The sequence below is a fragment of the Methylomonas sp. LWB genome, from assembly GCF_001856095.1.
GTDB classification, from domain to species: Bacteria; Pseudomonadota; Gammaproteobacteria; order Methylococcales; family Methylomonadaceae; genus Methylomonas; species Methylomonas koyamae_A.
On the sequence record NZ_MKMC01000003.1, the window covers coordinates 1 to 57,671 of the forward strand.

Below are 57,671 nucleotides of genomic sequence, written 5' to 3' on the forward strand. Positions count from 1 at the left end.
GAACGGCTGGCTGCGCTGCGGCACCGATTTGAACGCCTGGCGGCGTTGGCTGACCGAGTCGCTGACCGCCGATCCGGGCAGTGTCTGGCCGGCGGTCGAGCATCCGTCCGGGTTCGACGATCATGGCGCCGGCACCTCGCTACCGGTACGGCAAACCCTGGACTGCCTGGCGAAATACGGCGTTGGGCCGCGCCTGCCTTGGCTGATCGAAAATCTGGCGGCGCTGCAAGCACTGGCCGGCCGGCCTTTGGCACTGTCCGGTGTCGCGGCGGCGGCGCTAGCGGATTTGGGTTTCGACCCGGAACAAAGCGAAATGCTGTATCTGCTGTTGCGTCTGCCGGGCGCGGCGGCGCATGCCTTGGAACAACGGCCGCTGGGTTACAAGAAATTTCCGTTCGGCGTCGTCGAATTGGAAACGCCACCGGTGGAGCAAGCGGCATGAGGGGCGCAAAATTACTCGACCGCCATGTAGGCGTCTTGAAAAGCCGGATGGGCAAGTTTTACCCCGGCAGCCACGTGGTGTTTCGCGGCCGCGATTTGCTGAGTGAATTAAAAGACATGGACTGGCTGGAGTTGTACGTGTTCGGCATCACCGGCCGCCACTTCGACCCAGCCCAACTGAAATTGCTGCACGCGATCTGGATTTACACCAGTTATCCCGATGTCCGGCTATGGAACAATCGGGTCGCGGCCTTGGCCGGCAGTACCCGCAGCACCGGGACGCTGGGTCTGGCGGCGGCCCTGGCGGTATCGGAAGCGGAAATATACGGCGGCGGCATTTTCGTACGATCGATCGACTTTTTCAGCCGCGCGTTACGCCAACTCGAACAGGGCGGCGATCTGGAAACCTGTATTCGCGAGGAACTGGCCACCCACCGCGGCATCGGCGGTTACGGCAGGCCGCTAGTCAACGGCGACGAACGCATCGGTCCGTTGTTGGATTTGGCGAAGGCATTGGCCCTGGACCAAGGCCCTTATCTAAAGTTGGCCTTGGCGGTCGAGCAAATGTTGTTGAACGGCCGCTGGCGGATGAAAATGAATTACGCCGCGCTGGTCGCCGCCTTGGGCAGCGACCTGGGCATGAGCGCGCGCGAGCTGTATTTGTTCATCTTTCCGGTATTTCTGGCCGGAATGCCGCCGGGTTATATCGAAGCCAGCGAACGCCCGGCCGGCACGCTCTACCCTACGCCGTGCGACGGCATTGTTTACGACGGATCGCCTCGCCGCACTTGGCATCCCGCAAAGCCCGACTAAACTGCGCTTCAATTATCTCTGGCAATCGATGGTCCGAGCTTGGTATGCTCCGCAACCGGCCCGGCCCATCGGTGACCCGAGCTTCGCCATCAAGACAAGACATCCATTCAGGAGCCCACCATGCATCGCCGCCTGTTCTTCCTCGCCGCGGTTTGCGTCAGCGCAAGCCCCTCGGCGCAACCGGTTTCGACCGAGGAAGAAGAAAAAGCCCTATCGCAAATCTACGGCGGCGAAGAAATGGTCAGCATCGCCAGCGGCTACAAACAGCCGATTTCCAAAGCGCCGTCAATCGCGACGGTCATCACCGCGGAAGACATCAAGTCGATTGGCGCGACCGATATCGACGAGGCGTTGGAAACGGTTCCCGGCTTGCATGTGGAGCGCAACACCATAGGCTATAACCCGATTTACACCTTTCGCGGCATTTTTTCGCAGTTCAATCAGCAAGTGCTGATGATGGTCAACGGCATCCCGATCACCAATTCCTATACCGGCAGCCGAGGCGAGGCCTGGGGCGGCATGCCGCTGCGCGACGTCGCCCGGATCGAAGTGGTGCGCGGTCCCGGCTCGGCGGTGTACGGCGCCGACGCCTTCGCCGGCGTCATCAACGTGATCACCAAAACTCGGCAAGACATCGAGGGCACAGAGGTGGGCGGCCGGGTCGGCAGCTTCGACACGTACGACGGCTGGGCGCTGCACGGCGGCGAATGGGCCGGCTTCGACGTGGCGTTGGCGCTGGAATACCACAAGACCGCCGGCCAGGATTCGGTCGTCGATGCCGACCTGCAAAGCTATTTCGATAGTCTGGGCCTGGGGCCGAAAGCCTCGTTGGCACCGGGACCGCTCAATATGTCGCGCGACAATCTCGACGCCCGCATCGATTTATCGCGCGGTCATTGGCGGTTTCGCGGCGGCCTGCAACATCGCGGCGATTTCGGTAACGGCTCGGGCGTCGCTCAGGCGCTGGACCCGATCAACCGCTACGCCAGCGACCGCTGGAATGCCGACGTCACCTACCATAACGACGATATCGATAACTGGGATCTGACCACCCAAGCCAGTTATTTCGAAACCACCCAGGAAATCGAACGCAATTTGACACTGTTTCCGCCCGGCACCACGTTGCCGATCGGCGGCAACGGCCAGATCGGCCTCGGCGCGCCGGTCACCTTCCCGAACGGCTATATCGGCAACCCGGAAGTCTGGGAACGCCATGTTCGCATCAACCAATCGATTGCTTACACCGGTTTTCAGCAACATTTATTGCGCAGCGGTATCGGCTTCAATTACGACAGTCTGTTCCGGGCCAAAGTCAGTCAGAATTTCGGTATCGACCCGACCACCGGCCGGCCGATTCCGTCGCTACCGGGCATTCCGCTCACCGATGTTTCGGGCACCGCGTCGACCTTTATCCCGGAAGTCGACCGCAAGGTCGCCTATTTGTTTTTGCAGGATCAGTGGAATTTCGCCAACGACTGGACGCTGACCGCCGGCGCCCGCTACGACCGCTATTCGGATTTCGGCAACACCTTCAATCCGCGCGCCGCGTTGATCTGGGAGGCCGACTACAACCTGACCGCCAAGTTGATGTACGGCTCGGCGTTCCGCGCGCCGTCGTTTCAGGAGATGTACATCATCAACAACCCGGCGCAGCTCGGCAATCCGCGCTTGAAGCCGGAAACGATGGAAAACCTCGAGCTGGGTTTCGACTACCGACCGACCGACAGCCTGCGCCTGGGCTTGAACTTCTTCAACTATTGGTGGAAGGATATTATCCGCTTCGTGCCGGACAGCGGCTCGACGACGTCCACCGCGCGGAACACCGGCACCCAACAAGGTTACGGCACCGAGTTCGAAGCGGAATGGCAGGCCGCCGACAATCTGAAACTGATCGGCAATTACGCCTACCAACGCAGCCGCGACGAAGCGCTGAATCACGATGCCGGCTATGCGCCGCATCACCAGATTTATTTGCGCGCCAATTGGGAATTCCTGCCTGACTGGTCGCTCAGCCCGCAAGCCAAGTGGATTGTCGGCCGCGAACGCAGCTACGGCGACACACGCGAGCCGGTAGCCGACTATACTTGGGTCGACTTGACCCTACGCCGGCAAAATCTGGCCAAACATGTCGAAGTGGCGTTCTCGGTTCGCAACCTATTTGACGTCAGCGCCCGCGAACCCAGCTTGGTTGGCAGCCCGACCGCCATCCCCAACGATTTACCGCTGGCGACCCGCAGTTTTTACGGGGAAATCAGCGTTAACTTTTAGCCGACGAATTGTCGCCGCGACTGGCTCATTCACGCATTATTCAGGAGTTATTTTGTTCGGTCGTTTGATTTTCACGCTGCTGTTGGCAGTCTTTTTGTCGGCGATGGCCGGTATCGCGCGAGCCGATACGCCGACGGTAGCAATCGTTTATCCGGATGTCCGCGAACCTTACCGCTCGGTGTTTTTGGAAATCGCCCGCGGTATGGAGGAGGAACTGGGCAAACCGGTCGGCCACTATCTGCTCAACGACCGCGACTCGACCGCCGCCGATCGCTTGATCGGCGCCCTGAAAAACGACCGGATCGACGTGGTCGTCACGCTGGGCCGCGCCGGACTGGCGGTGGCCAAGCCGCTCTCGGCGGCTTTTCCGGTCGTGATCGGCGCGACCATGATCCGCCCGGACGAGGTACCGCAAGGCTTGGCCGGCATCAGTCTGACGCCGGCCCCGGAAGCGATGTTCGACCATTTGAAAAAATTGGTGCCGGACATCAAAAAAGTCACCGTGATTTACGATCCCCGCCAAACCGCCTGGGAAATCGAACACGCCGAACGTGCCGCCAAGGAGAGGGACTTGATCCTGACGGCCCAACCGACCGGCAACCTACGCGATTCCTCGGACCTGTTCCGGCAGATCCTGCTGGAAATCAAAGACAACTCGATCGCGTTGTGGCTACCGCGCGAAAACGCGGCGATGGACGAACAATCGCTGTTGCCCGAAGTGCTCCGGGAAGCCTGGGAGAAAAACTTCGTGGTGTTCTCCAGCAATCTCGACCATGTCCGCAAAGGCGCGTTGTTTTCGTTGTATCCGGACAATTTCGGCATGGGCCGCAGCTTGGCCAGCTTGGCCTTGCAACAAGCCAGGCCCGGCGGCAAATTCGAGTCGGTCAAATTGCTGCGGGATTTGCTGGTCGCCGTCAACTTACGGACCGCCGAACATTTAGGCCTGCGTTTTTCCAGTCAAACCCGCCGCGAATTCGCCATGGTTTTCCCAACCCCCTAAGCCCGAATGAAGCAGCGATCGAGGCCACGCCTGCGGGGAGCGAGTTTTTTACAACAACTGACGGTCACCTTTACCGTCGGGCTGCTGGCAATCTCGCTACTGTCCTCGTTCGGCATTTCGACCCTGTCCTACCGCATCGTTCGCGATCAATGGATCGCCCAGGGCCGCCAATCCACCGAAGCCTTCGCCGCCCAAAGCGCGCTGGCCTTGCTCTACGCCAGCAAGGAAAACGCCGAGGAACCGGCCCGGCGATTTCTGTCCTTCCCGGACGTGCGCGGGGTTGCGATTTTCAACGCCGCCCGGCAAGCCTTGTTCGAGCGCGGCGACACCACGCTGCCCGACGGCGGCGACGCATCCGGCTGGCCGGACGACCTGCGTCTGGTCCAGGAAACCGATCAAGCCTGGTATTTCGTGGCACCGGTGTTCGCGCGCGGCGGCGACCAGGACGCGTCGCCGTTCGAGGCCCAGGCCGAACCGGAGTTGATCGGTTACGTGCGTTTGGCCCAGGGCAAACACTCGCTGAACGTGATGAAAAAACAGATACTCTGGGCGACGCTGCTGGTCTCGGGCGGCGCGGCCATGCTGTTTTTCGTGTTCCTGCTGGCGATGACCCGCCGCCTGACCCTGCCGATCCAACTGCTGGCCAAGCAAATGGGCAAGGCATCGGCCGGCGCGAAAAACGTCCGAGCCAAATTACAGGGCCCGCGCGACATCACCGATATGGGTAGCGCCTTCAATACGATGATGGAAGTATTGGAAACCCGCGAAAAGCAGTTGGAACGCGCCCGCGACACCGCACTGGAATCGGCGAGATTGAAAGGCGAATTCGCCGCCAACGTCAGCCACGAATTGCGCACGCCGCTGAACGCCGTGCTGGGCATGTTGGAACTATTGCAGGACATGGGCCTGACGCCCAAGCAACTCGAATATTCGATGATCGCCCGCAACGCCGGCGAAGCATTGTTGAAATTGATCGAGGACATCCTCGACTTTTCCCGGATCGAAGCCGGTATGTTGAAACGTCAGCCGGTGGATTTCGTACTTTACGAAACGTTGGACGAAGTCGTCGAATTGATGGCCGGCCAAGCTCACCGCAAAAACCTGCAACTCCATTACGCCGTCGCCGACGAAATCCCGTTGGTGATGAACGGCGAGGCCTCCAGGGTCCGGCAAGTGCTGATCAATCTGGTCGGGAACGCGCTGAAATTTACCGAGCAAGGCGCAATCTCGATTCGGGTGAGCGTGGAAAGCGCCAGCGCCGACCTGCATCTGCTGCGCTTCGAGGTCAGCGACACCGGCATCGGCATTTCCGCCGCCGCCCAGTTAACCATCTTCGACGCCTTTGTACAGGCCGACGGCTCCAGCACTCGCCACCACGAAGGCGCCGGCCTGGGCCTGGCGATCTGTCGGCAACTGGTCAATCTGATGGGCGGCAAGATCGGCGTCGTCAGTCAGCCCGGCGGCGGCAGCACCTTCTGGTTTACCGTGCCCTTCGAGGCGCCGCGCGGCACTCAAGCATTGTCGGAAGCCCGCCAGGCTTATTTCGCCAATTTGCGCGTCCTGGTAATTTCCGAAAACGCCAAGATGCGCCAATTCCTGACCCAGACCCTGGAACATTGGCAAATCCATTACCGCCACAGCGAATACGGCATTCGCGCGGTCGACATGCTGCGCTCGGCGCGCGAACAGGACCAGGCGTACCAATTCGCGATCGTCGATCTGAAAGACGCCGGCGACCTGAGTTGGCTGGATTTGATCGCTCACGATCCGGCGCTGGCCGACCTGAAAATCATCCTGCTGTCCAATCCGGGCAACACCGCCGGCCAGTCCCGCCTGCCCAACGTGGCCGCCAATCTGACCAAACCGGTACAGGTCTCCAAGTTATACGACTTCATTCTGACCGTCGGCCAGGATTACCGGGAGTCCGCACCGGTCGAAGCCATCTCCGAAACGCCGTACTCGGCCGAGTTGGGCCGCGTAATCCTGATCGTCGAGGATAACCGCGCCAGTCAGATGGTGGCGGCCGGCATGCTGGAGCGGCTGGGCTGCGCGTACGAAATCGCCGCGTCCGGCAACGAAGCCTTGGAATGGCTGGCGCGCAAACCCTTCGACCTGGTCTTGATGGATTGCCACATGCCGAACATGGACGGTTTCGAAGCCACTCGCCGCATCCGGCTGTTGCCGGAGCCACTGGCGCGCATTCCGATCGTGGCGATGACCGCCAACGCCCGACAAGGCGACAGCGACTTGTGCCAGGCCGCCGGTATGGACGATTACCTGGCCAAGCCGATCAAATTGGCGCCGTTGCGCGAAAAGCTGCTGCACTGGCTGGAGAACGCCCCTGTCGCGGCGACGCCCAATATCCGCGCCAACGCGACGCCCAACACCTTGGACGACCAGGTCTTGCGCCAATTGCGCGACGAAATCGGTCAAGGTTTCGAGCGGATGGTGCGGTTTTATCTGGAAGATTCGCCGGTCCAAATCCAACAATTGGCTTTGGCCTTGACGACCAACGACGCACGACAGGTTCGCGAACTCGCCCATAGCCTGAAAGGCGCCAGCCGCAACCTCGGCGCCGATAAGCTGGCGGCCGTCGCCAAGCAGCTGGAAGATGCCGGAGAGCAGCATAGTCTTGAAAACAGCGAAGCGCTGCTGCGCCAATTGCGTGAGGAATATCAATTCATCGAACAATTGCTGCTACGCGAAATCGGCACCGAAACGATCGCCGACGCCGCGCCCGCGCCGCAAGGTCCGCGCATTCTGGTGGCCGACGACGACCGCGCGATGCGCTTTGCGTTGCAGGATATTCTGGAAAAGGACGGCTACATCGTCGACCTGACCGGCACTGGTCAGCAAGCCGTCGCTATTTGTCAACAGCAAATGGCCGATCTGATCCTGATGGATGCGCTAATGCCGGAGATGGACGGCTTCGAAGCCTGCCAAAAAATCCGGGCGCTGCCGAACGGCGCCGAAGTGCCGATTTTGATGATCACCGCGCTGGAAAACGAACATTCGGTGGAGTTGGCCTTCTCGATAGGCGCCAACGACTACATTCCCAAGCCGATCCATTTCACGGTGTTGCGTAAACGCATCGCCCACTTGCTGGATGCCAGCCGCAGCCAACGCACGCTGAACCGTCTGGCTTATCACGACCCATTGACCAATCTGGCCAACCGTGCCCAGTTCATGGACAAACTGAACGCGGTCATCCAGGCCGACGGCATCCACCCGCAATTGCACGCGGTGTTATTTCTGGATTTGGACCGCTTCAAGCTCACCAACGACACGATGGGCCACGATGTCGGCGACCAATTGTTGAAAGCCGCCGCCGAGCGCATCCAGAGCTGCGTGCGCAAGGAAGACATGGTCTCCCGCTTCGGCGGCGACGAATTCATTCTACTGTTGGAAAAAATCGGCAACGCCCAGGTCGCGGCGGCGGTCGCCGACAAAATCTGCAACACCATCGCCAAGCCCTTCCTGCTGATGGAGCAAGAGTTCTATATCAGTTGCAGCATCGGCATCTCCTTGTTTCCGGCCGACGGCATCGACAGCGGTTTGTTGATCAAACACGCCGACACCGCGATGTACCGCGCCAAGGAACAGGGCAACACTTTTTGTTTTTACGAAGACAGCATGGAATTCGCGGTATCGTCGAAACTGCGGTTGGAAAGCGATTTGCGCCGGGCTTTGCAACGCGACGAATTCTTTCTGCACTACCAACCGCAAATCGATCTGAATTCCGGCCGTATCATCGGTGCCGAAGCGTTGATCCGTTGGCAGCATCCGACACTAGGCTTGGTGCCGCCGGATGCCTTCATCCCGGTGGCCGAGGAAATCGGTCTGATCGAAACGATAGGCGCCTGGGTGTTACGCGAAGCCTGCCGGCAAAACCGTTTGTGGCAGCAAACCGGCTATCCGCCGTTCAGCGTTGCAGTCAACGTCTCGGCACGCCAGTTGGATCACGAGGATTTCGCCGATCAGGTGACCGCGATCGTCGCCGATACCGGCCTGCCGCCACAATACGTCGAGTTGGAATTGACCGAGAGTCTGTTCATCCGCCACCCGGAAAAAAAGCGCGAGATTCTGGCTCGACTGCGCGAAGCCGGCATGCAAATCTCGATAGACGACTTCGGCACCGGCTATTCCAGCTTGAACCAACTGAAGCACTTTGCCTTCGACAAGTTGAAAATCGACCGCTCCTTCGTAGCCAACATCATGCACGACGCCGACGCGGCCGCCATCGTGCTGGTGATTATTTCGATCGCCCGCATCCTCAAGTTCAAGGTCATCGCCGAAGGCGTGGAGACCGAGCAACAAGCCCAATACCTGATGCAAAACGATTGCGACGAAGCCCAAGGCTACTTGTTCGGCAAACCGATGGCGGCCGAAGACCTCACCGCCATCCTGGAGCGCGCCGGACAGCTTTACCGCATTACCCATTAAGCGCCGCCCGGCGCTGTTGCGATCAACGCCAGTTGCCCGGATAGCTATAAATAGCTTGGCCGTATGCTTTATCGACGTAGATCGCCCGCGCTTTGCCCATCGGATGCTCCGCGATCGGGTTCGGGTAGCTGTGTATGCCCCGGCTATAGGCCGGATTGTCGTAGACCACTTCGGCGATAGCGGTTTTAGCTTCCCCGCTATTGTCTTCAATTCGGTCGCCGTGCGCGCGTACGTTGGCGGCCATCAATACGGTGGCGATAACGGCGGCGATCTTAATGGTTTTGCTGGTGTTCATGGCTGTTCTCCTGATAGGTGTTTGATAAGGCCGGCGGCGATATCTCGCCCGGTTCGTCCGGCTTGGTCGCTATTCTGGAGAAGATTTTTATATAAATAAAATCGATTGTTTTTATAGAGTCGATAGCTTTTTTATATAAATACACTGTAACTAGTCATAGGCGTTTTGGGGGGAAGTGATGACCAACGGCGCCAAGTTAAACGGTTGCAGTCAATGTAAGCCGCTGGCTGAACGGAGCTGAAATGAGGCTTTGGCCCAGCCGAAATAAGGCGCTGGCCGAACCGAAATAAGCCGTTGGCTGAGCCGAAATGAGGCGTTGGCTGAGCGGAGCCGAAGCCAGCGATTTCGCTTCGACGCCGCTCAGTGAACGGCATAGCTGACATTGAGGAATTCATCCCCCGTTCCGCCGGGAGAGGGCGTTTTTACTTCGCGCTGAATAGTTACAATACGCTCAGCCTTCAACAGGCCGCGCCGCCACACAAAACCGAGCCTGATGAGGGGGCAGCCGACAAGAAATCGAACATCGACACGCCAGTCCAAGTCGCCACTGTCACCTCCAAAGCGTCTCCCCCAATCGAACAGGATTACCGATGATGTTTGCCGTCCAGTTTGTTCTAGCGCTCTGTTACGCCAATCTCGGCGAATGGTTGATGCATAAATTTATCCTGCACGGCCTGGGCAAGCGCCAAAACAGCTTTTGGGCCTATCACTGGCACGGGCACCACGCGACCTGCGCCGAACACGCGATGTACGATCCGGGTTACGCGAAAATCCGCTTGAACGCGTGGAACGCGCAGACCAAGGAACTAGCGGTATTGGCCGGCATCGCCGCGCTGCACGCGCCGTTGCTGGCGATCTGGCCCGGCTTTCCGTGCGGCCTGTATTTTTCGCTACTGATTTATTACACCCGCCACCGCAAGGCCCATTTAGACCCGGCTTGGGGCCAACGCCATTTGCGCTGGCATTACGACCACCATACCTTAAACAAACCCGGCAACTGGTGCGTGACCTGGCCGGGGTGCGACTACCTGTTCGGTACCCGGCTATCCGCGCCAAAGGCTAACGACGCCGACCGCATTTAAACGCTCGCCGCTCGGGCGCCCGGCTCGCCTTGCAATTCCCCCGGCAAAGCGGGCAAACTGGTCGCCGATTAGCCTGGAACCGTCGCTTGTTCGGTCTTAAGACCACCGCGTGCCCTGCCCCACTGACCACCCACCATCCGATGAAATACAAAGACTTAAGAGACTTTATCGCCCAACTGGAAAAACAAGGCGAACTGAAACGCGTCAAAATCGAGGTCGATCCTTACTTGGAGATGACGGTAATCTGCGACCGGGTGCTGAAGCAAGGCGGCCCGGCCTTGCTGTTCGAAAACGTCAAGGGCTCCAATATCGCCGTGCTCGGCAATTTGTTCGGCACCACCAAGCGGGTGGCGATGGGCATGGGCGCCACCGATATATCCGAACTGCGCGGCATCGGCGAACTCCTGGCGTATTTAAAGGAACCCGAGCCGCCCAAGGGCATGAAGGATGCCTTCGAAAAACTGCCGGTGTTCAAACAAGTGCTGAATATGGCGCCTAAAATCGTCAGCAACCCGCCGTGCCAGGAAGTGATCCGGATCGGCGCCGAGGTCGATCTGGCCGATTATCCGATCCAGACCTGCTGGCCGGAAGACGCCGCGCCATTGATTACCTGGCCGCTGGTGATTACCAAGGGGCCGAACAAGGAACGCCAGAATCTGGGCATTTACCGCCAGCAGGTGATAGGCAAAAACAAAGTCATCATGCGTTGGCTGGCGCATCGCGGCGGCGCGTTGGATTTCAAAGAATGGCAGCAACAGCGGCCCGGCGAGCCGTTTCCGGTGGCGGTGGCCTTGGGCGCCGATCCGGCGACGATCCTGGCGGCGGTGACGCCGGTACCGGACCCCCTGTCCGAATACGCGTTCGCCGGCCTATTGCGCGGCGCCAAAACCGAAGTCGCCAAATGCCTGAGCAACGATTTGCAAGTGCCGGCCAGCGCCGAAATCGTGCTGGAAGGTTTTATCTATCCCGGCGAAACCGCGCCGGAAGGCCCCTACGGCGACCACACCGGTTATTACAACGAAGTCGACGAATTCCCGGTGTTCACTATCGAACGCATCACCCAGCGCCAAGTGCCGATCTACCACAGCACCTACACCGGCCGACCGCCTGACGAGCCGGCGATTCTCGGCGTGGCCTTGAACGAGGTGTTCGTGCCGATTCTGCAAAAGCAGTTTCCGGAAATCGTCGATTTCTACTTGCCGCCGGAAGGCTGCTCGTACCGGATGGCGGTAATCAGCATGAAAAAGCAATACGCCGGCCACGCCAAGCGAGTCATGCTCGGCACCTGGTCCTATCTGCGGCAATTCATGTACACCAAGTTCGTCATCGTGGTTGACGACGACGTGGATGTGCGCAACTGGCAAGACGTGATTTGGGCCATCACCACCCGCATGGACCCGGCCCGCGATTTGACGATCCTGGAAAACACGCCGATCGATTACCTGGATTTTGCCTCGCCGGTGTCCGGTCTAGGCTCGAAAGTCGGCTTCGACGCCACCAACAAATGGCCCGGCGAAACTCAACGCGAGTGGGGCAGGCCTATCGTGATGCGCGAGGACGTCATTAAAAAGGTCGATGGAATGTGGGACAGGCTGTTCAACTGACCGCCCGCGTCAGAATAGTTGTCGCCTCAAATTTTCAACCGCATTTAAATTTGAGATCAAAAAATGAATCCTTCCAAGAACCGGAAGGACAAAGCCTTGGCCGAAGCCACCGCCTTGTTGATCTCGCAAAAAAGGTCCAGGCACTGTTGAGGGCGACGGCCGAAAATCCCGTGCGGTGCAGCGAAACCGATACACAATTTGAGGTCCGCCACCGCCTACCGGCATAGCCTAACGATCATGACGGGATTTTCGCCGCGCGGAATAAAACGCATCGGCGTAGGCGCGGTTTCAGCCGCGATCGGCAGCGCGCCGAAACCGTGCGCCGGCGGCTGGACCGGCGACTTTGTTGTAAACACAGCCGTCGCGAGGGCAAAGCCATTAATTATTAAATCGGCCCTCAAATACCGTTCGCGGTAGCTCGTAAACGTTCGTGGTAACTCGTAAACCGTTCGAGGTGAGTCTGTCGAACCATGGACGGTTTACCAGTTCGCCCTTAGTCCGTGCTCGGGACCAACGGTTAATCCTCGACTTTACGGCATGGGAGTGCCTGCCATCCGCCGATCCGCGCCGGACGTACCGCATTTCCGATGCGAGTTAACGCCCCTCGCTGGCCAACATCGACTTCGCAACCAACGGAATCGGCGGCGAGCCGTAGCTTAAAAACGTATCGTGAAATTGCCGCCAGGCGGCGCGGCCGCCGCGCCGGGCGCTCCAGTCGTCGCGCAGTTGTCGGATCAGCAATTTCCCCAGCGTGTAGTTCAGATAGGCCGGATCGAAGGTGCCGCGCGCGGCCTGTTGGCGGGCGTTGCCCGGATCGCGAAAGGCCTGTTCCCGGAACATTTGTTCGGCCTGCTCGACGCTCCAGCCTTGGGTATGCAAGCCGATCGCGGCCAGAAAGCGCACGTCGCGCAGCAAGGCGTTGACCAACTGGCCGATGTGGGTTTCCGGATCGCCGTCGTTCAGGCCGGCTTCCCACATCAATTCCTCGGCGTAATGCGCCCAACCTTCCGAAAACGCGTAACTGCCGAATAGTTGACCGAATTTGGAGCCGGCCCGATGGGCGTGCAGGAATTGCAGAAAATGGCCGGGCCAGACCTCGTGCGCCGACACGAACAGCAAATTGGCTTGGCCGGGCAGATAGGCGGCCTGCTCGGCGGCGCTCCAGGCCGAATCGGGCGGCGCGACGTAATACACCGACGGCAAGCTGTGCTCGTAGGGCCCAGGAATGTCGATGTAAGCCAGATTCCAGCGTGCATAAGGCGGCGACGGCGCGACATGGGCTTCGTCGTCGCTGGGGATGGTCAGCAATTGCCGCTCGGCGACGAAGGCTTTCAAGTGCTTGAGTTGCTCGCCGGCGGCGGCGACCGGACCGGCCGCCGGCTTATGCGCCTCCGCCCGCGCCACGCACTCGGCCGTCGTCGCTTGCGGCGCGAACCGCCGACAGGCTTGCGCCAATGCTTTCAGATTGCGCTGCAAATCGGCGCGGCCCATTTGCTCCAGCTTCGGCAACGGCAGCTCGACGGTTTCGGTATCGGCCAGCATCCGGCTGAAGGTTTCCGCCCCCAGCGCGAATGCGTCGGTCGCCGTCGGCCTTTGTTGCTCCAGCCAATCCACCAACTCGCGCAGCGCCTGTGCCGCCGGACCGACTTTTTCTACAAACGCCCGTTGCAATTCCGGATCGGCGACATCGGCAAACGCGGCCTTGGCCTCGGCTTCGTAAAATTTGGCCAGGCCGCCGAATACGGTTTTGCCGATGTCGAGGTAGGTGCGCGGCAGCGGCAATTCCAGATTGGCGCGGATTTGGGCAGCGGCGCGCGGCACGTTGCCGGCGTAAGCAATGAACGCCCGCATCCGCTCGGCCAACGGTGCATAAGGCCGGCTGATGTAAAGATTCGGGTCCAAGGCGCCGGCATAAAACTGCGGGCTTTTGAACGGCCGCCGCGCGACTTGCCGCCAGAACAATTCCTTGGCCACGGTCGCTAGCAAATAGTCGCGCTCGAAACGTTGCGCCGGCGTCAAGGCTTGGTCCGGATAGGCCAGCGCCAACATCCGCTGCGCTTCCAGCCAGCGTTCGGTATCGCGCAAACCTTGCGGACTCCAATCCGGCAAGCGACCGTCGAATTCGTGGCGGCCGGCCTCGGCGGCGAAGGTGGGTTGCTGCTCAAAGTAACCGGCAATAAAGCCTTCGACAAATTCCGGCCAGGCCGGCGGCCGGGTTTCGGCGGCATGCGCGGGTATCATCCGCAACATCAGCAAGCAAGCGCACCAAAACCCAGCGCGGCGAAGTTTGTTTGACGCAGCCATCATGGATTTCCCTCGAAATCGGCCAAAACCCGATAATAACCGGATTCAGCCGCCAAGCGAAACCGAAAAGCCGGGCATAGCGACGCTGCAACCTGAAACTCGCCGGCTCCGGCGAAGGAAAGTCCGAAGGCGGCGACCTCGGATAGCCCGCTTCGGGTTTAGGAATAGAACAATTTAAAAATGCCTTCGAATTCCATGCTGATGTCGTCCAACACGACACTGAGCTGATCGGGCGTCAAGCCCAGGGCGTCGATAGTAAAAGCATCGTAGGGATTCTCGATTCGGCACAGCAGATTCGCCAGTCTGACGATGGCGGCAATGTCGGCGCAGGGTACCAGTGTGTCCGGATAGCAATGCAGCCTGACGCTTTCGACGATGACTTCGGGCAGCTTCCAAAGCCGGCAAAGCTCGGCGCCAACTTGGAAATGATCGAAGCCAATGACGTTTTGCTCGATGCGCACTTCGTCGTCGCTTTCCGGTTGGGCTTGCGACTGCAGCAACAAATCGACTTCCCGCGCCAGCACCGGAATTCGTCGATAGAACACCAGTTGGCCGATGTTGTGGACCAATCCGCACACGAAGGCGGTATCGGCGTAACGCTTTCCCAGCAGTTTGTCGAGCGCTCTCGCCAGCAGCGCGCAACGTAAATTGCGCGCCCAATAGTCGTGCATCGACAACAATTGCCCCGGCAGTTCCGAGAACCTCTCGACCACCACCATCGCCAACACCAAGTTCTGCAATTCGCGCATGCCGATCAGCGAAATCGCCTTGGCGATCGAACTGACTTGCGACGGAAACCCGTAAAACGCGCTATTGACGATCTTCAAAACCTTCAACGCCAGAGCCGCGTCGTCTTCGATAACGAAGGCCGCATCGCTAGCCGATTTTTGCGGATCGTCTATGATTTTTTTAAGCAGAAAATAAACATTGGGGGGCGAAACCAACTGAATGTCGCCTCGAAGTAAATCCGAAACGCTTAAACCCAACGACGAAGAAAGTTGCATCTGGATTATTGGAATGAAAATTTAACCTATACTAAACCGCAGCTTTATAGAAATGACTTTAAGCACTCAGTTTAAACCTAGACCATTTATATAATTTTTCAATCCTCACCCTGCTGGATTCCTGCGCACGCTATGGTTTATGATGGTTCAAGATTTTTTCAATACCTGGACGGTATGGACAGATGATTGCCAGTGACGCGCTCAAGGAAAAACTTATCATCATTGCCGAGCATGACGAGGTTTCCGCCCAAAAAATCGCCGCCACCCTCAAGGCCAAAGGCTTCGGAAACCTCCGTTCGGCCAGCAACGGCGAACAAATTTACCAGATTCTCAAACCCTTCCACGACCAGCCGCAAGCCGTCGGCCTGATCGTGCTGAACGCCAAATTGCCGGCCTGTAAAACCGCGGATCTCTGTCACAGCTTGGCCAATGCCAACGAAGCGTCGGTGATACCGGTCGTGATCCTGGACGACGAAAACCCCGACTGTAGTGCGTCGCCATGCCCTCAGGAGTACGAAAACTGCCTGGTGTACAAAATCAACAATCCATTCAACACCCAGGAATTGTTGCTGGCGGTCCGCTTTCTGCTTAGCCTCCATCAGGAGCGTTTACTGCGCTTCAAGCAGGAAGAACAATTGATCAACGAACTGGCCGCCAAAAGCATCATCGACGCCAAATTGAAGTTTTTGGTCGCCCACGACGAATTGACCGGTTTGTTTAACCGGAGCAGTTTCGAACGGCAACTGCGTTTAATCCTGAACCGCAGCAATAAACTGCAGAAAGACGGCGCCCTGCTGTTTATCGACGTCGATCGCTTTAGCTTGATCAACGAGCTGGAGGGTTTCGAAGTCGGCGACCGTCTGTTGGTCGAATTGACCATACTGGTCCGGAAAATGGCGCCGCCGGGCAGTTTGTTCGCCCGCATCGGCGCCGACGAATTCTGTCTGTTCCTGGAAAACAAAACCCAAAAACAAGCCAGAGTGTTCGCCGAGACGATCAAGAACGCGGTCGACAATTTCCGATTTTTTACCGGCGAAGTGTGTTACAGCGCATCGGTTTCGATCGGCATTGCCGCACTCGATAATTCGGTCGCCGCCGTGCATCCCGGCGAGATGATTCTGCACGCCCGCCAGGCCTGCAACTATGCCAAAAACAGTGGCCGGGACAAGGTCTGCCTTTACAACAGCGAAGATATTTCGGTCAAGGAACGCCGCCGCGACATCTATTGGGTACCGCTGATCCGCAAGGCCTTGCGCGAAAACAACCTGTTTCTGGTTTTTCAACCGGTCGTTCAGTTATGCGACGGCAATATCTCCCACTACGAGGTGTTGCTGCGCATGCGCGGCGAAAACAACGAAGTGATCACGCCGGATCAGTTTATCCCGGTCGCCGAGCGCACCGGCTTGATCCACGCGATCGACCTGTGGGTCGTCGAACACGCCATCGATTTTTTGGCGGCGATGCCGTCTTACATGTCTTACGTGTCGCTGGCGATCAATCTGTCCAGTACCGCCTTCCAGTATCCCGATCTGCTGCCGACGATACGGGACAAGCTGGAATTGACCTGGGTGGAAGCCGGCCGCCTGACCTTCGAGATTACCGAAACCGCCGCCGTCGACAATTTCGAAAAAACCCGCCACATGATCAACAAAATTCGAGCGCTGGGTTGCAAGTTCGCGCTCGACGATTTCGGCGCCGGCTTTTGCTCGTTCAATTACCTGAAAACCTTTCCGGTCGATTACGTCAAAATCGACGGCCAGTTCATCCGAAACCTTCTGGAAAACGAAACCGATCAGATTTTGGTGAAATCCATGGTCGAAATCGCCGCCAAATTGGGCAAAAAAACCATCGCGGAATTCGTCGAATCGGCCAGCACCGCGCTCAAGCTCAAGGAAATCGGCGTCAATTTCGGCCAGGGCTACGCCTTCGGCAAGCCCGACATCAATCTTCTGGATAGCCATAAAGTGTCGATCGCGATCTTGCTGAACGGCCACACCGGTCAAACGCCGGTGAAATAAGCCGAGTTACCCGCCGGGAAAATCGCCCGTATTTACCGCTTCGTCCGCCTCTGGTATATTCGCGGCCGGCGTCTACAATTGTCATCACATTGTTCTTAAACCAAAAAATAATATTTACAAAGGGGAAGGGTTATGGCCGAACTGTTATTCATCGCGACCACGATATTCGTCGCTTACGTCGTTTTTGTGGTCATGGGCGATAAAAAGCCTAAGCCGGGCGCCGCCAAACCGGAAGCGGCAATAACGCCGGCGCCGGAACCCACGGCCAGTCAAGCCGAACCGACACCCCCGCCGCCAGCCCCCGCCGCAAAACCCGCGACACCCCGCCCTTCCACCCGCAAAACCGCCGCCAAGCCGGCCGCGCCAACCCCTGCCGCCGCACCGACCGCCACTGCCGACAGCGTCAAAAATCCGAAAACCGGCGAAGTCGCGAAAATTTCCGGCAACTATGCCTTTGCCAAACGCTGGATCAAGGATGCGCTGGTTGAGGAAGGCTTGCTCGACAAAGTCTATAAAAACAACGAACTGGACGAAGCCGCGACAACCAAAATCCAGGCCGCGCTACAGCAACTGGCCGCCATGGACAAGTACCGCTAACGCAACCCGCTTCTCGGCAGCCGGTCCGGCTGCCGCACTCACTCCAGTCCCAGCTTTTTCAGCCGATACCGCAACGAGCGGAAGGTCAAGCCCAGTTGCTTGGCGGTCGCGGTTTTATTCCAGCGGTTTTCTTCCAACGCACTGCTCAGCGCTTTCTTTTCGATGCCCTCCAAATAGCTTTCGAGCGACATCTTTTGCGCGTCGAAATCCTCGGCAGCCTCCAGCCCCACCGGCAAATTCAAATCGTCAACATCGATCAGATTGCCCTCGTGCAAGGCCAACGCTCGCTCGAGAATGTTTTCCAATTCCCGCACATTGCCGGGAAAGCAGTACCCCTTTAGCGCTCGCCAAGCCGCATCGCTCAGATCGGGCATTGCCGTGCCGTTGGCGGCGGCTAACTTGGTTAGTAAGTGGCGGGTCAATTGCGGAATATCGGCCTCCCTGGCCCGCAGCGGCGGCAAATTCAGTTCGATGACATTGATCCGGTAATACAAATCCTGCCGAAACGCCCCTTCCTGGACCATTTTCGCCAAGTCCTTATGCGTGGCACTCAGCAAGCGCACGTCAACCGGGACTTCGCGTTGCTCGCCAACCGGCCGGACCTTCTTTTCCTGGATGGCTCGCAACAATTTGACTTGCAACGGCAACGGCAAATCGGCGACTTCGTCGAGAAACAGCGTGCCGCCTTCGGCAGCCTGAAACAAGCCTTGCTTGTCGCTGACCGCGCCGGTAAAGCTGCCTTTTTTATGACCGAAGAACTCGCTTTCCATTAACTCCAGCGGAATCGCGCCGCAATTGATCGCGACAAAGGGCTGCGCGCCGCGCGGGCTTTGCTGATGAATCAAGCGCGCCACCAATTCCTTGCCGGAACCGGACTCACCGCTGATGTAGACCGGCGCCTGATTGCGCGCCACCTTCTCGATTTTCGAGCGTATCGCCCGCATCGGTACCGAATCGCCCAACAACACATCGCGAGTGCGGCGCTCTTTTTCGGCCGCCCGCCCTTGCGAGGCTTGCAACGCATGGTTGACCAGCTGCCGCAACACCGCCAAATCGACCGGCTTGGATAGGAAGTCGAAAGCCCCTTTTTTCATGGCCTTGATGGCGATATCCATATTGCCGTGCGCGGTAATCACCGCCACCGGCAACGGCAGACCGCAGGCCTGGATGTGGTCGACCAGCTCCAAACCGTCGCCGTCCGGTAATTTCATATCGGTCAAACACAGATCGAAACGTTGATTGGCCAGCAATTGCTTGGCCCCGGCCAAATCAGCCGCGCAGCGGGTTTGAATGTCCATTCGGTTCAGCGTGATTTCCAGCAATTCCCGAATGTCGGGCTCGTCGTCGACAACCAGCGTGACGGGTGGGCTCATATTTCTATCACCGTGTTTTCCGCGTTAGCCAGCGCCAGCACGAAGCAGGATTTTCCGCCATCCTGAACGTAGCCGAGATCGGCCTGATTCAGTTCCGCGAGCGCTTTGGAAATGTACAAACCTAACCCGGTGCCTTTGTGCGAGGTCGTGAAAAACGGCTCGAACAAATGCGTCAGATGTTCACCGCCGATGCCGGGACCGTTGTCGATCACTTTGATCGTCGGCTGTTCGTCGACCAGATCGACCACAACCCGGATTTTCCCCGCTTCCGGCCTGCCGTACTGCAGTGCGTTGGCGCACAAATTATCCAGAATTTGTTTCAAATGGCCGTCGTCGATGCAAGCCGTCAAGCCCGTCCTGACAAACGCCAGCGCGAACGCATCTGCGCGTCCGCCCAAATCGAATTTCTGCTCGCTGAAATAAGCCGTCAACCAAGCGTCCAGATTGATTTTTTGCTTATGGCTGAAGTGGCGGCGGGACAACTTCAAAATATCCTCGATAATACAGTTCACCCGTTGACAGTGGTTCTGAATGATCTCGGTTAACCGCACTTCCTGGGCAGGCAAGCCTGGCGCCTCGGACAACAACTGTCCTGCGTGGCTGATTGCGCTAAGCGGGTTGCGAATCTCGTGGGCGATGCTGGCGGTCAAGCGACCCAGCGAAGCTAACTTGCTTTGCTGCAAGCGTTGGTTATACAAAGCGATGTCCTCGATGATCAACAGATACAAAGCCTCGCCGTCCATCGATAACACGGAAAACCGTACCTGAATTTCCCTGTCGCCGGACAAATGCAAGATGGCAAAATCCTGCTCGGGGTTGTCGCGCCATAAGCCGAAGGCTTCTTGCAAGGGAGCCGCCAAGTCCGCCAATGTCGGCGGAATATCCGCCAGATCCAATAACCGCAGCGCCGACTGATTGGCTAATTGCAGGATTCGCTCGCCATCCACGATCAAAATTCCGGATTGCAAATGCTGAATAATGTAGCGATTCAAGCCTTCCAAGCGAGCGATAGTCTGTGCTTGCTGTTGCGCCAGAATCGCCGACTGCTCGGCGCGCTGAGCCAAAATCACCGATAGGAACGCAATCGAGAAAAACGAAATGCCCAGCATGCCGGAATAGGTTAGTGTCACCGGCTCGAAACTGCGCGTCTGAATCGCGTAAACCTGCTCGGCCAACACCGCCAGACTAGCCAGCGCCGCGAACAAGATCGCGCAACGGCCGCCGATCAATAGGCCGCCGGCGGCGATCGAAATCGCCAACAACATGCCGATGCCGCTGGCGATGCCGCCGCTGGCATGCATCATCAACGTGATAAAGACAATATCGGTGAAGATAAACATCTGCGCCAGCATCGCGTAACCGAAGCGATGCCTGAGCGTGATCGGCGCGGCAACCACGGAAATCGCAAGGTATCCGAGACTAGCGAACTGGTACAATGTGTTGTCGTAGGTGCCCAGCGTCGATGCGCCGAACCGTAAATAAAACAGCATCACGAACAAACTGCCGGCCATGAAGCGATAGATGGCGAATATTTTCAGCATCAGCCATGCTTGCCGCTCGGGTATGCCGTAACCTCGGGAAAACGGACAAGGGTAATAGGTATGGGTTTGACCGGGAGGCATGCCGTCTCTGTCAGCGGGTTTCAGTTAGAATGAAGATGGCTTTCATCATAGCATTAAGTCGGCGGAGGACCTGCCCGGCGGCTAGTCTTATAGTGACGGCGGCAATCAACGTGAATCGGAGCGGGACATGAATATCCACGAATACCAGGCGAAACAACTGTTTACCGTGTACGGTGTACCGGTGCCGAAAGGCGATATTGCGGAGTGCGCCGCGAACGCCGCCAAGGTCGCCGAACAATTGGGCGGCGATGCCTGGGTCGTCAAGGCGCAAATCCATGCCGGCGCGCGCGGCAAGGCCGGCGGCGTCAAGCTGGCCCGCGATGCCCGCGAAGTCGCCGAGCACGCCGCCGAAATGCTAGGTAAACGCTTGGTCACTCGTCAAACCGACGCCTTCGGACTGCCGGTCGGCAGCGTCTGGGTCGAAGAGGCGTCCGCGATCAAAAATGAATTTTATTTGAGCCTGTTGCTGGATCGGGAAAGCGAGCGCCTGTTGTTTGTCGCCTCGGCGGCCGGGGGCATGGACATCGAAGCCGTCGCCGCCGAAACGCCCGAGAAGATCGTCCGGATTCCGGTGCACCCCGCCGCCGGCCTGCAAGCCTATCAGGGCCGGCAAATCGGCGCGGCGCTCGGCTTGGGCAAAGAGCAACAGGTGCAATTGCCGGCCATCCTGAACGGCATGTACGAACTGTTCCTAAGCAAGGATTGCAGCCAGATCGAAATCAATCCGCTGATAGAAACCGAAGACGGCAAACTGCTGGCGCTGGACGGCAAAATCAATTTCGACGACAACGCCCTGGCCTTGCATCCCGACATCGCCGCGCTGCGCGACGCCAGCCAGGAAGACCCCAAGGAAGCAGAGGCCAAGCAATTCGATCTGAACTACATCACCTTGGGCGGCAATATCGGTTGCATGGTCAACGGCGCCGGCCTGGCGATGGCAACCATGGACATGGTCAAACTCAAAGGCGGCGCGCCGGCCAATTTCCTAGACGTCGGCGGCGGCACCAACAAAGACAAAGTCAAGGAAGCCTTCAAGCTGATCCTGTCCGACGGCACCGTCAAAGCCGTGCTGGTCAATATCTTCGGCGGCATCGTCAAATGCGACGTGATTGCGGCCGGCATTCTGGCGGCGGTCGAGGACATGCATCTGACGATTCCAGTCGTGGTCCGCCTGGAGGGCACCAACGTCGAGCAGGGCTTGGCCATGCTGAAAAACTCCGGCCTGGGACTGACGCCCGCCGAGGATTTGAATCAAGCCGCCGAATTGGCGGTGAAACTGGCTCAAGAGGTGGCCTAATGTCTATTCTGATAGCCAAACACACCAAAGTCATCTGCCAGGGCTTCACCGGTAAACAAGGTACTTTCCACTCCGAACAGGCGCTAGCCTACGGCACCCAACTGGTCGGCGGCGTCACGCCGGGCCGGGGCGGCTCCAGCCATCTGAATTTGCCGGTATTCGACACGGTCCAGCAAGCCGTCAAGGCCACCGGCGCCAGCGCGACGATGATTTACGTGCCGCCGTTTTTCGCCGCCGACGCGATCCTGGAAGCGGTCGACGCCGGCATAGCATTGATCGTCTGTATTACCGAGGGTATCCCGGTGTTGCAAATGTTGAAAGTCAAGGCGGCGATGCAAGGCGCGCAATCCTTGCTGGTCGGCCCGAACTGCCCCGGCGTTATCACACCCGGCCAATGCAAGATCGGCATCATGCCCGGCCATATTCATCAGCCCGGCAAGATCGGCATCGTCTCCCGCTCCGGCACGTTGACTTACGAGGCCGTCCACCAAACCACCCGTGAAGGTCTAGGCCAAAGCACCTGCGTCGGCATCGGCGGCGACCCGATCCACGGCATGAACTTCATCGACGTATTAAGCCGCTTTCAAGACGACCCGCAAACCGAGGGCATCGTCATGGTCGGCGAGATCGGCGGTAGCGACGAAGAACAAGCGGCGGAATTCATCAAGGCCCATGTCACCAAACCGGTGGTCGGTTATATCGCCGGCCAAACCGCGCCGCCCGGCAAACGCATGGGCCACGCCGGCGCCATCGTCACCGGCGGCGCGGGCACCGCGAAAGGCAAGATCGCGGCGATGCAGGCGGCCGGCGTGACCATGGTCAGCTCGCCGTCGGACATCGGCGCGGCAATGCGCGGCTGTTTTGCCCGGTAATCGATGACTCTAACCATCGCCCTGGCTCAACTGAATTTCACGGTCGCCGACATTTCCGGCAACGTCGAAAAAATCCTGTCCGCCGTCGAGCAAGCCAAACACCAACACGCCGATGTGATCGTTTTCCCGGAATTGTGCGTGACCGGCTACCCGCCGGAGGACTTGCTGTTGCGCGGCGATTTTTTGGCCCAGACCGAACGCGGTCTGGCCCGGCTGCTGCGCGACATCCAAGGCATTACCGCCGTGATCGGCTACCCGAGCCGGCAAGGCGAGACGCTCTACAACGCCGCCGCCGCGTTGCGGGACGGCGTCATCGTCGCCGAATACCACAAACTCGCTCTGCCTAACTACGGCGTCTTCGACGAGCAACGCTATTTCAAGGCTGGCCGGCACACCTGTCTTTTCGAAGTCAAGACCACGAAACTGGCGCTGACCATTTGCGAGGACATCTGGCGCGACGGCATCATCGCCGCCAATCGCGACGCCGGCGCCGACATCATCCTGACCCTGAATGCTTCGCCGTTCCACGCCGGCAAGATGCAGCAACGCGAAACCATCATTTGCAGCCAAGTTCGCGCGGCGGGCATTCCATTGGTCTACGTCAATCAAATCGGCGGCCAGGACGAATTGGTCTTCGACGGCGCCTCCTTCGTCGCCGATCGCGATGGCGAGATTGTCTATCGCGCCGCCGAATTCGAGGAGCAACTCGATCTCGTCGAGTTCAACGGCTCGCGGCCGGCCAAAACCGGCATCGTCGCTCTCTACCAGCCGGTGGTCAGCGAATACAAGGCACTGGTGCTCGGCATTCGGGATTACGTGCGCAAGAACGGCTTCCAAGGCGCGATCCTAGGGCTATCGGGCGGCATAGACTCGGCACTGGTTCTGGCATTGGCGGTGGACGCGTTGGGCGCGGATAGGGTCGAATGCGTCCTGATGCCGTCGCGTTATACCCAAGACATCAGCAACGAAGATGCCGAGCTGGAAGCCAAGGCGCTCGGCGTCAGGCATCACGTGATCCCGATCGAACCGGCCGTCTCCGCGTTCAACGCCATGCTGGCGCCGCTGTTTGCCGGTTCCAAGACCGACACCACCGAGGAAAACATCCAAGCCCGCTGCCGAGGCGTTTTGCTGATGGCGCTGTCCAACAAACAAGGCAAACTGTTGTTGACCACCGGCAATAAAAGCGAAATGAGCGTAGGCTATGCCACGCTCTACGGCGACATGGCCGGCGGCTTCGCGCCGCTCAAGGATGTCTCTAAATTATTGGTTTACCAACTGGCCGAATACCGCAACACGCTGACGCCGGTGATTCCGGAACGGGTGATTAGCCGGCCGCCGTCGGCGGAATTGGCGCCGGACCAGAAAGACGAAGATTCGCTGCCGCCCTATTCCGTACTCGACCCTATCTTGGCGCTGTACATCGAGCGGGATCAATCGGCCGCCGACATCGTCGAGCTAGGCTATCCGCGCGAGGCGGTCGAACGCGCGATTTCGCTGGTCGATCGCAACGAATACAAACGCCGGCAATCGCCGCCCGGCATCCGCATTACCCCTCGCGCCTTCGGCCGGGATCGGCGTTATCCGATTTCGTCGGCCTACCGGGGCATTTCCGAACTCAACCCAACCGCGCAAGACAACGTTACGGAGTAAATCATGTCAACCCTGCGTACCCTGTTATTCACCGGCGGCCTGCTACTGACGGCGCAAGCCGCCCAGGCTCGCGAGATCAACGTACCGGTGCCGATGGAATACGGCCTGATCAGAAGCGTACTGGTCAACCAGCTTTACACCGGCGCCGGCGAAACCGCACGCGTCTGGAAGGACGGCAAGCAATGCAGTTTTTTGGATTTGTCCCAGCCGCAAATCGGCGGCGAGGACGGCTTGGTCAAAATCGAAAACCACGTGCAGGCCAAGATCGGCACCGCGCTCGGCAACAAATGCATGACCATCGTCGAATGGTCCGGCATTCTGCAAACCTTTCAACAGCCCACGCTGGATTCGACCGGTAACGTGCTGTCGTTTCCGGTCACTCGCACCCAGGCCTACGACCGCAACGGTCAAGCGCTGAACATCGACCAATTGCTGTCGCTGATTAAAAAAGCCGCCGAACCGAAACTGGCCTCGCTAAAAATCGACCTGAACCGGGCTCGCCCGGACATCGCCAAATCGCTGCTGCCGTTTATCTCGGCGGAGCACAGCGAAGACTGGCACGACGCGGTCAACAGTCTACGTTTCAACCAAGCCAAGGCCGACGCCAAGGGCTTGTTGCTAGGTGTCGGCTACACGGCCAACGACCGGAAAAGCGACGGGATCAAGTCGTCGCCGGTATTGACCGAAACCGAACTCGCGCAATGGCGGCAACTCTGGCAAAACTGGCAAGGCTCGGTCGAGCAAGCCATCGAACGCACCAAACTGACCGCCGCCGACGAATCGGCCAAGGCCACGATGCGCGAGGTTTTGGAAAAGGCCGGCAGCGCGTTCGAACAAGGTCTGACCGGCGAATACGTGGCGGAAAACGATCCGGTACGGAAATTTTTCAACAGCTCGTGGGACAAACTGGCACCGCTGCTGCGCTTGGCGTCCACGCAACTGCCGGGCGGCGAGAACTTGCGCTACGTGACGCTGGTGGCCGCGACCGACCTGATGTACGAACTGGAATCGATAGGCTCGCCGCTCGGCCTGGAAGTCTCGTCCAACGGACTGCGTAAACTGGCGCGTTCGTTGATCGCCCAGGAATTTCCAAAAACCAAAACCAAGGGCAAACGCAAACATCAACAGTAGGAACCGTCCCGCCGCGCGCTGGCTTTGTCGGCAACGCGCGGCACGGAGTCAAAGCCCAGACACGACATAACGGGCCGGCTGCCGCCGGCCTGAAACCCGCACTGCTACAAAACTGTTTTATTGCAAGGGATTTTGCGCTAAATTCGCGCGTCATCCCGGCTTCGGGAGTAACGCCTTTTCGGTCCGGCGGCCGATTGCCGGAGCGTTGTTTTCGGGAGCGCCATGCACGAATCACAGCCCCATTTGTTCGATATGCAGGCTTACATGCCGCACGGCCAATGTTACTTATGGCAAAGCGACTTGCTGTTGTTGCATACCGTGTCCGACGCGCTGATCGTGCTGTCTTACTACTCCATTCCGTTCGCGATGGTGTATGTGTTAAAGCGCCGCCAGGACATACAATTCGGCTGGGTATACTGGCTATTCGGTCTGTTTATCTTCCTATGCGGCACCACCCATTTGCTGAGTATCTGGAACGTTTGGGTACCTGATTATTGGGCGTCGGGACTGGTCAAACTGGCTACCGCCGCGGCTTCGTTGACCACGGCGGTCTTAATCTGGCCGCTGATCCCGAAAATTCTGGCGATACCCAGCCAAAGCCAACTGATGGCCGCCAACGCTGCGCTGGCCAAGGAAATCGACAATCACCGCAAGACCGAACGCGAACTGCGCAAGCTGTCTTTGGCGATGCAATACAGTTCCAGCATGGTCATCATCACCGACCACCAGGCCAAGGTCGAATACTGCAATCCGGCATTTTATCGGATCACCGGATTTACCGAACAAGAAGTGATCGGCCACAAAGCCAATTTATTGAAATCCGATCTGACCGCCAACGAAATCTACGACGAATTGTGGCAAACCCTGAATGCCGGCCAGGACTGGCACGGCGAATTCCTGAACCGCAAGAAAAACGGCGACTTATTCTGGTGTCTGGAGTCGATCACGCCGATTCTGGACGACGATAACGCCATCAGCCACTTTGTCTCCATCATCCACGACATTAGCGACCGCAAGGATTCGGAAGAAATCATCAAGCATCTAGCGTATTTCGACCCGCTGACGGACTTGCCCAACCGCGCCCTGTTCAACGAACGGCTGGCGCAATCTATTAGTCAGGCGCGCCGGCATCGCACCGAGTTCGCGTTGCTCTACATGGATTTGGACCGATTTAAGAATATCAACGACACGCTGGGGCATCTGGTCGGCGACAAACTGTTGATCGAAGTCGGCAAGCGCGTCACCGCTTGCTTGCGCGAGCACGAAACCGTGGCCCGCCTGGGCGGTGACGAATTCGCGATCATCGGACTAAATCTGCGCACCGCCACCGATGCCGGCGAAATCGCTCGGCGGGTGATCGAGCAAGTCAACCAAGCATTTTTTATCGACGACCACCAATTGTTTATCGGTACCAGTCTGGGCATCGGGGTGTATCCGGCCGACGGGGAAAACAGCGAAACCTTGATCAAACACGCCGACGACGCGCTCTACCAGGCCAAACAGCGCGGCCGCAATAAATTCGAATTCTACGACGCGTCGGCCAACGCCCTGTCCTTGCGGCGCGTGACGCTGGAGCAGCATTTGCATCAGGCGCTGGCCCGGGGCGAATTCCAATTGCGCTATCTGCCGCTAGTAGCCTTGCCCGGCGGCGCGCCGGTCGGGGTCGAAGTGTTGTTGCGCTGGCACCCGGACATCGGCGAGGTTCAACCGGACGAATTCATTCCCATCGCCGAAGACAGCGGCCTGATCGTCGAGATCGGCGCTTGGGTATTGCGTACCGCCTGCCGCGACATTCTAACCTTGCCGGCCGCGGCCGGCTTGATGCTGGCGATCAATCTGTCACCCCGCCAGTTCAAGCAACCCGACCTGATGAATCGCATCGACGCGATACTGGCGGAAACCGGTTTCCCGGCCAGCCGCCTGGCATTCGAAATGACCGAAAACATGTTGATGGACAATTTGGACGCGGCGATCGCGCAAATGCGGGCGATGAAAAGCCGCGACATGCGCCTGAGCATCGACGACTTCGGCACCGGTTTCTCGTCGCTGAATAATTTGCGTCAGCTGCCGATCGACACGCTGAAAATCGATAAGTCCTTCATCGACGACCTCCACGCGGAAACCGGCGACGCCTGTATCGTCCGTTCCATCGTCGGTTTAGCGCACGGCATCCATTTGCAGGTGGTCGCCGAGGGCGTCGAAAACGAGCGGCAAACCGCTATGCTAGGCGCGCTAGATTGCGATCTGGCGCAAGGCTTTCACTTCAGCGCGCCGTTGAACCTGGCGGAACTCCGCGGCTACTTGGAAACCGGCCGGCCTTAAGCCTAGCCCGCGGCATAAGGTCCAAGCGGATCGGCGCCCAGCGTGCCGACCAGCGTTTGCGGATAATCCGCCGCCGACACCGCCAGCAAGCGGGTCTTCGCCCGTTGCAAGCGCTCGACCAAATTCAATTCCGCCGCCGGCGCCTGGTGTCCGCTGGCGTTCAAAAAGGTTTGCAAATAATCGACATGACCCTGCCAAAGTGCAATGTCTCGCTGTTGTTTAATACTCAGCCGCTCGCGGTACCAATCGGAAGCCAACAAAGCCTCGCGGCCAAACATGGCTCGGATTTGAGGATGACTGGCGTCCATTCCCTGGTAGTATCCGTCGGCCATGATATGCAGCAAGGCGAACAGAGGCGGGCAAGCGTCTTGAATGCTGCCATCCTCGAAATACTGCCGGGCCACCCGCTGCTGGGTATCGACGATATTGTTAACCCCTTCCACAAACACCGCCAGACTCTGCCGTTCGGGTTGCAAAATCTCGTCGGTGAACACCGCGTAAGGATTATCGAAAATCTTGCCCATCAAGCCATGCACGAAGTGGCTGGTAATCCGGTAACCCAAACGGCTGGCCAACACCTTGCGCCCTTGGTATTCGAAATCCCGCACCGCTTCCAGATAGCCGTGCTGGATCAGATAGTCCGGCCGGCGCTCGCGCGGCGGCAAGCGCGCCCAGATTTCCGGGATCAACAGGCTGATGTCGTGATCGACTCGGGTATCCGGCCCGATGAAACCGGCCGAACTGGAAAAGCCCGGATAGTCGGTCAGGATGAACGATACCAAGGCATTGTTCAGATCGGCGGTCGGACGCAACGCGTTAAACGGTCCCTTGGTCAAAGCGCCTTCGCTACCGGCGCCGGTCGTGGAGGGCGACTTGCCGGTCAACGAACAGATAAAGTCCATGAACAGTTCCGGCAATTCCTGATAATGAATCGGGTTGTAAACCGCCAGAGGGCGAATGCCGGGTTCCGGCGGATTGTTCCGCCGCCCGGTCAGCACCGCGTCGACTGGATGGCATAACGGCTCCGACAACGGAATCTTGCGGTGCAGGCGGGCGCCGATTTCGGCAATGTATTTGCGAATCGGATTGACGATGTCGGCGCGGGTCTCCAGATAGCGCGGGTTCTTGGACGGCTTGCCGTCGACCAGGCGCGGATGCGCCGACGACACGACGAAACCGCTGGCGTCGCGGTAAGCTTGGTTCAACAGAGTCCGCATCGCCGGCGTGAAACGCGAGAACGTCGTCACATCCTCGACGACCGCCGCCAACTTGGCGCGATCGAGCGGTTCGAAGTTGGCGATGAAATTGCCCGGCGCGGCCATATTGGCCTCGGTTTGCTTGTCGTAGCCGGGAATGATCGCGTCATCGGGCCGTTGAAACAGCCGATATTCGCAGTTGCTGACCAATTTAACGCTATGCGGGTAGTCGGTCAGCGGCAACCAAGCCTTGATCCGGTCGGCGGGCACCACCACCGAGGCGGTGATGTCGTCTTCCATCTGCACTTTCTCGGCGGCGATGTAATCCTGACGGACCTTGAAGGTGCGCCAGCCGCCCTCCTGATCGAAGCCGACCCGCAAATAGGTGGCTACGATTTTGCGCTGATCCAGTTTCAACTCGTGGCCCGGCGCGCCGTCGATCACGTCCACCGACAAATGGTCGCGCCAGCGGCCTTCCCATTCACTGCGATAAAAGCGTTTAATCAAGAATACCAACGCGAAAATACTGGGCGGAATCGACTTCAACCAAGCGTTGAACTCCGGCGTGTAATAAGGCGACGGGGTCAGCAATTTGATGACAGACCCGAGACTGCGTTCGTCGCTGAGTATTGGTCTGGCAGGATCGCGATCTTCATGCTCGTGACCGGGCAGAAAGCGTCCGCTCCGATAATCCTTGTCGAAGATCGCTTGGACCCGATCCAGGTCGTTCTGCAAGTCGTCGACGAACAGCGGACCGTAGATCACCGCATCTTCGATGGACTTGGAGATTTCCGATTTGCCGCCGCCCGACACGGTACACGGCTTGTGGCAGAACGTGCCTTCGGCGACGGTGCCGACCAAGCGCCAGGACGGCGCGCCGGGATGTTTGCACATCTCGATTTTATAGCCGTTAGGCTGAATGTAAATTTTGCCGGGCTGTAGGCGGATACTGTGTGCTTGCCCGTTACGCACCCAGCTGATGCGTTGCGTAGTTAAGCTCATCCGCAAATCTTGCGGCACGTAGACGATGTCCGGGTACTGCCGGTCGATCGCGTAGCCTTCCGGCCGAATGTCCATGATGGCGCCGTAGCGGTAAGCCATGTCGTCGAAGTCGTAACCCGGCTCGCGCGTCAGGCTGCCGATGCCGAATTCGTCGCCGTGATTGAAGCGGCGAAACGCTAGTGCGCCGCCGGCGTGCTCTTCCTCGGCCAACCCGTAGAGGTTGGCGGCGTAGCTGATCTGGGTTTTGACTTCCTTCTTGCAATAACCGTAATAGTTGTCGGCCAACAAGGTAACGATAACGCCGGAGCGGTCGCGGGCGGTTAGCTTGAAGGCCTGACCGTCGTTGTAGAGTTCGTCGGGGGTTTGCCAGCACATGCCGTCGGCGCGCTGCCGATCGGTCGCCGCTTCCCAATGCGGCAAACCGACTTGCTGCTTGGTCAGTTTGGCCAGATGCGGCGCCAATATCACGCAACCGCTGTGCCCGCTCCAATGGTCCACATCCAGCCCCGCGTCGCACTCAGGCAAGGCCGGATTGCCGCCGTTGCCGAAAATGCTTTCGACGAAATCCAAATTGCTGACCAAATTGCCGGGCGCGAAGAAGCGAATCTCCATCGTTTTTTCGGCCGACACGCCGGGAATCTCCGGACATACGACCGGCCGCAACAGCAGCGATGCGAACATCCGCGCCGGTCTGGCCTGCTTGGCGGTAAACGGCAACGTCAACATGTCGGCCGGTGGTTTCAGCGCTTCCGCCAACATCAGCGCAAACGTCAATTTTGGGACTTGCTTCTTGTCGCCCGGCACCGGCAGGCCGCCTTCCGCGATGTGAAACGAGCCTTTGGTCGTGCGCCGGTCGCTCGCCGGATTGTGCAAAACCCCTTGCTTGACCCGAAAACTGGACACGATTTCCGAGCGGAATTCGTCCTCGCCGATCGGCAGCGACAACTCGCGAGCGACGCCGTGGCGATCCAGTTCGAAGGTCATCGTGGGCAAGCTCGGCACCGCCGGCAAATTCAAGTCTGCGCAATAGCGATCGAGGAAGTCCTGAATCCGCCGGTCGGCCGGGTACAACGACGAACTGGCCAACAGCCGACTCTTCTCCAAGTAGCTATTCAGCAAGTCCTGAGCGGTGTCCATGAAACGCGCCGAGGCGGCGTCGACACAGATCGGCTGCCCGCAAGAAGCCAATTTCAGGTTGATATAGAGATGTAGTTGCTGCCTGGCCGCCGTTTCGTCCGGCTCGCCCGCTCCCAACCCCAGTGCTCTCGCTAAGTCCATGGTTGCCCCCGCTGCTTGTCAATGGTGGCGGCATCATAGCGGAAAGCGAAGGATTAGGGCAGCGGAAGCGATCGCCCCTATAGATGCCGACCGAATCGCGGTCGCCGGCAAAATACGGCATTTCCCACACCCCGCTAGGTCATTTGCCGCAGTTTTTCCGCGCCGACGCCACTCCGGCTCTTCCCCAAAAAGACTTCGATCCAGAAACGACAAGCCTTAACAGGAAACTGGCATATTGATTGCGGATTTCTAGGGTTTTATCCGCCAAGTTTGCCGCGGAGGCAGCCCATGACCGCCATCACGTTACACCAGCAGCAAATCGTCGAATTGTTTCGCGACCACCGAGACACCGTGGTCGCCTATTTGCTACAGCGGGTTAATTGCCCGGATACTGCTCAGGATCTCAGTCAAGAAACCTATTTACGCTTGCTGCGCAAACACGAGCTCAGCCATGACGAAAACTTGACCGGCTATCTATTTCGCACAGCCGAGCGCCTCGCGATAGACTTTGTCCGTCAGAATCGCCGCAGGGAAATGCGCGAGACCATCATTGACGAAACCGTCCCCTGCCCTGCCAAGCAACCGGACGAATCTGCTATGCTTGGTCAACAGTGCCAACGCTTGCTGCAAGCCATCGCCGGACTACCCGGCCAATGCCGACACATTTTTCTGCTGCGCAAATTCGATGAACTCAGCTACCACGACATCGCCAAGCAACTGGGCATTTCGGAAAAGACGGTCCAGCGTCAATTGGTCAAAGCCATGTTGCACTGCCACCGGGCCTTGCTAGAAACCGGTTGAGACCCGCCATGAAGACCGCCGCCGAACAACAAAATCTGCTGAAGCAAGCCGCGACTTGGTTCGTGGAATTGCAATCGGAACAGTGCACCGATCTGTTGCGCCAACAGTTCGAAGACTGGTTGACTGAAAACCCCGCCCACAGCCAAGCGTATTTCGAAATCGAACAACTCTGGGGCGACATCGACACGCTGAAAGGGCGGGATGTCCCCGGCCTGAACGACGCTCGCGCCGCCGGCCGCCGCTCCTGGCGCAAAACCTCCGCACTGTTCAGCGCGCTGTTCGCCTGCGGATTGCTGGGCGGCGCCTGGTGGCAACACGCCAGCGCTCCCCAGGAGACCTACCAAACCGGCATCGGCGAACGCCGCACCGTCGTCCTCGGCGACGGATCGAGCATACAGCTGAATACCGCGACTCGACTCAGTGTCAGAATGTCCTGGCTACGCCGGGAAGTCGAATTGCAGCAAGGCGAAGCGCTGTTCGACGTCGCGCATCGCACTTGGCAACCGTTCGGCGTCGCCGTCGGCGGGATTCGAATCAGCGACATAGGTACCGTATTCAACGTCCGGCGCAGCGCGGCGGGAACGGCGGTAGCAGTTCTGGAAGGCGAAGTGGAACTGCGCAAGGAATCCAGCTGGATCGGCCAGAGCTTGCGCGCCGGTTTCAGCCGGCAAATCGACGCCAACGGCCGCTGGTTGCCAATCCAGCCCGCCACCCGCGAACGATCTCTCGCCTGGACGGACGGCCAGCTTTGGTTCGACCATACCCCGCTCGCCGATGTGACGGCGGAGTTGGAACGCTACCATCCGGTGCATTTCGTGCTGGCCGCCCCCGAACTGGCGCGCCAGACCGTCAGCGGCCGCTTCGATGCCGGCGATTTAAAACCGTTTTTGCTGGCGCTCGAAAAAATCCTGCCGGTTCGGGTACAACAGCAAAAACAGACCATCGTACTGCATCCGCGCTAAACCCTTTGCCAGACTGGATTTTTCCGGCCCAAGCGCTTCGCTAGAGCTGTTCAAACATGGCTCCGCAAAAATAATTGTCCAGTTCGTCGGTTCCGGATCGTTATTAGGTATTAAGGCAAACACGATCTTGCCGCAATCCACGAAACCAGGAGATCAACATGAAGATAGGACTATGGGCGCCGGCCCAAGCGCGCCGGACCTTACCGTTGCTGGCATTGGCGTTGGCGGCCAGTTTCGAGACGCTAGCCGACAATGGCGCCAGCCGTTTCGACCTGCCGCCGCAAGCCTTGGCCGCGACGCTGGAACAATTGGCCAAATCCACCGGCACCAAGCTGATTTATGCCGACGCGGTCGTACAAGGCCTGAGCGCCGAGGCTCTGCGCGGCCAATTCACGATCGGCCAAGCCTTGGAGAAAGTATTGTCGAAAAACGGCTTACAATACGAAACGGTCGGCGACGGCATGATCGCCATCAAAAAAGCCCCACCACCCAAACCGAAAGCGGTCAGCGACGATTCGATTTTCGAACTCGGCGCGGTCACGGTGAGCGACAACGAACAAAACGGCAAATTGACCAGCAAGGACATTGCCACCTCGGTCGACATCATGTACGCCGACAAAATTGCCGATCAAAACGTACTGACCGCCTACGACTTGTTCCACCGCATGCCAGGCGTGCAGGTCACTCAATTCGGCCAAGGCATCACGACCGGAAAAATGTCGTTTCGCGGTTTTAACGGCGAAGGCCGGGTCAACGCAGTCAAGCTTTTGATCGACGGTATTCCGAGCAACACCAATAGCGGCGACACCTATTTCGTCGATTCATTGTTTCCGCTGGACATCGAGTCGATTGAAGTGGTCCGGGGCACCAACGACGCCCGCTACGGCCTGCACTCCTTCGCCGGCAACATCAGCATGAACACCACCACCGGCGGTAACTACGTCAAGGGCCGGGTCGGTTACGGCAGCTTCAATACCCACGACATCCAATCCGGTCTGGGCTACGAAAAGGACGGCTTCTCGCAAAATTATCAGATTTCCTACCGCGCCAGCGAGGGCTACCGCGACCACAGCGACACCGACAAAAACAGTTTTTCCGGCAAATGGTTTTACACGCCGGACGACCAAAAATACAAAATAGGTCTGATCGCCCGCTGGAGCGAAGCCGGCGCTCAAGAACCGGGCTACATGACTTATCAGGAACAGCTACTCAATCAAACCCAAACCTTCGCCCGAAATGCCACTGACGGCGGCAAACGCACGGTTGGTCAAGTCAGCACCCATTTGGACGTCAACCTCAGCCAAACCTTATTCTGGTCGTCCAAGGTTTACGGCACCTTGTTCGACGACCAGCGCTACGTGACTTACGGCCCAGGCGCAACGCAGCAAGAACGCGACCGCGACGAAATCCAATACGGCGCGATGACCTCGCTGACCTACCATCCGGTGGTCAGTTGGCTGGACGACTTTTCGCTGGAAACCGGCTTCGATTTCCAGCAACAGGAAAACAAATATCTGCGCTATTTGACCGATAGCCGAGTTCGCCGTAGCACAGGTTTGCGTAACGACGAGAAGTGGGACTTCTTGAACTACGGCGGCTACATTCAGGCCGTGATCAAGCCGTTCAAATGGTTAAAGCTGACGCCGGGCTACCGTGCCGACATCATCGACGGCAGCTTTTTCAATCACCGCGCTGGCTCGACCTACGGCGCCTATCCATTGAACGACTACGGCACTATTTCCCAGCCGAAAATCGGCGCGGTGATTACACCCATCGAAGGCTATAGCCTTTACGGAAACTGGGGACGCACATTTCAGGTAGGTTTGGGTCAAGCCACATTCATTCTGAATAGCAGCCAAAAGAATATTGGCCCTTCTTTGAACGACGGCTGGGAAGTGGGCATAAAACTAAAACCAGTGGATTGGGCCGAAGGCCGGGTCGCTTATTGGGCGCAAGACGCCAGCAACGAAATCAGCCGCAATCTGGCCAGCGTGGATTCGACGATGATCGGCGCCACCAAACGGCAGGGCGTGGACATTGAGATCAAGGTTTATCCGACCGACAAAGTTGGTGTTTGGGCCGCCTACTCGTTGCAGGAAGCCAAAGTCACCAATCCGCCAGCTGTTTCCAGTGCGATGCAATACGTCGCAGGCAATCAGGTGGTCAATACCCCGAATTACTTGTTTTCGGCCGGCATCGATTACCAAATCCTGCCGCAACTGCGTTCGTCGCTATGGACCAGCGGCCAGGGAGACTATTTCGTAGACCAGGCCAATGTCCGCGGCAAATACGGCGAATACGCCTTGCTGAACCTGGATTTGGGCTATCAGGTGACCAAGGAAGTGGAAGTGCAATTTCAGGCCAAGAACCTGGCAGACGTTCGCCGGGAATACGTTTGGTACGACGAAAGCTTCGGCGCCACCGCCCAACCGTTCTTCTCGCCAGGCGACGGCATTGCGTTCTACGGCGCCGTCAACGTCAAGTTTGATTATTGATGGCTTCGCGCACAGGCGGCACCCGCCGATTCTGGCGGGCGCTGCATCTTTACTTGGGACTCAATCTAGGTTTGTTGCTAACGCTGACCGGCATTACCGGCAGCGTGTTGGTGTTTTACCAGGAACTGGACCCCATCCTGGCGCCGGAGCTGCTCGCCAAACCCAGCGCCAACCCGCCGCTAAGCTGGGAAGCCACTTACCAGACTCTGCGCCGCGCCGAACCGGAACGGCCGCATGGCTGGCGACTGGAAAACCCCGAAAATCCGCTACGCGCCGTCACCGCTCGCTATTACAAACCCATCGAAACAGAACGGAAGTCGTTCGCGCCGCTGCTGGTCTCGGTGGATCGCTATACCGGTCAGGTCGTGCGACGCCATCTTTGGGGCGACAGCCTGACCACCTGGCTGTACGACTTACATTACGCCTTATTGCTGGACCGGCCGGGCAAGCTGGTGATGGCGGTCATCGGCGGCTTACTGCTGATCGCGCTAATCAGCGGCCTGGTGCTCTGGTGGCCGCATTCGGGCAAATGGCGAACAGCATTGACCTTGAAAAAACGCGCGAGCTCCGAACGCTTGATCTACGATCTGCATAAGCTGGCCGGCGTATACGGATGGCTGGTGTTTGCGGTTTTGGCGATCACCGGCATCGCGTTGGAGATCCCCGAATACGTGAAGCCGTTGGTGATGCAGGCTGCGCCGATGCACGATCCACCCAGTCCGCAATCCCGCCAACCCAGCGGTAAGCGCATCGACGTGGATACCGCCGTGTCGGCGGGAATGGCGCGCTATCCTAACGCGACACTGGTTTGGATCGAAACGCCAAACGACGCGGCCGGCTGCTACCGCATCAATCTGCGCCAGCCCGGCGAGCCGGGCCGGCGCTTTCCGAAAACCAACGTATGGGTCGATCAATATAACGGCGAGGTGCTAGCGGTGAACGCCCCCGAGAATTTTAGCGGCGGCGAATTATTCTGGAGTTGGCTGCATCCTCTGCACAGCGGCGAAGCCTTCGGCTTGCCCGGCCGCTTGTTAATTTTCGCGGCGGGGCCGCTTTGCGCGCTGCTCTACGCCACCGGCTTGATTCGTTGGTTACAAAAACGCCGAAGCCGCCACCAGTTTAAACCGCGGGGCCGCTAACCGAAGTACCTTGAGCGTTCTTCAAGGCAAAACCGGCGGCGTGTGTAAGGCCGTTTAAGCCCGGCAAGCTATGAAACGCTAAAATCCGAGCCGCGACGGAACCGTACACCGAACTCGACGGAACCTTCTAGCAGACACTGCCGAGTAAACCTAGACATTGCGCTGGCGCACTAAAAACCGGAATCCGCGAAACAGCAAACCGAGCGAAAACACCACTAGCGACAATAGCACGAAGTTCTTGATCGTAAAGAGTTTTATCAATCGCGCTACAAATCCGTCCTCGTTGATACCACCCTCCGCAACGCCGTTCGGATTTTGGCGAATATCCAAAACCGCTTTCCCCCCGGCGTGGGTTGGCGACAAAATCGGCACCGGTCCCAAATCCGTGGACACCTCCATCCTGTTTTCCAACTCGGAAACCCCGAGAAAAGCAAAGCGCTGGTCCAGCCCCCAGCGTTGCTGAGTATCCTGCATCCACTGCCTGAGGGCCTGATCGTATTCCGCCAAACGAGCATTGATACTTACGTCCAACGCTTTGATATCGAAATAAGTCCATAGCAAACGGCTATACGTTTCTTCGCCGATTTGACTTCGAATGTCGTTCAGCAACTGATCGTAAGCCGGCGCTTCAATCGCTAAGCCGTATACCTGTTGGAAGCGGTCATGGATGTCGCTTTGTCCTGGTAGCGAATTTTGCGCAACATGGCCGGTCATCAGCGCTTCCATTCTACGCTGCTCGACCAATAGCGCCTGAGTCATCGCCACTTGCGCCGAGAAATCCGCCGCAAACGGCTTACGCTCGACATTTACCGCCGGATTTTCGGCGGTGTTCGGTGTCTGTTCGACGCGACCGGTGCCGAGCTTGCTATCAGCGCCGGCCGTCGCCTCGGTAGTCGCCACCAAAACTCCGCCGCTCCTGGGCGCGCCGGCCCACGCCGGTTCTCCCCCGACCAACCAGACACATGCCGCCACGCAAGCCAAACGAGGCAGCCTGAAAGGACTGATCCGAAACAATGCCACGTCCGAGTTACCGCCCGGCATCGCGATGCGCCAAGCCGCCGGCAACCCATAATATCCAAACTCCAGTCAAAGCTATCTCCCGTTGAAGAGGTTCCGCCGCTTGGGCGGCGAATAATTCTGTTGAATGCGATCTCGGAACATTACCGCCATCGCATACTGCGCAAAAAAGCCGAGAGCCACGACGCCGGCATGCAGCGGATAAAACCGCCCGCGTAGCTCGGCTATCGGCGTCAAATGCGCTCGGTCGCTACTCAATAAAAACTGCAGCGTTGAAAAGACTTGATCGTATTTCAAGACGTACTGCTCGGTTCCCCAATTCACTAAGCGATATCCCACTTCGAACGACACCAGGAATGCCGCCAAAACCACCGAAAAGCGCTTAATCTTGAAAAATACCGCGCTAACCGCCAGCGACGAACTTAACCAACTCACCAAAAACCAATAAATTCCGATATTCAACACGGCCCAGGCGTAACCGCCATTCGGCAATAGCTCGGTCAGATTGTCGGTCGCGGCCCGATCGACGACGATCCAAAAACCAAGCGGCAACACCACGGCCGCCCACACGCCGCCGACGACGAACAACCTGGCGAAATGACCGGAGCGTGCCAACGGCAACAAGGCCAGATGGTTGCCGCCTTGCTGCAAAATCGAAAATACACCGAATAAGCCCAAAAACCGGACCGCCAATTCCAACTCGGCGTTGACCGGCAAGATCGGCGAACCCACGATATCATGCAGGCTTTCCAACGGCAGGCACAGGCGAACCATCAGCCATGCTCCCAAACCGTGCAAAGCCAAAACCTTGGGACAAAAACCCATGCCGGCACCGCGTCCCAGCGCATTTAATAAAAACGCCAACGGACCGCCGAAGCACCAAAAAAACAGCACTGTCAAACCGAAAGCGCTCAGCGCCGGAAAATCGGCGGAAAACCACTCCCGAACGTTGTACGGTGTGCCTGGATACTGACTAACCCAGGTCAACGCGGCCCAAGTCACGCTTACCCCCAGCAACATCGGCCACCATCCGCCATTCGTGGACCTACCCTTCGCAGCGGCGTTCGGCGACTCGGCGAGAACCGACGGCGGGTCGCCAAGGACCGACCGCGAGTCTTCGTAAAATTCCGCCAATACCCGCCCTGTCACTAAAAACCCCAACAGACCGCCACCGATTTCCAGCAACAAGTCGGTCATATCGGAATTTTTGCCGGGGATAAACATCTGCCCGGATTCGACGACCAACGCGACGACGGCAATTGCCAATCCCGACACCCACCGGCGCGGCCGCTTCGCAAGCGCTACAAACATCACCCGGCAAAAGCCCCCAACCGGGACGAAAAATAGCAGTTTGTGGAATACCTCGGTGATGGCTCGGTATTCGGTGCCGTAGTAATACGCCCGCAAAGGTACGCTGAAAAACCGGCTCTCCCATCCGAGCAGCGCTTGACGCTCGAAACGAAAATCGTAGGGATACCAAAGGGTCGCGATCAGCAGCAAACCCCACGACACGTAGCCCAACCTCCCGTAAAGCGTTAAGCGACGCCCTAGCGTATCGCCATGCAATCCAGCCGCGGATTGCCAGCCGCGCCGGCCCAACAAACGCAGACCCAAACCGCCGCCGACCACCGCCAAGCCGATATCGGTCACATCGGTTACCCGGCTGTAAACAAACAGTTGGAAACCCTCTATCGCCAGAGCGGACCAGAACACCCGCCACAATATCTGGCGTGGCGTCATCGGGGTCAACTTCGCCCAAAGCCAAGGCACCGGCACCCAAAGCGCGACATCAGCCAAAATATCGTAGACATTCTTCAGCCAATCGCCAGTCAGACCGCCGAAAGGCAATAGGATGATTCGGTCCTCGTGCCACTTATGGTAGAACTCGACCGGACTGAGAGTCAGATCCAGCGGCAACACGCTATAACCGAATAAACCGGCCAAATAGAGTTGCAAATACGGAGTGACGCCTTGATGTCGAAGCTGCCATGCGACCAGCCAGCTCATCAATCGCTCGCCCCACCGCCACCAAGCGGCCAGCCCGACCGCCCCACCAAAGCTTTCCGCGACCACATCGTTGATCGACACGGTACGTGGCGGGAAGAAGACCTGGGTAAATTCGATGCCCAAGCACAGTCCCAAGCCCGCCAGCCACACCAGCGGCGTCGCCACAATCCGGGCCGCCTGACTCCGCTGATAAGACCACCAGCCCAACCAGCCAAACGTCAGCGGCACGAACAACAAGATGTTGGCTACCCAGTCCGCTCGGGAAGCAATACCCAAGTCCAAATAGGGAATTTGTTGAAACCGCCGCCACCCCTGTCCAAAAGACAAGCCGTTATACTGCCACGGCACCAAACTGCCGTAGATCACAAAGACCGTGTATAAAACACAAGCCAGCAACAACCGATTTTTCACGGCAACACCGAAAGTCCGTTCATCGCAAATCAGAATAGCGTCGATTGAAGGTTTCCACGAACTCATCGAATCTATCGATAGCCAAATCGTCGATCCCGGCCGCCGCCTTACGGCCGCCGCCGCCGAAGCCGGCACATAATTCGTCGGCACCGGCCTTGTTGGTCAAAGGCGCGCGGACACTGACTTGGTAGCTGCCGCGAGCGTTGACACCGACGATCGCATGGGCACGCTCCGGCGCCCCGTTGGCCAAGGCGTTGGCCCACACGCCGCTGACGCGCCTGGCCCATTTTTGGTCCGGCAACACATAAACCGCGATCGCCTCGTTGCTAAACTCGGGCTCCAAACCCGCCGCGGCCGCCATGTCGGCCGCGTATCCATCCAGCAATTGCCGATACAGTTCCGGCTGGTCGGCAACGAACTGGAACGGGGTCGCGTAAACGCTCAATCGCCGAAATAAATCGTCCGGGGCGACATTCAAATCTTCGAGACAACTGCCGTACGCATTGTAATTAATGCAAATGCCGAGCTGGCGTAGCTCAAGCAATTGCCGTGCCGATAAACTCAGAGACTGGGCCGCCTCCGCCGCGCCGCTATCAAGATTGTCGCCGTACGCCCCCACCACCGCCCACGCGACGTGACGCCCAGCCAAATGCGCGTTCATCAGCAAACTGGTACAGCAGTCGGACGCGGTGTCGATGCGATGGCTAAAGCGGGGATGTATTGGAATTTCGCCGGCGAAATGATGGTCGATGTAAAATAACTCGACACCACCCGCCAACAACTTCAACAGCGCCGCTCGATTGCGGTCCAGAGAAACGTCCAGCACCGTCACCCGATCGCCGGCACGCGCCGGCACGCGCTCCAGCAATGCGATGTCTCGCTTGATACCGGTTACCAAAATCGAGGGCTCGGGATAAGCCAGCCGCCATTGCAATAGCGCACAAATGCCGTCGGCATCGCCGTTAAAGACGTCGTATTGCATCGCCCGCCTCGTCGCGTTCGGCGGCAACCACGCCGCGCGCCGTCAAGACCCGCATGACCTGCTCCACGCAAGCCTTCAGCTCCGCCTGATCGGTATTCACGATCAATTCCGGATGGTCCGGCGGCTGATAAGGCGACGAAATACCGGTGAAATGCGGGATTTGGCCTTGGCGCGCCATTTGGTACAAGCCTTTGACGTCGCGACTCTCGCACACGTCCAGACTGCAATTGCAATAAATCTCGATGAAATCGCCGTCGGCGACCAAGCGCCGTGCCAGTTCGCGCTCGGCGCGAAACGGCGAAATGAAGGCCGTCAACGTAATCACGCCGGCTTCCAGCATTAACTTGGCCAATTCGCCGACCCGTCGGATATTCTCGTGACGATCGGCATCGCTAAAGCCCAGATCGCCGCACAAGCCGTGCCTGACGTTATCGCCGTCCAACACGAAGGTCAAACAACCCAGTTCGTGCAAACGCTCTTCGACCGCATGCGCCAAGGTGGATTTGCCTGCCCCCGACAATCCGGTAAACCAGAGTATCGCCGAGCGATGTCCGTTCAACGCTTCCCGCCGGGCGCGAGTCACGCTGGCTTGATGCCAGATCGTATTGCAGCTCTGCTGTTTCATGCCGTCCCTAACCGATTAAAAGGCTAAAGACTACTTGATTCGGCGCTCTCAAACAATTGCCCCAAAATGTCGCGGGCCAACGCCACCAGGCTTACGGCCGACGACCATTTTGGCATTCGCGCTCGCGACCGTTATGATAGCCGGGCCGGCCACGCGACGAGCCGGCCCACGCCCGTGCTCCCCGCAACTCGGAAACCTGAAATGAGACACCCCGAATTCCCGCTGATCGACGATCTGATTTACCTGAACCACGCCGCGGTCGCGCCGTGGCCGAAACGTACCAGCGAGGCGGTGATCGCCTTCGCCGAGCAAAACAGCCGCTACGGCTCGCACTTTTACCTGGACTGGCTGAAGAAACAAACCGAGCTGCGCGAGCAATTCCGCGACTTGCTGAACGCGCCGTCCGCCGACGATATCGCGCTGGTCAAAAACACCTCGGAGGCCTTGTCCTTCGTCGCCTACGGCCTTACTTGGCAAGCCGGCGACAACATCGTCTCCAGCAACCAGGAATTTCCGTCCAACCGATTGCCGTGGCAATCGTTGGCCGACCAAGGCGTCGAGTTCCGCGAGGCCGATATGCGCGACAGCGCGACGCCGGAAGACGCGTTAATCGCGCTGATTGACCGCCGGACCCGCTTGCTGGCGGTCAGCTCGATTCAGTTCGCCGACGGCCTGCGCCTGAATCTCGAACGACTGGGCGAGTTCTGTAAAAAACGCGATATCTTGTTTTGCGTCGATGCGATTCAAAGTCTGGGCGCGGTGCGATTCGACGTGCAAGCCTGCGGCGCCGATTTCGTGATGGCCGACGGCCACAAGTGGTTGTTCGGCCCGGAAGGCCTAGGTGTGTTCTACACGACGCCGGCCGCGCGCGACCGTCTCAAGCTGACGCAATACGGTTGGCACATGATGAAGGACACGCACAATTACGAAAACCGGCCTTGGGAAGTCCACCCCACCGCCCGCCGCTTCGAATGCGGCAGTCCGAATATGGTCGGGATTCATGCGCTGTCCGCCAGCTTGTCCTTGCTGCTGGAAACCGGCATGGCCACCATCGAATCCTTGGTGCTGGAACGTGCCGCCTATTTGCGCGAGCGAATCGGCGCCGATCCGAATTTGGTGTTGCTGGCCCCACCCGCCACGCCGTTGCAATCGGGCATCGTCACCTTTCAACACCGCCGCGCCGACAATGCCGCTCTGTACCGGCATTTACAGCGCCACCAAGTGGTCTGCGCCCCGCGCGGCGGCGGGATACGCTTCTCGGCGCATTTCTATAATAGCTTGACCGAACTCGACCGGGCGCTGGACATCGCCGGCGCGGCGGCCTGAGCGGCGGCGAGATCCGATGTTGCGCAATTCCGCGTTTTTAAAACTGCTCGGCTTCCGCCTGCTGGTGGTACTGGCCTATCAAACCACGGCCACCGTGGTCGGCTGGCATCTTTACGAACTGACCCACGACACGCTGGCCCTGGGGCTGGTCGGTCTGGCGGAGGTGATTCCGTATTTTTGTTGCGCGTTGTTCGCCGGCTATGCGGTCGATCATTATTCGCGGCGCTGGTTCGGCGTGGCCGCCAGTCTGCTGCTGTGCCTGAACGGGCTGTTGCTGGTCGCCGTCGCGGCCGGCCGCATACCGGGTAGCGCGGAATCGTGGATTTACGCCGGTATCGCCGGCACCGGCGTGGCCCGCGCCTTCATAGGCCCGACTTACGGCGCCTTGTTCGCGGCGGTTTTGCCGCGCGAACTTTACGCCCGAGCCGCCGGCCTGGGCAGCTCGGTGTTTCAGTTCGGTTTAGTGGCCGGCCCGGCGCTGGGCGGTTTGTTGATCGCGGCGGCCGGCAAGATCGCCGCTTACGGCGTGGCGGCCGGACTGGCACTGGCCGCGGCCTTGGCTTTATTGCTGCTGCGCATCCAGGCACGGCCGCCGGCCGCCGCGGCGCCGATCTTCGCCAGCATCGGCGAAGGCCTGCGCTTCGTGTTCGGCAACCAAATCGTACTGGGCGCGCAGGCGCTGGACATGTTTGCGGTGTTGTTCGGCGGCGCGATGGCGATGCTGCCGGCCTTTGTCCAGGACGTGTTTCACTACGGTCCGGAAGGCTTGGGCATCTTGCGGGCCGCGCCGGCGGCCGGCGCGGTATTGACCGGCCTGGCCCTGGCCCGCTTCCCGTTGGAGCGCAATGCCGGGCGCTGGCTGTTGGCGGCGGTGGCCGGCTTCGGCTTATGCATGATCGGTTTCGCGTTGGCGCCGCTGTTTTGGCTGGGCGCGGCAGCCCTGATGTTGTCCGGGGTTTGCGACGGCGTGTCGGTGGTGATGCGCAGCACCATCATGCAACTGGCGACGCCGGATGCGATGCGCGGCCGGGTCACCGCGATCAACGGCCTGTTCATCGGCTCGTCGAACGAACTGGGCGCGTTCGAGTCCGGCCTCGCCGCGCGTTGGCTGGGGCTGATTCCGTCGGTGATCTTCGGCGGCACGATGACGCTGCTGGTGGTCGCCGCGACGGCCGGCCTGGCGCCGAAATTGCGCAAACTGGATTTGAAACAACTCCAATAAGCCAGGCCGTCACCGAGTTTGCATCAAACCGTCCAGCGTCAACCCGCAACTGGGCGCGAAGGCTTCCATGAAAAACACTACTTCCGGTTGTTGCAAGGCCTCGATATCCACCGCCAATTGCTTGGCGGCCAGCTCGAACTCGGCATTGCCGGCCTTCAATTCCGCCTGACATTTCAAATAGGCCGAAATCTTGTCGGCCGCCTTGACCAACTGACGCTGTGATTCCGGCAACAACGCCTGGCACAGCAGCGCTTGAAAGTCGCCACGCAAGGCTTCCGGCAACAGGTTCAACAACTCGGTTTCGGCCTGCTGTTCGATGCGCCGATAGGCGCCGAGAATTTCCGGAGAATGGTATTTGATCGGCGTCGGCAAATCGCCGGTGATGACCTCGGTGACATCGTGGTAGAGCGCGGCGGCGGCGACCGCATTGGCATCCACGTCGCCGCCGAAGTAGCGGTTTTTGATCAAAGCCAGCGTATGCGCGATTACCGCCACTTCCCAACTGTGTTCCATCACGTTTTCGGCATGGGCATTGCGTTTCAAGCCCCAGCGTTTGATCCAACGCAGGCGCGACAAATACGCGTAGAAACTGCTGACGATGCCCGAAGCGGTCATGCCGGCCAAGCTCAATCGGCGGGTCCGCGCCCGGCCCGGCTATTGTAAAACTGCTTGGCGGTACGGCCGTTCTTGGCGGCGTGCAAATGGGCGAAATCCAGCGCGGCCTTGTGCAAAATCGCTCGGTCGCCGAGATAATCCGGAAAATAACTGTCGACGATGTCCAGATAGGTCTGGGTATGCTGCGGATAAAACGCCAAGCGCAGACCGAAGCGATCCGACAGCGAAATTTTTTCCTCGATGGCGTCCGAATAATGCACTTCGCCGTCGATCAAAAGCGTATCCAGATTGTCGCTCATCCGCTCGGGCAGCAAATGCCGGCGATTGGAGGTCGCGTAAAACTTGACGTTCTCCGGCGGCAGTTCGATAGAACCTTCCAGCACGCTTTTCAGCGGCTTGTAGAGCGTATCGCCGGCTTCGAACGACAAATCGTCGCAGTAGACGATAAAGCGCTGCGGATGCTCGCGAATTTCGTCGACGATTTCCGGCAAATACAGCAAATCTTGTTTATCCACTTCGATGACCCGCAATTCGCGGTCCTTGTACGCGTTCAATAAAGCCTTGACCAACGACGACTTACCGGTACCGCGCGCGCCCCACAACAAGGCGTTGTTGGCCGGTTGGCCGGCCAAAAAGCGCTCGGTGTTCAACACCAATTGGCGTTTTTGCTCGTCAATGCCGAACAACTGCTCCAGCCGAATCGGATCGATCTCCCGTACCGGCCGTAGATAAGCCTGGCGCTGGCGCCAGATTGCCGCATAAGTTCTGTTCCAATCTATCATGTCGTTTTCCAAGTATGGCCGGCGGCGCCGACGTTGCGAACATCGGCGTTCGATTGTCTAATTTTTAGTCAATTTAACATCAGTGTAGCCGCGACAACAACTTAGCCGACTCGGTAACGGCTTGCCAACAGACTTATCCACAGCTTTTGTGAACAAGTCCTTAGTCATGTGGAAATCATCGATTCCATACTATGCCGACTATCCGTCCCAACGCGGTGCCATGCCGCGCCGGCCGGATCAGCCGGCACTCGCCAGCGGCACGGTATCGACTTCCCGGCGAGCCTGAGCCGCCGCGACGACCATCGCCGCCAGCGCCGGCCTTACTTCATGCCACTGGCGGGTTTTCAGACCGCAATCGGGATTGACCCACAGCCGCTCGGCCGGAATATGGCGGGCGGCCAGCGTCAACAGTTCCAACATTTGCGCGCTGTCGGGGATGTTAGGGCTGTGGATGTCGTAAACGCCGGGCCCAATATCGTTGGGATAGCGATACTCGCCGAAAGCGTCCAGCAAGGCCATATCCGAGCGCGACGTTTCGATGGTAATCACGTCGGCATCCAGCTCGGCGATCGCGGCGATGATGTCATTGAATTCCGAATAACACATGTGGGTGTGAATTTGCGTTGCATCGCCGACGCCGCCGGCGCTGATTCGAAACGCCCGCGCCGCCCAATCCAGATAGTCCGGCCAATCGGCGCGGCGTAGCGGCAAACCTTCGCGAAAAGCCGGTTCGTCGATTTGAATCACCCGAATGCCGGCCTTTTCCAAATCGACCGCTTCGCCGCGAATGGCCAGCGCCAATTGATAGGCGGTTTGCGCCCTGGGCTGGTCGTCACGAACGAAAGACCAGTTCAGCAATGTGACCGGCCCGGTCAACATGCCCTTGACCGGCTTGTCGGTCAAATATTGAGCGTATCGACTCCAGGCTACCGTCATCGGCTTGGGCCTGGAAACATCGGCGTAAATGATCGGCGGCTTGACGCAACGGGAACCGTAGGACTGCACCCAGCCGTGCCCGGTAAACAGGAAGCCGTCCAATTGCTCACCGAAATATTCGACCATGTCGTTGCGCTCCGGCTCGCCGTGCACCAGCACGTCCAGGCCCAGCGCCACTTGTTCGCGGATGCACTGTTTGATTTGGCGCTCCATGAAAGCCCGGTAATCGGCATCGGCCAGCTCGCCACGCTTAAAGTCCAAGCGGGCCTTGCGAATTTCAGGGGTCTGCGGAAAAGACCCTATCGTCGTGGTCGGAAACAGCGGTAAATTCAGTTCGGCCTGCTGCGCGGCCCGCCGGATCGGGAACGGGCTGGCGCGCCGGTCTAGATCCCCGGCCAGCCCGCTTGGGAGGCTCGCCGCGCCGCTACCCAAGCTCGCCGCGCGCTGCCGCGCCGCCACGGCCGCCAACGCCGCGTCCCATTCCGGTTGAGCGGCATCCACGCCTTCCGCCAACACCAAACGCAGCAACTCCAATTCGGTCAATTTCTGTTTGGCAAAAGCCAGCCACGGTTTGACGGCTGGGTCCAGCCCGGTTTCGCGCTCCAGATCGATAGGCACATGCAACAGCGAGCAGGACGGCGCCAGCCACACTTCGCCCTGAAACGCTCGCCGCGCCCGATCGACAGTCGCCAACGCCGCCGCCAAATCGCAACGCCAAACGTTGCGGCCGTCTATCAAACCCAGCGACAGCACCTTGCCGCCGCCCAGCTCGGCCAGCGCGTCGAGTTGCCCGCCGCCTCGGGTCAGATCCAGATGCAAGCCGGCCACCGGCAACGCGCAAGCCAGGGCCGCGTTGTCGCCCAAGCCGCCGAAGTAGGTCGTCAGCAACAGCTTCGGCGCCGGCGCTTGCAGTTCTGCATAGGCCGTCGCTAACGCGGCGCGCCAGTCTTCCGGCAAGTCCAGCACCAAAATCGGTTCGTCGATCTGCACCCATTCCACCCCTTGCTCGGCCAATCCTTGCAGAATTTGCCGATACACCGGCAACACGCGCTCCAGCAAGCTCAGTTTGTCGAAATCGCCGACGCTTTTCGCCAGCCACAACCAGCTAAGCGGCCCGAGCAACACCGGTTTGGGGCGGTAACCCAGCGCCTGTAACTCGCGAGTTTCGTCGAACAAGCGCCGGCTGGACAATGCGAAAACCTGGTCCGAGCTCAACTCCGGTACCAGATAGTGGTAATTGGTGTCGAACCACTTGGTCATATCCAACGCCCGGCAGCCGATGCCGTCCGCGCCGCGACCGCGCGCCATCCGGAAATAGGTGTCGAAATCGACCTCGCCGCCGGCCCATTCAAAGCGCGGCGGCAGCGCGCCCAGCATCGCGCTGGTATCCAACACGTGGTCGTAGTAGGAAAAGTCGCCCACCGGCAGATAGTCCAATCCGCAACCGGCTTGCAAATGCCAATGTCTGATGCGCAGATCGGCGCCAACCGCGCGCAGTTGGTCGGCGTCGATTTCGCCGCGCCAATAGCGCTCCAACGCAAATTTCAGTTCGCGGCTCTTGCCGATCCGGGGAAAACCTAAATTGTGAATTTTAATCATCGATAACCGCCTATTGTTGAATGTTTTACAAGTCAGGCATTGTATTCAGGCATTTGAGTGACGATAATCGATGCTTTCTCACAAATTCATGAGATAAATTCATAATTATGGAATTGATTCACTTGCGTATCCTGCTGGCTTTGCAGCGCCACGGCACGCTCGGCGCGGCCGCCGAAACGCTGTTCCTGACCCAGTCGGCGTTGTCGCATCAAATCAAAAACCTGGAGCAACGCCTGGGCGTGACATTGTGGTACAAGCAAGGCCGTTCGCTGGTGTTGAGTCAAGCCGGCCGTTATTTGTCGGAAGTGGCCGAGTCGGTGATTGCCACCGTCGATTCGGCGGAAAACCACTTGGCCCAGTTGGCCCAGGGCAAAACCGGCAAACTCACCATCGGCATCGAATGCCACGCATGCTACGAATGGTTCCGCAACATCCTGCAACCCTATTTGCGGGCTTGGCCGGATTTGACGGTGGAAGTCACCTCGCGCTACCGCTTCGAGTCGTTCGAGGCGATCCGCCAGTACAAGCTGGACGCGGTGCTGACCTCCGACCCGATCGATAACGGCCTGCTGAGTTACCAGCCGCTGTTCGATTTCGAGTTAGTGTTGATCGTCGCCGACAGCCACCCGCTGGCCGGCCGCGCGGAAATAACGCCGGCCGATCTGCGCGGCGAAACCGTGCTGACCTACCCGGTCGCTCGCGAGCGGCTGGACATGTTCCGCAAGGTGCTGCAACCGGCCGGCATCGAGCCCGCCGCGCATCTGCAAGTCGAGGAAACCGACATCATGCTGCAACTGGCCGCCGCCGGCCGCGGCGTTTGCCTGCTGCCGGAATGGCTACTGGCCGACAAATCCGCCAAACTCGGCCTGACCGGTTTACGTTTTGCCGGTCTACCCATCGCCAAGACCATGTACTTGGCTTGCCGACACGAGGATGCGGAATTGGAATATTTGCGCTGGCTGGTGGAGCATGCGGGTGGCGCTACAATGCTGTCGAGTTAAACCGTCTTCGAGATTCGGCGCTATTCCCGGCGTACCACCATTCAGCTTCGCTTGAATTATCAAGTTTTAAGCGGCGAAAAACAGGTCAAGGTTTTGCGGTTGTGGAGTCATTATGAATGACGTGGCGGCTATATTTATTTTACGCCTACCGATTCGGTGTCGCTATCGCGACGGTAATTTTTTAATGCCGGTTCGCGGACCGGCGACCGCGATACTTTCTTTTGCTTGGCCAAAAGAAAGTATCCAAAGAAAAGGCCACCCCATGCCGCTTTGATCCTGCGCTCCGAAGGATTTGGACGGGATTTTTCGAAGGGGCATCCCAGCCCCTGCGAAAAACGCGATGCATCCTTGCATCGCCCCTGTCGGGCAAATCCGCCCAAACCCTCCGGTGCTCGGCGCGGCATCAGGGGAGAATACCATCCCAAAATTCAAGGTTCTAAACTCAGGATCGGTAGGTCCGATTAGCGAAGCGTAATCGGACGCATGTCATCCAACATCTTTCATAATAAAGGCCTTGATAACAAATTGATTTCGCGGATCGAGAAACCGGTATTCATGTTACACATAATGAATCCGTTTTAATAACAAACCTTCAATTCATTTAATTTTATTCAAAATTTGTCGAGGCTCGTTTCGTAAAACACAACATTCGTCCGATTATGCTTCGCTAATCGGACCTACGCAGCTGATAGATGCATGCGTATCAATGGGAAAACTACGTTAAAGATTATCAAATGTATTAACTCGTTTTATGACAATTTCGCCATAAAGCTTTTTTAATTTCTGCTTTGCATCTTCTGATAAATTAGGGTCATTCAGACGCTTTTGAATTTCTTTTTCTTTTTTATCTAACGCTATCCTTACAAGGATTCCATCTATATTTTCCGGCTTACAATATCTCCACATCCAAATTATTGAATTTGCAATCCATATACTGAATATGGGGATGGCAGACACTATACCTTGTTTTATAGAACTATAAGGATCAGGAAACGCGACTGGCTGGATAATCGAAATTAGGATTGTTCCAATCAATCCGACGGCTTTTGCATCACTACTTTTTGGTGTAGCAGCATGGTTGGGAGTCTTCTTCAATTATTTCCCCCGACCTAAAAAATGTCGCTTTAAATCTTTGTTACTTTCAATTTCATTCAAAAGATTTAACAAGTCTTCATCTTTATCAAGCCTAAATTTTTTTGTTTTTATCACACCATCAACATCAACGTACCTGATGCTGATATTCTTGCCAAAAAAAAAATAACTAGGTAAAAACTCAGAACACGGTAAGCCAGTATCGCAAGACTAATACAACCGACAGCAGTAAATATGAGGCTCAATGGTTCTGTTAATGAAAAATTCATAGGTTTTAACTAGGGGTTCCACTTTCATGGTGGACTCGTTCCACTGCATACTTAACGATTTCAGAGCCTAACTTCGCAATCGTTTTTACCTGTAGTGTTACCGTAAAATTTCGTCCAAATACATGTGGTTCTTGCATATTGGATAAACGTTCCAAAAAGAATTCGTCTTGCATACGGACCACATGTTCCTCACCGTCTATCATAGCTCGCCACCCGCTCTGTTTATTGACGTTCGCGGCGGTAAATTTTATCGTTGCTTCAACGGGTATGGTCTTCTCAGTTTGATGAATCACCAATCCTGTATAGGATTTTGCAGTTTGCTTGTCAATGAAAACATCATCCTCAACGGAATCTCTCGATTTTCTAGTGGCGAAACAGCTTGTTCCAGGGTTTTGTAGTGGTTCATATATAAATTGTTCTATCGACTTTCTGACTCTAGTATCTTGAACTAATTTTGCAATATCATCTTGGCATTCAATAAATCTATTTCCAGCATGTATTTTTTTCATTCCATTTTCTTCGTCCTCAATGATTGTGATTTCTTCACCTTTTAACCAATCAATTACAGCGAGAACAGAACCTGTAGTAACTGCCCCTGTTGCCAAGCCTAATGCCAAAATCACATCTTTAGCATCTATAGCACTTTGAATTACTTGGATGTCTATTCCGAAAGACCCGGAAATTAGATCAGCACTAACGCGAACATCTATACTACCCGCATCACCGTTCAACACCGCATTTGCCTCAGTAATCGCATCTCCCAGCGCCGAAAGAGACTTTCCTAACATGCCAATATTAATTTCATGATTCTCATGATCATCTCCATCATAGATCACGCAAAATTTCGTTATTGTTGGCTCAGCCATTTCACCGCCTTTTGATAAAGTTTAAAGATTTAAATTAAAACCGTTTTTGGTTCTTATTAGGAGAAAAATCAAAGTTCGATCCAAGCATCAATAGACATTGCCGTATTGCGCCGCATGTTAGCCTTCAAACATTCGGCGCTTGACGATACCGCTAATGCGCCCTACAAAACCTCGCAAATATTAGACGCTTTCCAATTTCGCGACGGGGGTTCTCCCGTTTTGCCGCGCTGAGCGCCGGAGGATTTGCCGAGATCAGTTCTCATTTTCCGAATTCGATAACGGATTAATCACCTTTAATCCCTCTAGCCAACCAAAATCTTCGACGTTACGGGTCACTAGTGTTTGACGGTTTTCCAAGGCTGTCGCGGCGATAATCGCATCGCCCACCGACATTTTGCGTTGCTGACGTAAATGAATGGCTGAGTCGATAACGACCGAGGAAATCGGATAGACCATCAACGTATTAAACATCCGTCGAAAATCCTGTTTATCCGTCTCAGTGAGCCGATGATAGCCAAGCACTTCCAAGCGGCTGATTTCGGATACGCCTAAGTTTGCTTGTTGCACAAACCATTGCCGCAACGACGCATATTGCGGCAGCACTGCATAAATCAAGATATTGCTGTCCAACAGCATCAGTCTCTTCCCGGCAGAGGCCTATCCTGGCGAACTTCTCTTTGCCAAGCCTCCGGCGTATCAATGCCCTGAAACGCCGTCGCTCTAGCGGCTATTTCCGTCATAACGGCGACCGCTTCGCCGCTATTGCTTGCTCTGAGTTTCGAGTCCGCTTCGGTTCTAATCCATTTGGATTTTAGAAAATTTACAAAGTCCAAGGCTTCAGCCTGCATTTCCGGCGGCAGTTTTTCCATATCTTCGAGAATTTGTTGGGTAAAAACACTCATGGCACGAACTCCGAATTAAAAGGCGTTGATGGGATTTCCCTTGGACCAAAACCTACGATATGCGCGAATCATCCCATAAACAGCGGCAGGAAAAAACCGCATGCCTCGTCATCGGCCTACCACCACCAAATCCCGCCCCAGTTCCTCCAGGAGGGTTTTCTCCCGTTTTGCCGTGCCGAGCACTGGAGGATTTGAGCGGCGTTGCCCGTCAGGGGCGATGCAAGGATGCATCGCGTTTTCCGCAGGGGCTGGAATGCCCCTTCGGAAAACCCCGTTCAAATCCTTCGGAGCGCAGGATACAAGCGGCATCCGGGTCGCCTGCTGACTCGTGCCATCCGGTCACTCGCACTTCGTGCGACGTTGGCGTCCAAATCTGCTCCCGGCAGCTTTGTCTTTTGTTTTCTTTTCTTTCGACTGCATGGATGCAGGAGGTAGAGCAATGCAGGAGCAATTGCCGAGGACAAGCACAAATTCGCCGGGAGCGAATTTGAACAGCCAGTGGCTGGCCCGACGGGCGAAAACCAGGGAGGGTTTTTGTAGCCAAAGAAACCCGCCCGCTGGTGCGGGAACCGGCATTCAATCAAGCCGTCGCGCCAGCGACACCCAACTAATCAAGGCCCGTAGGACTCGCCAAACAACCTCCACGTATCGTCCGCGATCGATGCGCTTCGCTACCGTTCAGCACATCCTAACCAGAAAAATCACTCCAACCCATTCTCCATCAACAACCCCGGCTCGCGTTCGAACTCCCGCAAGTTGTTGCTGACCAGTATCAAGCCGTGGCTGCGGCCATGAGCGGCGATATGCAGATCGTTGACGCCTATCGGCTGGCCGATCTTCTCCAACGCGGCGCGTATGCCGCCGTAATGCATTGCGGCGCTGTCGTTGTAAGGCAATATCTGTAAACGGCTGCAAAAGTCTTCTACCGTGGCGAGATTTCGCGCGGAGAATTGGCTTTTCTCGGCACCGTGGATTAATTCGGCCAGGGTCGCGGCGGAAATCGCCATGCGGCCGTGATGCCGGTTGAAGGTCGCCAACACCTCGATCGGTCGCCGCTTAATCACATAGATGACGATGTTGGTGTCGAGCAGATATTTCAGCATGCGCTTAAAAACTCTCGCGCTCGCCCTGCTGTTGACTGGCCCGTTCGTTGAGAAAATCGTCGCTGACGGTTGGGCCATTGAGAAAAAAACTGTCCCAGGCCGCGTCCGCCGGGGCAATCATGCGCTCCTGACCGACGACGCGGACTTCAACTTTTTTGACGTTGTCGGGAAATCGCATGTCGGCGGGCAGGCGCACTGCCTGACTGCAGTTGTTGGTAAATACGGTACTGGTCGCCATGGGTGACTCCGGAATGCTATATACAAGCAATACATCCCAGCGTCCGTATCACGTCAATCAAGCCTTCGACGTGTCTCGACAGATTCCAACGCGGCGTTCGCCAACCATCCGGCAGGACAGTCACCGCAGCGGGCTGAGGCCCGCCGGGCTCTTTTATCTATAACTATATACATGAAATTTTTACTAAAACATACACTACATATAGTGAATATCGCCTTGACAGATCGTTTTTCCCCACCTAAACTCCCTCGCCAAGACGGTTCCCCCCGAAGGGGATTAAAAGGGAATCCGGTTGGCGTTTTTGTGCTGTTCGCATGATCGTCTGTAAGCCGGAGCTGCCCCCGCAACTGTAATCGGCGAGTTGAGGTTCAATCCGTGCCACTGGACGCGAGTCCGGGAAGGCCGAACCGAAACGGCGACCCGAAAGCCAGGAGACCTGCCCTCGAAACCTTTATCAACCAGGAGCGGGGTGTCTCCGAGGACGATGGCAAGCATTACGGTTCGGGCTCCGGCTTCCGTTTTACGTCTGCCGTTGCGGCTTCATGTCCCCGCTCCCCTTGTGGAGAAACACATGGATAGCGCCGCTCAACCCGCCAGTTTTTATCCCGGCCCTGCCGAAGCCGTTAAACACACCCCCTCGTATCCAACGGATAGCGGCTTGGAAGTGATTCGCCGCAACCGTGCCCTGGTTGCGTTTCAGCCGGAAAAAATCGCCATCGCCATCACCAAGGCCTTCTTGGCCGTGGAAGGCCAGCACAGCGTCAATTCGGCGCGGATTCGCGAGCAGGTGGCCGGGTTGACCGCCAGCGTCGTCGAGGCGTTGACCAGGCGTCTGCCCGGCGGCGGCACCGTGCCTATCGAAGATATCCAGGATCGGGTGGAATTGGCTTTGATGCGCTCAGGCGCCCACGACGTAGCCCGCGCCTATGTGCTGTACCGGGAGAAACACGCCGAGCAACGCGCTGCCCGGCAAGCCGGCGACAAACCCGCTCCCGCTTTGCACGTGGACGACGACGGCCAACGCCTGCCCTTGGACAGCGCCGGGTTCATCGCCTTGTGCCGCGAGGCCTGCGCCGGGCTGAACGATGTCGATGCCGAGACGGTCTGGACGCAAACCCTGCCCAATCTGTACGACGGCATGCCGCTGGCGGCTGTGCGCCAGGCCCTGGTGCTGGCCGCGCGGACCTTGATCGAAGCCGAACCCGATTACGGCAAGGTCGCCGCGCGCTTGTTATTGAGCAATTTGCGCCTGGAAGTACTGGGCATGGCGGCGACTCAAGCGGCGATGAGCAAACATTACCCCGCCGATTTCGCGGCATTCATTGCGGCCGGCATCGCCGCCGAATTGCTGGACCCGCGTCTGGCCGAATTCGACTTGGAAAAGCTGGGTCAGGCTCTACTGGCCGAGCGCGATCTGCAATTCGACTATCTGGGCTTGCAAACCCTGTACGACCGCTATTTTCTACACGTCGACGGCCGCCGCATCGAATTGCCGCAGTGGTTTTTCATGCGGGTGGCGATGGGCTTGGCGCTAAACGAAATCGACCGCGAGGCGTGGGCGATCGAGTTTTACCGTCTACTGTCCAGCTTCGATTTCATGTGCTCGACGCCGACCTTGTTCAACAGCGGCACCCGCCACCCGCAACTGTCGTCGTGCTACCTGACCACGGTCTCCGACGACTTGGACGGCATTTATCAAGCCATCAAGGAAAACGCGCTGCTGCAAAAATACGCCGGCGGCCTGGGCAACGACTGGACGCCGGTGCGGGCGCTGGGCAGCCGGATCAAGGGCACCAACGGCCACAGCCAGGGCGTGATTCCGTTTTTGAAAGTGGTCAACGATACCGCCGTCGCGGTCAATCAAGGCGGCAAGCGCAAGGGCGCGGTGTGTGCCTATCTGGAAAACTGGCATCTGGATTTCGAGGAATTTCTGGAGCTGCGCAAAAACACCGGCGACGATCGGCGCCGTTGCCACGACATGAACACCGCCGCCTGGGTATCGGACCTGTTCATGCAGCGGGTAAGAAACAACGGCGACTGGACCTTGTTTTCGCCGGTGGACACGCCGGACTTGCACGAGCTTTACGGCGCGGCCTTCGCCGAAGCTTACCGAGCCTACGAGGCCAAGACCGAGCGCGGCGAGATTAAATTGTTTAAACGCATCGGCGCGGTACAACTTTGGCGCAAGATGCTGACCGTGCTGTTCGAAACCGGACAACCGTGGATCACCTTCAAGGACGCCTGCAATCTGCGTTCGCCGCAGCAACACGCCGGGGTCATTCATAGCTCCAATCTGTGCACCGAAATCACACTGAATACCTCGGTCGACGAAACCGCCGTTTGCAACCTGGGTTCGGTGAATCTGCCGGCGCATTTGGTGGAACGCGGCGGCGTCTGGCAATTGGACAACGACAAGCTGCGCCGCACCGTCGCCACCGCGATGCGCACGCTGGACAACGTCATCGACATCAACTATTACGCGACGGCCAAGGCCCGTAACGCCAACCTGCGCCACCGGCCAGTCGGACTGGGCATGATGGGCTTCGCCGATTGTCTGCAGCGCATGGGGCTCGGTTACGCCAGCCCGGAAGCACTGATATTCGCCGACCGCTCGGCGGAAATGCTGTGCTATCACGCCTACCAAGCGTCGGCGGATTTAGCCGAGCAACGCGGCCGCTACAGCAGTTTTGGCGGCAGCTTGTGGCAACAAGGTTTGTTGCCGCCGGATACGCTGGACCGCTTAAGCGAAACGCGCGGCGACTTGGGCGTGCCGGCCGGTGGGGTCATGGATTGGCAAGCCTTGCGCGAGCGCATCGACCAAGTCGGCATGCGTAATTCCCATTGCGTGGCGATTGCGCCGACCGCGACCATCGCCAACATTGTCGGCGTGTCGGCGGCCATCGAGCCGATTTATCAAAATCTGTACGTCAAATCCAATCTGTCCGGCGAGTTCACCGTGATCAACGCCGCACTGGTCCGCGAGTTGAAAGCGCTGGGCTTGTGGGACGCGGTGATGGTGGCCGACTTGAAATACTTCGACGGCTCGCTGGCCGCCATCGAACGGGTGCCGGCCGACCTCAAGGCGCGTTTTGCCACCGCGTTCGAAATCGACCCGGAATGGCTGATCGAAGCCGCCGCCCGCCGCCAGAAGTGGATAGACCAGTCGCAGTCGCTGAATTTGTACGTCGCCGCGCCGACCGGCAGTAAACTGGACCGTTTGTACCGGCTAGCCTGGCAACGCGGCTTGAAGACCACTTACTATTTGCGCGGCTTGGGGGCGACGGCGATGGAAAAAGCCGGCGGCACTGGCGATTACGGTTCCTATGCTTCGCGTGGAAACCCGGTGGAGGACGCTCCGAAGGCGGGAACCGCAGAGCGGTTAGAACTGCATTCCCACGCTGAGCGTGGGAACGATATAAAAGTCTGCTCGATCGCCGACCCGGATTGCGAGGCCTGCCAATGAAGGCTGGATTAGCATTCGACGATTGGGATTTGCCGGTCGCGCCAGTAGACCAGGGTGAAGCATTTAAAGCTGGAGTAGCGGCGCCGGACCTGTCGGAAGCCGGTGCAGGACGCGAGGCGCTTCCAGGCGAATCGGCTTTACCTCCGGTCGATGCCGAACAAAAACGGGTGGTCAACGGCCAGGCCGACATCAACCAATTGGCGCCG

At 57.9% G+C, this 57,671-nt stretch carries 41 protein-coding genes, 1 pseudogene and 1 riboswitch (1 of these 43 running past the window's edge); of the genes and pseudogenes, 23 read left to right on the forward strand and 19 right to left on the reverse strand.

Annotated elements, in window-relative coordinates; translation table 11 throughout:
• The 5 genes and pseudogenes from BJL95_RS00780 to BJL95_RS00800 all read left to right on the forward strand — a co-directional run.
• A pseudogene (locus tag BJL95_RS00780) lies at window positions 1-442 on the forward strand (citryl-CoA lyase); the annotation flags it as partial.
• Window positions 439-1,254: a citryl-CoA lyase gene (locus BJL95_RS00785; protein WP_071154899.1), complete on the forward strand. Its 816-nt coding sequence runs from the start codon at window positions 439-441 to the stop codon at window positions 1,252-1,254. The pseudogene BJL95_RS00780 and the gene BJL95_RS00785, both read left to right, overlap by 4 nt.
• Before the next feature lie 120 nt (window positions 1,255-1,374).
• Window positions 1,375-3,522, forward strand: coding sequence for a TonB-dependent siderophore receptor (locus BJL95_RS00790; RefSeq protein WP_071154900.1), 2,148 nt, complete (start codon window positions 1,375-1,377; stop codon window positions 3,520-3,522).
• A 52-nt stretch (window positions 3,523-3,574) separates the two neighbouring features.
• The gene (locus BJL95_RS00795) at window positions 3,575-4,522 is read left to right on the forward strand and encodes an ABC transporter substrate-binding protein (RefSeq protein WP_071154901.1); all 948 of its coding nucleotides are present in this window, start codon (window positions 3,575-3,577) and stop codon (window positions 4,520-4,522) included.
• A gap of 6 nt (window positions 4,523-4,528) precedes the next feature.
• Complete coding sequence (locus BJL95_RS00800; RefSeq protein WP_071154902.1) at window positions 4,529-8,965, forward strand: EAL domain-containing protein; 4,437 nt, start codon at window positions 4,529-4,531, stop codon at window positions 8,963-8,965.
• 22 nt (window positions 8,966-8,987) lie between these two features.
• Here BJL95_RS00800 and BJL95_RS00805 read toward each other — a convergent pair whose 3' ends face one another.
• Window positions 8,988-9,260: a hypothetical protein gene (locus tag BJL95_RS00805; protein WP_071154903.1), complete on the reverse strand. Its 273-nt coding sequence runs from the start codon at window positions 9,258-9,260 to the stop codon at window positions 8,988-8,990.
• A gap of 590 nt (window positions 9,261-9,850) precedes the next feature.
• On the opposite strand from BJL95_RS00805, the gene BJL95_RS00815 reads away from it, so the two are divergent.
• Together BJL95_RS00815 and ubiD are read left to right on the forward strand one after the other, a co-directional pair.
• Window positions 9,851-10,342 (forward strand): sterol desaturase family protein, encoded by a 492-nt coding sequence (locus tag BJL95_RS00815; RefSeq protein ID WP_071154905.1) that lies wholly within the window; start codon window positions 9,851-9,853, stop codon window positions 10,340-10,342.
• A 140-nt stretch (window positions 10,343-10,482) separates the two neighbouring features.
• Window positions 10,483-11,946, forward strand: a complete 1,464-nt coding sequence (gene ubiD / locus BJL95_RS00820) for a 4-hydroxy-3-polyprenylbenzoate decarboxylase (protein ID WP_071154906.1) — start codon at window positions 10,483-10,485, stop codon at window positions 11,944-11,946.
• A gap of 594 nt (window positions 11,947-12,540) precedes the next feature.
• Here the strand turns inward: ubiD and BJL95_RS00825 are convergent.
• Together BJL95_RS00825 and BJL95_RS00830 are read right to left on the reverse strand one after the other, a co-directional pair.
• Complete coding sequence (locus BJL95_RS00825; protein ID WP_071154991.1) at window positions 12,541-14,250, reverse strand: DUF885 domain-containing protein; 1,710 nt, start codon at window positions 14,248-14,250, stop codon at window positions 12,541-12,543.
• A 158-nt stretch (window positions 14,251-14,408) separates the two neighbouring features.
• Complete coding sequence (locus BJL95_RS00830; protein WP_071154907.1) at window positions 14,409-15,254, reverse strand: HDOD domain-containing protein; 846 nt, start codon at window positions 15,252-15,254, stop codon at window positions 14,409-14,411.
• Between the two features lie 182 nt (window positions 15,255-15,436).
• Here BJL95_RS00830 and BJL95_RS00835 point away from each other — a divergent pair, with 182 nt between their 5' ends.
• Together BJL95_RS00835 and BJL95_RS00840 are read left to right on the forward strand one after the other, a co-directional pair.
• Complete coding sequence (locus BJL95_RS00835; protein WP_064031611.1) at window positions 15,437-17,272, forward strand: EAL domain-containing protein; 1,836 nt, start codon at window positions 15,437-15,439, stop codon at window positions 17,270-17,272.
• A 132-nt stretch (window positions 17,273-17,404) separates the two neighbouring features.
• Entirely contained in the window at window positions 17,405-17,869 is a 465-nt protein-coding gene (locus BJL95_RS00840) for a hypothetical protein (protein ID WP_071154908.1), read from the forward strand.
• 38 nt (window positions 17,870-17,907) lie between these two features.
• Here BJL95_RS00840 and BJL95_RS00845 read toward each other — a convergent pair whose 3' ends face one another.
• Window positions 17,908-19,242, reverse strand: a complete 1,335-nt coding sequence (locus BJL95_RS00845; RefSeq protein ID WP_071154909.1) for a sigma-54 dependent transcriptional regulator — start codon at window positions 19,240-19,242, stop codon at window positions 17,908-17,910.
• Window positions 19,239-20,864: a PAS domain-containing sensor histidine kinase gene (locus tag BJL95_RS00850; protein ID WP_071154910.1), complete on the reverse strand. Its 1,626-nt coding sequence runs from the start codon at window positions 20,862-20,864 to the stop codon at window positions 19,239-19,241. The genes BJL95_RS00845 and BJL95_RS00850 overlap by 4 nt, the downstream gene beginning before the upstream one ends.
• A gap of 127 nt (window positions 20,865-20,991) precedes the next feature.
• Between BJL95_RS00850 and sucC the strand changes: the two genes are divergently transcribed.
• From sucC to BJL95_RS00875, 5 genes are all read left to right on the forward strand, one after another.
• The gene (gene sucC / locus BJL95_RS00855) at window positions 20,992-22,161 is read left to right on the forward strand and encodes an ADP-forming succinate--CoA ligase subunit beta (protein WP_071154911.1); all 1,170 of its coding nucleotides are present in this window, start codon (window positions 20,992-20,994) and stop codon (window positions 22,159-22,161) included.
• Window positions 22,161-23,033, forward strand: coding sequence for a succinate--CoA ligase subunit alpha (sucD, locus tag BJL95_RS00860; protein ID WP_071154912.1), 873 nt, complete (start codon window positions 22,161-22,163; stop codon window positions 23,031-23,033). The genes sucC and sucD overlap by 1 nt, the downstream gene beginning before the upstream one ends.
• Before the next feature lie 3 nt (window positions 23,034-23,036).
• Window positions 23,037-24,683, forward strand: a complete 1,647-nt coding sequence (locus BJL95_RS00865) for an NAD+ synthase (protein WP_071154913.1) — start codon at window positions 23,037-23,039, stop codon at window positions 24,681-24,683.
• A gap of 3 nt (window positions 24,684-24,686) precedes the next feature.
• Window positions 24,687-25,814 (forward strand): hypothetical protein, encoded by a 1,128-nt coding sequence (locus BJL95_RS00870; protein ID WP_071154914.1) that lies wholly within the window; start codon window positions 24,687-24,689, stop codon window positions 25,812-25,814.
• Window positions 25,815-26,036: 222 nt separating this feature from the next.
• Window positions 26,037-28,136, forward strand: a complete 2,100-nt coding sequence (locus BJL95_RS00875; protein ID WP_071154915.1) for a bifunctional diguanylate cyclase/phosphodiesterase — start codon at window positions 26,037-26,039, stop codon at window positions 28,134-28,136.
• A 2-nt stretch (window positions 28,137-28,138) separates the two neighbouring features.
• Here BJL95_RS00875 and BJL95_RS00880 read toward each other — a convergent pair whose 3' ends face one another.
• A complete protein-coding gene (locus tag BJL95_RS00880) occupies window positions 28,139-31,612 on the reverse strand; it encodes a hypothetical protein (protein WP_071154916.1) in 3,474 nt (1,157 codons plus the stop codon).
• A gap of 288 nt (window positions 31,613-31,900) precedes the next feature.
• Between BJL95_RS00880 and BJL95_RS00885 the strand changes: the two genes are divergently transcribed.
• From BJL95_RS00885 to BJL95_RS00900, 4 genes are all read left to right on the forward strand, one after another.
• Complete coding sequence (locus BJL95_RS00885) at window positions 31,901-32,413, forward strand: RNA polymerase sigma factor (RefSeq protein WP_071154917.1); 513 nt, start codon at window positions 31,901-31,903, stop codon at window positions 32,411-32,413.
• An 8-nt stretch (window positions 32,414-32,421) separates the two neighbouring features.
• Complete coding sequence (locus BJL95_RS00890) at window positions 32,422-33,375, forward strand: FecR family protein (protein ID WP_071154918.1); 954 nt, start codon at window positions 32,422-32,424, stop codon at window positions 33,373-33,375.
• A gap of 158 nt (window positions 33,376-33,533) precedes the next feature.
• Window positions 33,534-35,870 (forward strand): TonB-dependent receptor, encoded by a 2,337-nt coding sequence (locus BJL95_RS00895; protein ID WP_083385543.1) that lies wholly within the window; start codon window positions 33,534-33,536, stop codon window positions 35,868-35,870.
• On the forward strand, window positions 35,870-37,009 hold the full coding sequence (locus BJL95_RS00900; protein ID WP_071154919.1) for a PepSY domain-containing protein: 1,140 nt from the start codon (window positions 35,870-35,872) through the stop codon (window positions 37,007-37,009). The genes BJL95_RS00895 and BJL95_RS00900 overlap by 1 nt, the downstream gene beginning before the upstream one ends.
• 150 nt (window positions 37,010-37,159) lie before the next feature.
• On the opposite strand, the gene BJL95_RS00905 is transcribed toward BJL95_RS00900, so the two are convergent.
• The 4 genes from BJL95_RS00905 to cysC are packed head-to-tail and all read right to left on the reverse strand — an operon-like array spanning window position 37,160 to window position 42,051.
• Entirely contained in the window at window positions 37,160-38,074 is a 915-nt protein-coding gene (locus BJL95_RS00905; RefSeq protein ID WP_071154920.1) for a hypothetical protein, read from the reverse strand.
• A 27-nt stretch (window positions 38,075-38,101) separates the two neighbouring features.
• Window positions 38,102-40,444, reverse strand: a complete 2,343-nt coding sequence (locus BJL95_RS00910) for a VanZ family protein (protein ID WP_071154921.1) — start codon at window positions 40,442-40,444, stop codon at window positions 38,102-38,104.
• 19 nt (window positions 40,445-40,463) lie between these two features.
• Window positions 40,464-41,426: a DHHA1 domain-containing protein gene (locus tag BJL95_RS00915; RefSeq protein ID WP_071154922.1), complete on the reverse strand. Its 963-nt coding sequence runs from the start codon at window positions 41,424-41,426 to the stop codon at window positions 40,464-40,466.
• Window positions 41,407-42,051: an adenylyl-sulfate kinase gene (cysC, locus tag BJL95_RS00920; RefSeq protein WP_071154923.1), complete on the reverse strand. Its 645-nt coding sequence runs from the start codon at window positions 42,049-42,051 to the stop codon at window positions 41,407-41,409. Before cysC ends, BJL95_RS00915 begins: the two co-directional genes overlap by 20 nt.
• Before the next feature lie 201 nt (window positions 42,052-42,252).
• Between cysC and BJL95_RS00925 the strand changes: the two genes are divergently transcribed.
• Complete coding sequence (locus tag BJL95_RS00925; RefSeq protein ID WP_071154993.1) at window positions 42,253-43,377, forward strand: aminotransferase class V-fold PLP-dependent enzyme; 1,125 nt, start codon at window positions 42,253-42,255, stop codon at window positions 43,375-43,377.
• Window positions 43,378-43,393: 16 nt separating this feature from the next.
• A complete protein-coding gene (locus BJL95_RS00930) occupies window positions 43,394-44,599 on the forward strand; it encodes an MFS transporter (protein WP_071154924.1) in 1,206 nt (401 codons plus the stop codon).
• A 9-nt stretch (window positions 44,600-44,608) separates the two neighbouring features.
• On the opposite strand, the gene yfbR is transcribed toward BJL95_RS00930, so the two are convergent.
• The 3 genes from yfbR to metE all read right to left on the reverse strand — a co-directional run bounded on the left by yfbR (window position 44,609) and on the right by metE (window position 48,531).
• Entirely contained in the window at window positions 44,609-45,214 is a 606-nt protein-coding gene (yfbR, locus tag BJL95_RS00935; RefSeq protein ID WP_071154994.1) for a 5'-deoxynucleotidase, read from the reverse strand.
• A gap of 11 nt (window positions 45,215-45,225) precedes the next feature.
• A complete protein-coding gene (locus tag BJL95_RS00940) occupies window positions 45,226-45,996 on the reverse strand; it encodes an ATP-binding protein (protein ID WP_071154995.1) in 771 nt (256 codons plus the stop codon).
• Between the two features lie 237 nt (window positions 45,997-46,233).
• Window positions 46,234-48,531 carry a 5-methyltetrahydropteroyltriglutamate--homocysteine S-methyltransferase gene (gene metE, locus BJL95_RS00945; protein ID WP_071154925.1) on the reverse strand — a complete coding sequence of 766 codons (2,298 nt, stop codon included), beginning with the start codon at window positions 48,529-48,531 and terminating at the stop codon, window positions 46,234-46,236.
• Window positions 48,532-48,638: 107 nt separating this feature from the next.
• Between metE and BJL95_RS00950 the strand changes: the two genes are divergently transcribed.
• Window positions 48,639-49,532 carry a LysR family transcriptional regulator gene (locus BJL95_RS00950; RefSeq protein ID WP_083385545.1) on the forward strand — a complete coding sequence of 298 codons (894 nt, stop codon included), beginning with the start codon at window positions 48,639-48,641 and terminating at the stop codon, window positions 49,530-49,532.
• 720 nt (window positions 49,533-50,252) lie between these two features.
• On the opposite strand, the gene BJL95_RS00955 is transcribed toward BJL95_RS00950, so the two are convergent.
• From BJL95_RS00955 to vapB, 6 genes are all read right to left on the reverse strand, one after another.
• The gene (locus BJL95_RS00955) at window positions 50,253-50,627 is read right to left on the reverse strand and encodes a hypothetical protein (RefSeq protein WP_071154927.1); all 375 of its coding nucleotides are present in this window, start codon (window positions 50,625-50,627) and stop codon (window positions 50,253-50,255) included.
• Window positions 50,628-50,898: 271 nt separating this feature from the next.
• Window positions 50,899-51,759, reverse strand: coding sequence for a hypothetical protein (locus BJL95_RS00960; protein ID WP_071154928.1), 861 nt, complete (start codon window positions 51,757-51,759; stop codon window positions 50,899-50,901).
• A 252-nt stretch (window positions 51,760-52,011) separates the two neighbouring features.
• Window positions 52,012-52,395: a type II toxin-antitoxin system VapC family toxin gene (locus tag BJL95_RS00965; RefSeq protein ID WP_071154929.1), complete on the reverse strand. Its 384-nt coding sequence runs from the start codon at window positions 52,393-52,395 to the stop codon at window positions 52,012-52,014.
• Window positions 52,395-52,661 carry a DUF2281 domain-containing protein gene (locus BJL95_RS00970; RefSeq protein WP_071154930.1) on the reverse strand — a complete coding sequence of 89 codons (267 nt, stop codon included), beginning with the start codon at window positions 52,659-52,661 and terminating at the stop codon, window positions 52,395-52,397. Before BJL95_RS00970 ends, BJL95_RS00965 begins: the two co-directional genes overlap by 1 nt.
• Window positions 52,662-53,362: 701 nt before the next feature.
• Window positions 53,363-53,764 (reverse strand): tRNA(fMet)-specific endonuclease VapC, encoded by a 402-nt coding sequence (vapC, locus tag BJL95_RS00975; protein WP_071154931.1) that lies wholly within the window; start codon window positions 53,762-53,764, stop codon window positions 53,363-53,365.
• A gap of 4 nt (window positions 53,765-53,768) precedes the next feature.
• Window positions 53,769-54,002 (reverse strand): type II toxin-antitoxin system VapB family antitoxin, encoded by a 234-nt coding sequence (gene vapB / locus BJL95_RS00980; protein WP_071154932.1) that lies wholly within the window; start codon window positions 54,000-54,002, stop codon window positions 53,769-53,771.
• Between the two features lie 240 nt (window positions 54,003-54,242).
• Window positions 54,243-54,461, forward strand: a riboswitch (cobalamin riboswitch).
• 112 nt (window positions 54,462-54,573) lie between these two features.
• Between vapB and BJL95_RS00985 the strand changes: the two genes are divergently transcribed.
• Both BJL95_RS00985 and BJL95_RS00990 read left to right on the forward strand, forming a co-directional pair.
• Complete coding sequence (locus BJL95_RS00985; RefSeq protein ID WP_083385547.1) at window positions 54,574-57,465, forward strand: ribonucleoside-diphosphate reductase subunit alpha; 2,892 nt, start codon at window positions 54,574-54,576, stop codon at window positions 57,463-57,465.
• Window positions 57,462-57,671, forward strand: the beginning of a protein-coding gene (locus BJL95_RS00990; protein ID WP_071154933.1) for a ribonucleotide-diphosphate reductase subunit beta. 936 nt of this gene lie beyond the right edge of the window; 210 of the gene's 1,146 nt are visible here — the first part of the coding sequence; the start codon lies at window positions 57,462-57,464; its stop codon lies off the right edge, out of view. Before BJL95_RS00985 ends, BJL95_RS00990 begins: the two co-directional genes overlap by 4 nt.

What these genes read in the sequence shown, in the direction of transcription:
- BJL95_RS00785 (WP_071154899.1), top strand. Translation starts at nt 439, where the DNA reads ATGAGGGGCGCAAAATTACTCGACCGCCATGTAGGCGTCTTGAAAAGC.
- BJL95_RS00790 (WP_071154900.1), top strand. Translation starts at nt 1,375, where the DNA reads ATGCATCGCCGCCTGTTCTTCCTCGCCGCGGTTTGCGTCAGCGCAAGC.
- BJL95_RS00800 (WP_071154902.1), top strand. Translation starts at nt 4,529, where the DNA reads ATGAAGCAGCGATCGAGGCCACGCCTGCGGGGAGCGAGTTTTTTACAA.
- BJL95_RS00805 (WP_071154903.1), bottom strand. Translation starts at nt 9,260, where the DNA reads ATGAACACCAGCAAAACCATTAAGATCGCCGCCGTTATCGCCACCGTA.
- BJL95_RS00815 (WP_071154905.1), top strand. Translation starts at nt 9,851, where the DNA reads ATGATGTTTGCCGTCCAGTTTGTTCTAGCGCTCTGTTACGCCAATCTC.
- ubiD (WP_071154906.1), top strand. Translation starts at nt 10,483, where the DNA reads ATGAAATACAAAGACTTAAGAGACTTTATCGCCCAACTGGAAAAACAA.
- BJL95_RS00825 (WP_071154991.1), bottom strand. Translation starts at nt 14,250, where the DNA reads ATGGCTGCGTCAAACAAACTTCGCCGCGCTGGGTTTTGGTGCGCTTGC.
- BJL95_RS00830 (WP_071154907.1), bottom strand. Translation starts at nt 15,254, where the DNA reads ATGCAACTTTCTTCGTCGTTGGGTTTAAGCGTTTCGGATTTACTTCGA.
- BJL95_RS00835 (WP_064031611.1), top strand. Translation starts at nt 15,437, where the DNA reads ATGATTGCCAGTGACGCGCTCAAGGAAAAACTTATCATCATTGCCGAG.
- BJL95_RS00840 (WP_071154908.1), top strand. Translation starts at nt 17,405, where the DNA reads ATGGCCGAACTGTTATTCATCGCGACCACGATATTCGTCGCTTACGTC.
- BJL95_RS00845 (WP_071154909.1), bottom strand. Translation starts at nt 19,242, where the DNA reads ATGAGCCCACCCGTCACGCTGGTTGTCGACGACGAGCCCGACATTCGG.
- BJL95_RS00850 (WP_071154910.1), bottom strand. Translation starts at nt 20,864, where the DNA reads ATGCCTCCCGGTCAAACCCATACCTATTACCCTTGTCCGTTTTCCCGA.
- sucC (WP_071154911.1), top strand. Translation starts at nt 20,992, where the DNA reads ATGAATATCCACGAATACCAGGCGAAACAACTGTTTACCGTGTACGGT.
- sucD (WP_071154912.1), top strand. Translation starts at nt 22,161, where the DNA reads ATGTCTATTCTGATAGCCAAACACACCAAAGTCATCTGCCAGGGCTTC.
- BJL95_RS00865 (WP_071154913.1), top strand. Translation starts at nt 23,037, where the DNA reads ATGACTCTAACCATCGCCCTGGCTCAACTGAATTTCACGGTCGCCGAC.
- BJL95_RS00870 (WP_071154914.1), top strand. Translation starts at nt 24,687, where the DNA reads ATGTCAACCCTGCGTACCCTGTTATTCACCGGCGGCCTGCTACTGACG.
- BJL95_RS00875 (WP_071154915.1), top strand. Translation starts at nt 26,037, where the DNA reads ATGCACGAATCACAGCCCCATTTGTTCGATATGCAGGCTTACATGCCG.
- BJL95_RS00880 (WP_071154916.1), bottom strand. Translation starts at nt 31,612, where the DNA reads ATGGACTTAGCGAGAGCACTGGGGTTGGGAGCGGGCGAGCCGGACGAA.
- BJL95_RS00885 (WP_071154917.1), top strand. Translation starts at nt 31,901, where the DNA reads ATGACCGCCATCACGTTACACCAGCAGCAAATCGTCGAATTGTTTCGC.
- BJL95_RS00890 (WP_071154918.1), top strand. Translation starts at nt 32,422, where the DNA reads ATGAAGACCGCCGCCGAACAACAAAATCTGCTGAAGCAAGCCGCGACT.
- BJL95_RS00895 (WP_083385543.1), top strand. Translation starts at nt 33,534, where the DNA reads ATGAAGATAGGACTATGGGCGCCGGCCCAAGCGCGCCGGACCTTACCG.
- BJL95_RS00900 (WP_071154919.1), top strand. Translation starts at nt 35,870, where the DNA reads ATGGCTTCGCGCACAGGCGGCACCCGCCGATTCTGGCGGGCGCTGCAT.
- BJL95_RS00915 (WP_071154922.1), bottom strand. Translation starts at nt 41,426, where the DNA reads ATGCAATACGACGTCTTTAACGGCGATGCCGACGGCATTTGTGCGCTA.
- cysC (WP_071154923.1), bottom strand. Translation starts at nt 42,051, where the DNA reads ATGAAACAGCAGAGCTGCAATACGATCTGGCATCAAGCCAGCGTGACT.
- BJL95_RS00925 (WP_071154993.1), top strand. Translation starts at nt 42,253, where the DNA reads ATGAGACACCCCGAATTCCCGCTGATCGACGATCTGATTTACCTGAAC.
- BJL95_RS00930 (WP_071154924.1), top strand. Translation starts at nt 43,394, where the DNA reads ATGTTGCGCAATTCCGCGTTTTTAAAACTGCTCGGCTTCCGCCTGCTG.
- yfbR (WP_071154994.1), bottom strand. Translation starts at nt 45,214, where the DNA reads ATGACCGCTTCGGGCATCGTCAGCAGTTTCTACGCGTATTTGTCGCGC.
- BJL95_RS00940 (WP_071154995.1), bottom strand. Translation starts at nt 45,996, where the DNA reads ATGATAGATTGGAACAGAACTTATGCGGCAATCTGGCGCCAGCGCCAG.
- metE (WP_071154925.1), bottom strand. Translation starts at nt 48,531, where the DNA reads ATGATTAAAATTCACAATTTAGGTTTTCCCCGGATCGGCAAGAGCCGC.
- BJL95_RS00950 (WP_083385545.1), top strand. Translation starts at nt 48,639, where the DNA reads ATGGAATTGATTCACTTGCGTATCCTGCTGGCTTTGCAGCGCCACGGC.
- BJL95_RS00960 (WP_071154928.1), bottom strand. Translation starts at nt 51,759, where the DNA reads ATGGCTGAGCCAACAATAACGAAATTTTGCGTGATCTATGATGGAGAT.
- BJL95_RS00965 (WP_071154929.1), bottom strand. Translation starts at nt 52,395, where the DNA reads ATGCTGTTGGACAGCAATATCTTGATTTATGCAGTGCTGCCGCAATAT.
- BJL95_RS00970 (WP_071154930.1), bottom strand. Translation starts at nt 52,661, where the DNA reads ATGAGTGTTTTTACCCAACAAATTCTCGAAGATATGGAAAAACTGCCG.
- vapC (WP_071154931.1), bottom strand. Translation starts at nt 53,764, where the DNA reads ATGCTGAAATATCTGCTCGACACCAACATCGTCATCTATGTGATTAAG.
- vapB (WP_071154932.1), bottom strand. Translation starts at nt 54,002, where the DNA reads ATGGCGACCAGTACCGTATTTACCAACAACTGCAGTCAGGCAGTGCGC.
- BJL95_RS00985 (WP_083385547.1), top strand. Translation starts at nt 54,574, where the DNA reads ATGGATAGCGCCGCTCAACCCGCCAGTTTTTATCCCGGCCCTGCCGAA.